The 56517-nt window shown below is 65.6% G+C and carries 55 protein-coding genes, 1 tRNA gene, 1 pseudogene and 1 CRISPR repeat array (1 of these 58 only partly in view); of the genes and pseudogenes, 18 read left to right on the forward strand and 39 right to left on the reverse strand.

The window, feature by feature from the left end; genetic code table 11:
- Positions 1–135: 135 nt before the first annotated feature.
- A complete protein-coding gene (locus tag DV704_RS10310; RefSeq protein WP_114799501.1) occupies positions 136–669 on the forward strand; it encodes an Rrf2 family transcriptional regulator in 534 nt (177 codons plus the stop codon).
- A 93-nt stretch (positions 670–762) separates the two neighbouring features.
- Positions 763–1623 (forward strand): sulfurtransferase, encoded by an 861-nt coding sequence (locus DV704_RS10315; protein WP_114799582.1) that lies wholly within the window; start codon positions 763–765, stop codon positions 1621–1623.
- Position 1624: 1 nt separating this feature from the next.
- Here the strand turns inward: DV704_RS10315 and DV704_RS10320 are convergent, their stop codons facing one another.
- The 25 genes from DV704_RS10320 to DV704_RS10440 all read right to left on the reverse strand — a co-directional run bounded on the left by DV704_RS10320 (position 1625) and on the right by DV704_RS10440 (position 27178).
- The gene (locus tag DV704_RS10320) at positions 1625–1918 is read right to left on the reverse strand and encodes a rhodanese-like domain-containing protein (protein ID WP_114799502.1); all 294 of its coding nucleotides are present in this window, start codon (positions 1916–1918) and stop codon (positions 1625–1627) included.
- Positions 1919–1920: 2 nt separating this feature from the next.
- Positions 1921–2385 carry a hypothetical protein gene (locus DV704_RS10325; RefSeq protein WP_114799583.1) on the reverse strand — a complete coding sequence of 155 codons (465 nt, stop codon included), beginning with the start codon at positions 2383–2385 and terminating at the stop codon, positions 1921–1923.
- Positions 2386–2395: 10 nt separating this feature from the next.
- Positions 2396–4390, reverse strand: a complete 1995-nt coding sequence (locus tag DV704_RS10330) for a proton-conducting transporter membrane subunit (RefSeq protein ID WP_114799503.1) — start codon at positions 4388–4390, stop codon at positions 2396–2398.
- Between the two features lie 13 nt (positions 4391–4403).
- Complete coding sequence (locus tag DV704_RS10335; protein WP_114799504.1) at positions 4404–5825, reverse strand: NuoM family protein; 1422 nt, start codon at positions 5823–5825, stop codon at positions 4404–4406.
- Complete coding sequence (gene nuoL, locus DV704_RS10340) at positions 5822–7654, reverse strand: NADH-quinone oxidoreductase subunit L (protein WP_114799505.1); 1833 nt, start codon at positions 7652–7654, stop codon at positions 5822–5824. The genes DV704_RS10335 and nuoL overlap by 4 nt, the downstream gene beginning before the upstream one ends.
- Position 7655: 1 nt before the next feature.
- The gene (gene nuoK, locus DV704_RS10345) at positions 7656–7946 is read right to left on the reverse strand and encodes an NADH-quinone oxidoreductase subunit NuoK (protein ID WP_114799506.1); all 291 of its coding nucleotides are present in this window, start codon (positions 7944–7946) and stop codon (positions 7656–7658) included.
- Complete coding sequence (locus DV704_RS10350; protein WP_114799507.1) at positions 7943–8512, reverse strand: NADH-quinone oxidoreductase subunit J; 570 nt, start codon at positions 8510–8512, stop codon at positions 7943–7945. The genes nuoK and DV704_RS10350 overlap by 4 nt, the downstream gene beginning before the upstream one ends.
- A gap of 84 nt (positions 8513–8596) precedes the next feature.
- Entirely contained in the window at positions 8597–9133 is a 537-nt protein-coding gene (gene nuoI / locus DV704_RS10355) for an NADH-quinone oxidoreductase subunit NuoI (protein WP_114799508.1), read from the reverse strand.
- Positions 9130–10239, reverse strand: coding sequence for an NADH-quinone oxidoreductase subunit NuoH (gene nuoH, locus DV704_RS10360; protein ID WP_114799584.1), 1110 nt, complete (start codon positions 10237–10239; stop codon positions 9130–9132). Before nuoH ends, nuoI begins: the two co-directional genes overlap by 4 nt.
- Before the next feature lie 83 nt (positions 10240–10322).
- Positions 10323–12683, reverse strand: coding sequence for a molybdopterin-dependent oxidoreductase (locus DV704_RS10365; protein ID WP_114799509.1), 2361 nt, complete (start codon positions 12681–12683; stop codon positions 10323–10325).
- A 1-nt stretch (position 12684) separates the two neighbouring features.
- Entirely contained in the window at positions 12685–14001 is a 1317-nt protein-coding gene (gene nuoF / locus DV704_RS10370; protein ID WP_114799510.1) for an NADH-quinone oxidoreductase subunit NuoF, read from the reverse strand.
- Entirely contained in the window at positions 13998–14561 is a 564-nt protein-coding gene (gene nuoE / locus DV704_RS10375) for an NADH-quinone oxidoreductase subunit NuoE (protein WP_114799585.1), read from the reverse strand. The genes nuoF and nuoE overlap by 4 nt, the downstream gene beginning before the upstream one ends.
- 5 nt (positions 14562–14566) lie before the next feature.
- A complete protein-coding gene (gene nuoD, locus DV704_RS10380) occupies positions 14567–15814 on the reverse strand; it encodes an NADH dehydrogenase (quinone) subunit D (RefSeq protein WP_114799511.1) in 1248 nt (415 codons plus the stop codon).
- Complete coding sequence (locus DV704_RS10385) at positions 15814–16437, reverse strand: NADH-quinone oxidoreductase subunit C (RefSeq protein WP_114799512.1); 624 nt, start codon at positions 16435–16437, stop codon at positions 15814–15816. Before DV704_RS10385 ends, nuoD begins: the two co-directional genes overlap by 1 nt.
- Before the next feature lie 9 nt (positions 16438–16446).
- Positions 16447–16953 carry an NADH-quinone oxidoreductase subunit B family protein gene (locus tag DV704_RS10390; protein WP_233498336.1) on the reverse strand — a complete coding sequence of 169 codons (507 nt, stop codon included), beginning with the start codon at positions 16951–16953 and terminating at the stop codon, positions 16447–16449.
- A gap of 46 nt (positions 16954–16999) precedes the next feature.
- Positions 17000–17359, reverse strand: coding sequence for an NADH-quinone oxidoreductase subunit A (locus DV704_RS10395; protein WP_114799514.1), 360 nt, complete (start codon positions 17357–17359; stop codon positions 17000–17002).
- A gap of 251 nt (positions 17360–17610) precedes the next feature.
- Entirely contained in the window at positions 17611–18750 is a 1140-nt protein-coding gene (locus DV704_RS10400; RefSeq protein ID WP_114799515.1) for a phenylacetate--CoA ligase family protein, read from the reverse strand.
- A 41-nt stretch (positions 18751–18791) separates the two neighbouring features.
- Entirely contained in the window at positions 18792–19982 is a 1191-nt protein-coding gene (locus DV704_RS10405) for a hypothetical protein (RefSeq protein WP_114799516.1), read from the reverse strand.
- A 54-nt stretch (positions 19983–20036) separates the two neighbouring features.
- On the reverse strand, positions 20037–21041 hold the full coding sequence (locus tag DV704_RS10410; protein WP_114799517.1) for an ABC transporter ATP-binding protein: 1005 nt from the start codon (positions 21039–21041) through the stop codon (positions 20037–20039).
- Entirely contained in the window at positions 21038–22066 is a 1029-nt protein-coding gene (locus tag DV704_RS10415) for an ABC transporter ATP-binding protein (RefSeq protein WP_114799518.1), read from the reverse strand. Before DV704_RS10415 ends, DV704_RS10410 begins: the two co-directional genes overlap by 4 nt.
- Before the next feature lie 33 nt (positions 22067–22099).
- Positions 22100–23665 carry an ABC transporter permease gene (locus DV704_RS10420; protein ID WP_114799519.1) on the reverse strand — a complete coding sequence of 522 codons (1566 nt, stop codon included), beginning with the start codon at positions 23663–23665 and terminating at the stop codon, positions 22100–22102.
- A 10-nt stretch (positions 23666–23675) separates the two neighbouring features.
- Positions 23676–24872, reverse strand: a complete 1197-nt coding sequence (locus tag DV704_RS10425; RefSeq protein WP_114799520.1) for an ABC transporter permease — start codon at positions 24870–24872, stop codon at positions 23676–23678.
- A gap of 55 nt (positions 24873–24927) precedes the next feature.
- Positions 24928–26637 (reverse strand): ABC transporter substrate-binding protein, encoded by a 1710-nt coding sequence (locus DV704_RS10430; protein WP_233498330.1) that lies wholly within the window; start codon positions 26635–26637, stop codon positions 24928–24930.
- A gap of 210 nt (positions 26638–26847) precedes the next feature.
- The gene (gene secG, locus DV704_RS10435) at positions 26848–27075 is read right to left on the reverse strand and encodes a preprotein translocase subunit SecG (protein ID WP_114799522.1); all 228 of its coding nucleotides are present in this window, start codon (positions 27073–27075) and stop codon (positions 26848–26850) included.
- Positions 27076–27092: 17 nt separating this feature from the next.
- Positions 27093–27178 (reverse strand) — tRNA-Leu (locus DV704_RS10440).
- Between the two features lie 144 nt (positions 27179–27322).
- On the opposite strand from DV704_RS10440, the gene DV704_RS10445 reads away from it, so the two are divergent.
- The 7 genes from DV704_RS10445 to DV704_RS10475 all read left to right on the forward strand — a co-directional run bounded on the left by DV704_RS10445 (position 27323) and on the right by DV704_RS10475 (position 34682).
- Positions 27323–28549: a PEGA domain-containing protein gene (locus DV704_RS10445; RefSeq protein ID WP_233498331.1), complete on the forward strand. Its 1227-nt coding sequence runs from the start codon at positions 27323–27325 to the stop codon at positions 28547–28549.
- An 83-nt stretch (positions 28550–28632) separates the two neighbouring features.
- Positions 28633–29637 carry an isocitrate/isopropylmalate dehydrogenase family protein gene (locus tag DV704_RS10450; protein WP_114799523.1) on the forward strand — a complete coding sequence of 335 codons (1005 nt, stop codon included), beginning with the start codon at positions 28633–28635 and terminating at the stop codon, positions 29635–29637.
- Positions 29638–29746: 109 nt separating this feature from the next.
- Positions 29747–30883: a type IV pilus assembly protein PilM gene (pilM, locus tag DV704_RS10455; protein WP_114799524.1), complete on the forward strand. Its 1137-nt coding sequence runs from the start codon at positions 29747–29749 to the stop codon at positions 30881–30883.
- Positions 30876–31541, forward strand: a complete 666-nt coding sequence (locus tag DV704_RS10460; protein WP_114799525.1) for a flagellar protein FliT — start codon at positions 30876–30878, stop codon at positions 31539–31541. The genes pilM and DV704_RS10460 overlap by 8 nt, the downstream gene beginning before the upstream one ends.
- 1 nt (position 31542) lies before the next feature.
- A complete protein-coding gene (locus DV704_RS10465) occupies positions 31543–32151 on the forward strand; it encodes a type 4a pilus biogenesis protein PilO (RefSeq protein WP_114799526.1) in 609 nt (202 codons plus the stop codon).
- On the forward strand, positions 32148–33176 hold the full coding sequence (locus DV704_RS10470) for a hypothetical protein (RefSeq protein ID WP_114799527.1): 1029 nt from the start codon (positions 32148–32150) through the stop codon (positions 33174–33176). The genes DV704_RS10465 and DV704_RS10470 overlap by 4 nt, the downstream gene beginning before the upstream one ends.
- A gap of 9 nt (positions 33177–33185) precedes the next feature.
- A complete protein-coding gene (locus tag DV704_RS10475) occupies positions 33186–34682 on the forward strand; it encodes a secretin N-terminal domain-containing protein (RefSeq protein WP_114799528.1) in 1497 nt (498 codons plus the stop codon).
- A gap of 2 nt (positions 34683–34684) precedes the next feature.
- Here the strand turns inward: DV704_RS10475 and DV704_RS10480 are convergent, their stop codons facing one another.
- Positions 34685–35569: an SIS domain-containing protein gene (locus tag DV704_RS10480; protein WP_114799529.1), complete on the reverse strand. Its 885-nt coding sequence runs from the start codon at positions 35567–35569 to the stop codon at positions 34685–34687.
- Between the two features lie 45 nt (positions 35570–35614).
- Between DV704_RS10480 and DV704_RS10485 the strand changes: the two genes are divergently transcribed.
- Positions 35615–36802: an MFS transporter gene (locus tag DV704_RS10485; protein WP_114799530.1), complete on the forward strand. Its 1188-nt coding sequence runs from the start codon at positions 35615–35617 to the stop codon at positions 36800–36802.
- On the opposite strand, the gene DV704_RS10490 is transcribed toward DV704_RS10485, so the two are convergent.
- From DV704_RS10490 to dnaK, 3 genes are read right to left on the reverse strand one after another with little or no spacing between them, the layout of a single operon-like run.
- On the reverse strand, positions 36793–37662 hold the full coding sequence (locus tag DV704_RS10490) for a DnaJ C-terminal domain-containing protein (protein WP_114799531.1): 870 nt from the start codon (positions 37660–37662) through the stop codon (positions 36793–36795). The genes DV704_RS10485 and DV704_RS10490 overlap by 10 nt on opposite strands.
- A gap of 5 nt (positions 37663–37667) precedes the next feature.
- On the reverse strand, positions 37668–38210 hold the full coding sequence (locus DV704_RS10495) for a nucleotide exchange factor GrpE (RefSeq protein WP_114799532.1): 543 nt from the start codon (positions 38208–38210) through the stop codon (positions 37668–37670).
- Between the two features lie 44 nt (positions 38211–38254).
- Positions 38255–40111 (reverse strand): molecular chaperone DnaK, encoded by a 1857-nt coding sequence (gene dnaK, locus DV704_RS10500; RefSeq protein WP_114799533.1) that lies wholly within the window; start codon positions 40109–40111, stop codon positions 38255–38257.
- A 174-nt stretch (positions 40112–40285) separates the two neighbouring features.
- On the opposite strand from dnaK, the gene ftsH reads away from it, so the two are divergent.
- From ftsH to DV704_RS12500, 8 genes and pseudogenes are all read left to right on the forward strand, one after another.
- Entirely contained in the window at positions 40286–42160 is a 1875-nt protein-coding gene (gene ftsH, locus DV704_RS10505; RefSeq protein ID WP_114799534.1) for an ATP-dependent zinc metalloprotease FtsH, read from the forward strand.
- 30 nt (positions 42161–42190) lie between these two features.
- A complete protein-coding gene (locus DV704_RS10510; RefSeq protein ID WP_114799535.1) occupies positions 42191–42952 on the forward strand; it encodes a sugar phosphate isomerase/epimerase in 762 nt (253 codons plus the stop codon).
- A 169-nt stretch (positions 42953–43121) separates the two neighbouring features.
- Complete coding sequence (locus DV704_RS10515; protein WP_114799536.1) at positions 43122–43877, forward strand: cytochrome c; 756 nt, start codon at positions 43122–43124, stop codon at positions 43875–43877.
- A gap of 9 nt (positions 43878–43886) precedes the next feature.
- Positions 43887–44378 (forward strand): cytochrome C, encoded by a 492-nt coding sequence (locus tag DV704_RS10520; protein WP_114799537.1) that lies wholly within the window; start codon positions 43887–43889, stop codon positions 44376–44378.
- 12 nt (positions 44379–44390) lie between these two features.
- Positions 44391–45023: a ubiquinol-cytochrome c reductase iron-sulfur subunit gene (locus DV704_RS10525; protein ID WP_114799538.1), complete on the forward strand. Its 633-nt coding sequence runs from the start codon at positions 44391–44393 to the stop codon at positions 45021–45023.
- 9 nt (positions 45024–45032) lie between these two features.
- Positions 45033–46322 carry a cytochrome bc complex cytochrome b subunit gene (locus DV704_RS10530; RefSeq protein ID WP_114799539.1) on the forward strand — a complete coding sequence of 430 codons (1290 nt, stop codon included), beginning with the start codon at positions 45033–45035 and terminating at the stop codon, positions 46320–46322.
- A gap of 57 nt (positions 46323–46379) precedes the next feature.
- Complete coding sequence (locus DV704_RS10535) at positions 46380–46874, forward strand: hypothetical protein (protein ID WP_114799540.1); 495 nt, start codon at positions 46380–46382, stop codon at positions 46872–46874.
- A gap of 234 nt (positions 46875–47108) precedes the next feature.
- A pseudogene (locus DV704_RS12500) lies at positions 47109–48476 on the forward strand (flavin monoamine oxidase family protein).
- Here the strand turns inward: DV704_RS12500 and DV704_RS10550 are convergent.
- The 10 genes from DV704_RS10550 to DV704_RS10595 all read right to left on the reverse strand — a co-directional run.
- Positions 48391–49098, reverse strand: coding sequence for an adenosylcobinamide-GDP ribazoletransferase (locus tag DV704_RS10550; RefSeq protein ID WP_114799543.1), 708 nt, complete (start codon positions 49096–49098; stop codon positions 48391–48393). The pseudogene DV704_RS12500 and the gene DV704_RS10550 overlap by 86 nt on opposite strands.
- Positions 49099–49107: 9 nt before the next feature.
- A complete protein-coding gene (locus tag DV704_RS10555) occupies positions 49108–49329 on the reverse strand; it encodes a DUF5522 domain-containing protein (protein WP_114799544.1) in 222 nt (73 codons plus the stop codon).
- Positions 49330–49332: 3 nt separating this feature from the next.
- Positions 49333–50379 (reverse strand): nicotinate-nucleotide--dimethylbenzimidazole phosphoribosyltransferase, encoded by a 1047-nt coding sequence (gene cobT / locus DV704_RS10560; RefSeq protein ID WP_114799587.1) that lies wholly within the window; start codon positions 50377–50379, stop codon positions 49333–49335.
- Positions 50380–50386: 7 nt separating this feature from the next.
- A complete protein-coding gene (gene cobU, locus DV704_RS10565) occupies positions 50387–50887 on the reverse strand; it encodes a bifunctional adenosylcobinamide kinase/adenosylcobinamide-phosphate guanylyltransferase (RefSeq protein WP_114799545.1) in 501 nt (166 codons plus the stop codon).
- The gene (locus tag DV704_RS10570) at positions 50888–51424 is read right to left on the reverse strand and encodes a histidine phosphatase family protein (protein WP_114799546.1); all 537 of its coding nucleotides are present in this window, start codon (positions 51422–51424) and stop codon (positions 50888–50890) included. It lies immediately after the preceding gene.
- A gap of 1 nt (position 51425) precedes the next feature.
- Positions 51426–52190 carry an ABC transporter ATP-binding protein gene (locus DV704_RS10575; RefSeq protein WP_114799547.1) on the reverse strand — a complete coding sequence of 255 codons (765 nt, stop codon included), beginning with the start codon at positions 52188–52190 and terminating at the stop codon, positions 51426–51428.
- Positions 52191–52229: 39 nt separating this feature from the next.
- The gene (locus tag DV704_RS10580; protein ID WP_114799548.1) at positions 52230–53459 is read right to left on the reverse strand and encodes a TIGR02710 family CRISPR-associated CARF protein; all 1230 of its coding nucleotides are present in this window, start codon (positions 53457–53459) and stop codon (positions 52230–52232) included.
- Between the two features lie 289 nt (positions 53460–53748).
- A CRISPR array of direct repeats spans positions 53749–54077; the repeat unit is 35 nt; unit sequence GTTGCAATCCCCTTGCGGGGCTATTTGTTTGCAAC.
- A gap of 381 nt (positions 54078–54458) precedes the next feature.
- Entirely contained in the window at positions 54459–54734 is a 276-nt protein-coding gene (gene cas2 / locus DV704_RS10585) for a CRISPR-associated endonuclease Cas2 (protein WP_114799549.1), read from the reverse strand.
- 1 nt (position 54735) lies between these two features.
- Positions 54736–55707 (reverse strand): CRISPR-associated endonuclease Cas1, encoded by a 972-nt coding sequence (cas1, locus tag DV704_RS10590; RefSeq protein ID WP_114799550.1) that lies wholly within the window; start codon positions 55705–55707, stop codon positions 54736–54738.
- A 20-nt stretch (positions 55708–55727) separates the two neighbouring features.
- A protein-coding gene (locus DV704_RS10595; protein ID WP_114799551.1) for a TIGR02710 family CRISPR-associated CARF protein crosses the window boundary here: on the reverse strand, positions 55728–56517 show its 3' portion. 608 nt of this gene lie beyond the right edge of the window; 790 of the gene's 1398 nt are visible here — the last part of the coding sequence; its start codon lies off the right edge, out of view — the gene reads right to left on this strand; it ends in the stop codon at positions 55728–55730.

Below are 56517 nucleotides of genomic sequence, written 5' to 3' on the forward strand. Positions count from 1 at the left end.
CACATGGTACCGCAAAACGACCGCCCACCATGCTATGGGCTCCTTCGGAGCACGTGGAGGAGTCCATGTATCCCCGGTTTGAAAACCGGGGGATTATAGCTCCCCCACACCCCCTCTTTTCTCTAAACTGGGTGCATGCGTCTTTCCAAAACCGACATCTACGCCCTCAAAACCCTGGGCTACCTGGGCACCCAGCCGCCCGACCGCTTCGTGGGCAGCGAGGAGTTGAGCCGGGCCACCGGGGTGCGCCACACCTATCTGGTGCGCATCCTGGCCGCCTTGGTGGGGCACAACCTAGTCATCTCCAAAAAAGGGCAGGGTGGGGGGTATGCCCTGCCGCGCCCCCCCGAGGAGATCAACCTGCGCGATGTGATCCGGGCGGTGGACGGTCCTATTGCCCCCCTGGCCTGCGTGAGCCTGAACTGGCCCAAACCCTGCGTGGAGGAGAGCCGCTGCCGGGCCCGGAGCGTGGTCTGGCTCAAGGTGCGGGATGCCGTGCTGGAAAGCCTGAGTCGGGTAAGCGTGGCCGACCTGGCCGAGGACTTCCGCCGGGGGGTGGACTACTCGGAGTGTTTGGAGCACCTGCTGCCTGCAAGCGAGCTGCTCACCCGGCGCGGACTCCGGGCGACAGGCCCCACACGTCGGCGCAAGGCTAAGGGCCTGGGCTAGGCCCCCTCAAAAAAGCTTACACTTTTTGTAATCTGTATCTGCCCAACCAGCCTGCTTTTGCGTATGCTTTCGGTTGGGAGCAAGGAGGCAGAGATGAGCTACGCCAACCCCGATGTTCTGGTATCCACCGACTGGGTGCTGGAAAACCTGAACAACCCCAGCATCCGCATCCTGGAGGTCAACGAGGACATCCTGCTCTACGACACCGGCCACATCCCGGGCGCCCAGAAGATCGACTGGCAGGCCGATCTCTGGGACCCGGTGATCCGCGAGTTCATAAAGCCGGAGGAGCTGGCAGCCCTCTTTGAGCGGCTTGGCATCTCCAACGACACCACCATCGTGCTGTACGGCGACAAGAACAACTGGTGGGCGGCCTACGCCTTCTGGTTCTTCAGCTACAACGGCCACCGCCACCTCAAGCTGATGAACGGGGGGCGGATCAAGTGGGTGCAGGAGAACAAGCCCCTCACCACCGAGGTGCCCACCTACCCCAAGGGGACCTACATCCCCGGCCAGCGCGACCCCAATCTGCGGGCCTTCCGCGATGAGGTGCTGGCCCACCTGGAAAAGGTCAAGGCCGGCCAAGGGGCCCTGGTGGATGTGCGCAGCCCGGCCGAGTTTACCGGCGAGAAAACCCACATGCCCGAGTATCCCCAGGAGGGCGTCCTGCGGGGGGGGCATATCCCCGGGGCCAAGAGCATCCCCTGGGCCACCACGGTCAACCCCGACGGCACCTTCAAAAGCGCGGAGGAGCTCAGGGCCATCTACGAGGCCAAGGGCATCACCCCAGACAAGGAGGTCATCACCTACTGCCGCATCGCCGAGCGCAGCAGCCACACCTGGTTCGTGCTCAAGCACCTGCTGGGCTACCCCAAGGTGAAGAACTACGACGGAAGCTGGACCGAGTGGGGCAACGCGGTGGGGGTACCCATCGAGAAGGGTCCGGAACGGTAGGCTACCCGCCCATGGAGCGCAGCCGGCGCAGGCCGCCCTCGAGGTGGTAGACCCGCTGGTACCCGGCGGCCTCCAGGTAAAGCCCGGCCAGCTCGCTCAGCACCCCCCGCTCGCAGAGCAACAGAATGGGCCGGTCCCGGGGCAGGTCGTGGTTGCCCCGCTGGATCTCTGCCAAAGGAAGGTGCAGCGCCCCCTGGAAATCCTCCGGGTTGTACTGACCAGGGGGGCGCACGTCCACCACCAGGGGGTTCTCCTGCAGAAACTCGGCCAGATCCTTTGGAGCGATGCGGCGCATGGTTACTGAACCGGGGCCTCAGGGCGGAAGGCCATCAGGGGGGGCCGAAGCCAGGCGGTAACCCAGGTATCGGGGGCAGGGGGGTGGTCCGCGGCCAGCAAGACCCGCACCACCTTCCCTTCAGCGGGAAGCTCGAGCAGGAAAAAGCCACGCTCGACCAAGGCCCCCACCCGCCCCCCCAGAGCGTAGCGCCCCCCGCCTAGATCCCGAACGAACGCCCGAAGAGAGGGGCCCTCCTCCCAATGCTCCACCTGGCCATGGAGCAAAAGGGAGGGGCTGCCGCCCCAAAGTGGGATAAGACCCCGGTCAAAGGCGTAGAGCGGACCCAAAGGGGTGAGCACCTCCAGCACGGGGCTGCCCAGGGGCTCCGGGCACACGGGAAGGGGCTGGGCAAAACGGCCAAAGCGCTGCCAGAACTCCTCTGGGCTCTCCTCCAAAAAGCTCTGGGACGCAGGAAGGGCCGTCACACCCTTCATCCTAGCGCACGTTGAGGGTAATGGCGACCAAAGGCGGCTCGCTCTCGGGCCGGCCTGTCTCGCGCACCTCGTAGGTGATCTGGCCTGGACCCGGATCAGAGAGGTAGCTCCAGCCGCAGGCCGCGCTCAGGACAACCTCCTTGCGGCCCACCACGCGCTCGCCCCGCTTGACCAGCACCGTATAGCTGCTGGCCGAGCCCACCCCTCCAAAGCGGAAGGGCCGGGAGACCTCCCCCCCTGCTTGCAGGTTGGCCAGGGCAAAGCTCTGGCTGCAGATGGCCCCCGCCTGGGCCTCGGGCACCCGCAGCGCCACCCGCGCGCTCTCCCCTCCCTCGGCCCGAACCTCGTAGCGCCGCAGCCCCCCTGCCGGTGGGGGAACATTCAGTTGCCAGCGCCCCGTCCCATCGGCCACGGCCTGCCCCAGGCTAACCCCGTCCTCGAAAACCTCCACCACCTGGTTGGGGGCCGCAAGCCCCTCCAAGGTGAAGCCCGTAGGGGCCACAGAGGCCCCGTCCGCCGGGGCGGTAATGGCCAGCCGAGGAGGCTGGAAAGAGGCCTCACCCTCGCCGGCCACCGGCTTTGCAGCCAAGGCCCCTAAGGCCAGGCCCGGCGCCAGCGAAAGCAGGGCCAGCAAGGCCATCGCCGCCCAAAGCGTGGCCGCCCCAGGTAGCCGGGCCGCCGGCGCCATCAAGGCCTGGCTCAGCCCCAGCGGGGCCCCCGTGAGGGGGGCGCCGGGGGCTTCCGAGCTGCCAAAGCGCTGCACCGCTGCCTCGGCTTCGCGGTCCAGGGCCTCCTGGGCGGGGTCGGGTGGGCTGAAGAGCAGGAAGAAGACCCGCAGGTAGTAGTAGGCCGCCACCACCGAGGCGAAAAGCGCCAGCACCACCAGGGGATAAAGCCCTGCCTGGGCGGCCTCCTGGAAGACCAGGTACTTGGCCCAGAAGCCAGCCAAAGGCGGCAGGCCCAGCAGCGAAAGCACCCCCAGCCCCATCGCCCCCGCCAGCAAGGGCCTGCGCTGCCAAAGCCCCCGCAGCCGTTCCAGGGGTACCTCCTGGTTGGAAAGCATCGAAAGCACCGCGAAGACGAGGCCCGTCGCCAGCCCATAGGTGAGCAGGTAGAAGGGCACCGCAACCTCTCCGCCAGGCCCGAAAAGACCAAGCCCGATATAGCCCGCGTTGGCGATGGAAGAGTAGGCGAAGAGCCGCTTAGCCTCGGTCTGGGCCAAAGCGCCCAGGCTACCGAACAGGAGGCTCAGGGCCACCAGGGCCGCAAGCCCCACCCCAAAGACCTCCAGGCCCTCAGGGGTGAAGATGCGCAGCATGGCCGCAAAGGCCGCAGCCTTGACCGCGGTGGCCATAAAGAGCGTGACCACCGTGGGGCTGCCCTGGTAGACATCGGGCGACCACCACTGGAAAGGCACCATGGCGGTCTTGAAGGCAAAGGCGGCCAGGATTAGGAAGAGCGCCGCCGCATAAAGCGGCCCCTCGCCCCTAGCCCCGGCCATAAAGCTGCCGGTGGCCCCATAGTAAAGCGCCACCCCGTAGAGGAAAATGGCCGCCCCCAGAGCCCCTAACAAGAAGTACTTGAGCCCTGCCTCGAAGCCCTTCTCGTCCCGCTGCCAGGCGGAAAGCACGTAAAGGGGCAGCGAGAAGATCTCCAAGGCGATTACCAGCACCACCAGGTTGGGGCTGCTGGCCATGAGGTGCATCCCGGTCACCGCATAGAGGACCAGAAGGGGGAACTCAAACTTTCGCGCCGGACCCAAAAGCAGCGCCCAAAGACCCCCCAGCACCGCCACCAAGGTCAGGGCCCGGGCCAGGGTGTCGAAGCGGTAGAGGCCCCCAAAGGCCTCCACCACCTCCCCCCAGCCCACCAGGGCAAAAAGCCCTGCCAGCACCAGGGCCGCCACCGCAGCGATGCGGTTGACCTCGCGCGAGATGACGAAAGCTAGGAGGGAAAGCAGGGTGGAAAAACCGGCCAGAACGTATAGGGTTAGCAAGGCGCACCTCCGCTCACGACGCTCCCCCCAACAAGGCCGCAAGAGCCCTCCCCAAGGGCTCGAGGTGAGCCGTAAACAGCTTGGGATAGAGTCCCATCAGCAAGAGCACCGCCACCGTGACCCCGGCGAAGACCCATTCCCGTCGGTCCATGTCCGCCACCGCCTGCGCCTGCGGGGTCTCCTGGAAAAGCCGCTGGAAGGCGGTAAGAGCATAGGCCGCCGCTGCGATGACCGACAAAAAGGCCACAAAGGTGAGCCATGGGGTAACCTTATAAGCACCCAGCAGGACCATCAGCTCGCCCGGAAACCCCGAGAGCCCGGGCAGGCCAATCATGGCCATCAGGATGAACATCCCCAGAACGTACAAGGCTGGGGCGTGCTTGGCCAAGCCCCGCACCGGATGGGTATCCAGGCTGCCCGTGCGAGCGTGGATCCGGCCTACGAAGAGGAACATCGCCGAGGCATAGACCATCGAGGCACCGAGCAGGTACAAGGCCCCCACCGCCCCCTCCGGGGTGCCGCTGAAAAGACCCAAAGCCGCTACCCCCATGTGTGAAACACCTGCATAGGCCAGAAGGGTCTTCCAGTCTGGCGCACTGAAGGCCAGCCAGGCTGCATACAGCGCCCCGAAAGCTGCCAGGAAAAGCAGCAGCCCTTGCCACTCACGGAAACCCTCCGGCACCAACGGCAGGGCCCACTTGAAAAGGGCAAAGATGCCCACCTTATAGAGGGTGCCCATGGCATCGGCCAGGCCCGAAGGGTGGTTCTGCTGGTGGAAGCTGGGAAGCCAAGCGTGCAGGGGAAAGAGGGGGGTCTTGATCGCAAAGGCCAACAGGAAGCCCAAAAAGGCCCAGGCCGCCGCCGGGCCCGATAGGGGCTTGGCCACCAGGTCGGTATAAAGGAAGCTTTCCGCCCCTCCCAAAAACCGCACCGCCAGAATGGCAGCCAGCATGGGAAGCGAACCCGCCAGGGTGAAGAGGGCAAAGGTGTAGAGGGCCCGCAGCCGGTCGGGCCCCCCGTAGAAGTAGAGCATCAGAAGGGCCGGAATCAGGCTTGCTTCGAAGAAGAGGTAGAAGAACACCAGGTCTTGGGCGGCAAAAATGCCCAGAAGCCCGGTCTGCATCAAGAGGGCATAGGCCAGGAAGCGCACCGGCACCTCGGCCAGAAAAACCCCCAGCAGCACCACCAGGTTGACCGCCAGCCAAAGCAAAAGCCCGGCCCCATCCAGCCCCACCGCATAGTAGATGCCCGCCTGCGGCAGAAAGGGCAGCTGGCTGGCATAGGCCACCCCCTCACCCGTGTATCCAGCGAACAGCAGCAGCGAGACTGCCAGGGTCAAAAGCGCGGAAACCACCGCAAAACTGCGCCCCAGCCTGGGCCATAGCAAAAGCGCCAGGCCCGCCGCCAGGGGCAACCAGAGCCCTAGGTGAATCATCGCAGCACCCCCCAGGCCAGAAGGAGCACCAAAGCCAGAAGCAGCCCGGCCAGGTAGAAGCGGAGCGCCCCGGCCTCGAGCCTCGCCAACAGCCCCCCCAGGCCTGCCATCACCCCCCCAAGGCCGGTAAAGCCCGACAAAAGCCCCCTATCCCCGCCCAGCAAGAGCTCGGCCAGACCCTTGGCCGGGGCAACCAGAAGGGCGTTGTAGAGGGCATCGGCATAGAAGCCCTGCAAGGCCGCGGCCTGAAAGCGCGTATACCAGGCGGGCAGGGGCCGTTGGAAGAAGCGGAAACCCCACCCCAGGGCAGCCACGGCCACCAGCGCCGAGACCCCGATCAACACCCACTCGGTCAGCACCGGGAGCTTCTCGTGGGGAAACTCGCCAATAGCCTGGGTGAGGAAGGGCTCGATGAAGTTCTTGTAGTCGATTACGTAGGGAAGCCCCATGAAGCCCACCCCCAGGGCCCCCCCCATCAGAATATGGTTGGGCCAGATCATCACCGGTGGGCTCTCGTGGGGGTGGGCCTTCCCCCGGTACTCCCCCCAGAAGACCAGCACGTACCAGCGGATGGAGTACAAGGCGGCCAGCACCGAGGCGAGGAGCATCAGGGCCCAGAGCCATGGGCCGTACTCAAAAGAGTAGGCCAGAATGGCGTCTTTGGACCAGAACCCGGCCAAAGGCACCAGCCCCCCTGAGGCCAGGGCGGCCACCACGCCGTGTATGTGGGTGGTGGGCAGGTGCTTGCGCAGCCCCCCCATCTGCCGCACATCCTGCTCACCCCCCAAGGCGTGAATCACCGAGCCCGAGGTCATGAACATCAGGGCCTTGAAGAAGGCGTGGGTCACGATGTGAAAGATGGCCACCCAGTAAGCCCCCACCCCCACCGCCACGAACATAAAGCCGAGCTGCGACAGGGTCGTGTAGGCCACGATGCGCTTGATATCCCACTGGCCCAGCGAGCAAAGAGCCCCGTAGAAGGCCGTCGTCAACCCAATGGCCACGATCAAACCCGAGAGAAGAGGGTCGTCATGGAGCAAAAAGGCGTGCCGTACCAGCAGGTAGACCCCAGCGGTCACCATGGTGGCGGCGTGAATCAAAGCCGAGACCGGGGTGGGCCCGGCCATGGCGTCCGGAAGCCAGACCATGAGGGGCACCTGGGCGCTCTTGCCAATGGCCCCCACCAGGAGGAAGAAGCCGGCCAGGCTGAGGGCGGTGAAGCTGTATCCCCCAGCCTCCACCTTCTCCGCTAACTCGGAGATGGAAAGGGTGCCGAACATACTCCACAAGAGGCCCATGGCCAGCAAAAAGCCCAGGTCGCCGATGCGGTTGACGATGAAGGCCTTGCGGGCCGAGTCGGCGTTTACCCGCTCGGTGTACCAAAAACCGATCAGAAGATACGAGGCCAGCCCCACCCCCTCCCAGCCGATGAAGACCACCGGCAGGCTGTCGCCCAGCACCAGGAGGAGCATGGCCGCGATGAAGAAGTTGAAATAGCTGAAAAAGCGGCTGTAACCGGGGTCGCCGTGCATGTAGCCGATGGCCCAGACGTGGATCAAAAAGCCCACCCCGGTGACCACCAGCAGCATCACGCCCGAAAGGTTGTCGAGCCGCAGGCTAAAGGGGATGCCCGGCAACCACTCGGCCAACGTCCAGCGCCCACCCCCCTGGAGGAGCAGGTAAAAACCCAGCAAGAAGCTGGCCAGCACCAGCAGCGAGGCCAGCCAGCCGGGAAACGGTTCGGGAAGCCGGCGGCCCCACAGGCCCAGCAAAACAAAACCCAGAAGGGGCAAGGCGACCAGCAAGGGCAAAAGAAGCGTCTCTTGCACGTTACCACCTCAGCTGGTGCAGCTCGTCCACGTTCGTGGTCTCGCGGCGACGGAAAATGGCCACGATAAGCCCAAGCCCTACCGCCACCTCAGCCGCAGCGATGGCGATGATGAAGAGCACCACCACCTGCGCATCCAGGCTCCCGGTGAGCTTGGCAAAGCTGATAAGGGAGAGGGCCGCAGCGTTGAGCATCAGCTCGATGGACAAAAAGACCAGAATGGCGGTGCGCCTTGTAAGCACCCCATAGGCCCCGATGGCAAACATGAGGGCAGAGGCCACCAGCCAGGTCATTTCAACACCGCCCTTTCCTCTGGGGGCTCCGCCTCACGGCGTGCCGGGCGCCCAGTAGCGGCCGCAATACGCTCCGGCTCCACCAACACCACCGCAGCCACCGTGGCCACCAAAAGCAGAAAGCCCACCGCCAGAAGAGCCAGAAGCCACCTCTCGGGATCGTAGAGGAGGGGCCCCAGCGCCTGGGGCAGCCCCCCCTCCAAACGCCCCGGGCTCGCAGGGGGCTGGAAGCGAGACAGGGCAAAGATGAGCAGACCGGCCAGGCCCGCCGCCCCCAGGGCCGCCACCCAGGGCAGCCGGGGCAGTAGGTCGGGCCCCACGTTGGCGTTGGCCGCCGAGAGCAGCATGATTACGAACAGGAAGAGCACCACAATGGCCCCGGCATAGACGATAATCTGAATCATGGCCGCAAAGCGGGCCTCGAGCGCCACGTACACCCCGGCCACCACCAAAAAGTTGCCGATGAGGGCCAGCGCAGCGTGGACCGCGTTTTGCAAACGCACCACCGCCAAAGCGCTGACCAAAAGCGCCAGGAAGGCCAAGGCTTCCCAGAATCCCAGACTCATAGCTTCCTCCGCGGGGAGATTCTAACCCCTACAATCCCAGCCATAGCACCCCCATAAGGAAGGGCCGCAGCGCGGCCCCAGGCTCTACCGCTCGGGTGGCTTTACCCCCTCTAGCTCAGGGCGCACATAGGGCACGGTGTAGCCGCGCCGGATGGGCTTTCCCGTGTACATGGCCTCGCGCCGCTGGGGTTTGGTCCCCTCGACCTCTACCAGCATGTCCTCCTTGCCATACACGAAGTCCGAGTAGCGGTAGTCGGCCATCTCGAAGTCGTAGCCCATCACGATGGCCCCGGTAGGGCAGGCCTCCTCGCACAGCCCGCAGAAGATGCAGCGCAGCATGTTGATCTCGTAGACCCGAGCATGGCGCTCCCCTGCGCTCACCGGGTTCTCGGGGTCGTTCTCAGCGGCCTCCACGTAGATGGCATAGGCCGGGCAGGCCGCGGCGCAGAGGCTGCAGCCGATGCACTTCTCCAGGCCGTTGGGGTGCCGGGTAAGCACGTGGCGCCCGTGGAAGCGGGGCTTGAGGGGCACCGGCGCATCGGGGTAGGGGATGGTTACCGGCTTGGAGAAAAGGGCCTTGAGCGTAATGCCCAGACTTTGGGCCAGCGCAGCGATGCTCATCTTCTCACTCCTTCAAGCAAGCGGCGGGGCTTGGGCCGGGCGGTGAGGGCGGCGTAGAAGAGGAAGGCCACCAGGCTCAAAAGCGAGAGCCAGCCCAGCAGCGCCAGGGGAAGCTTGAGGGCCACCACCAGGGCCGAGAGCAAAAACCAGAGCAGGGCTAAAGGGAAGAGCCGGCCCCAGCTAAAGACCATGAGCTGGTCATAGCGCAGGCGGAATAGGGTGCCCCGCACCCAGATGAACAAGAAGAGGAAGAGAGCGATTTTGACGAACATCCAGAGGTAGGGCAGGGCGAAAACCCCTCCGAGGAGGGGTATCTGCTCCATGAACGCGGGCATCCGCCAGCCGCCCAGGAACAGGGTAGGGATGAGGGCCGAGGCGGTGATCAGGTGGATGTACTCGGCCATCTGGAAGAGGGCCCACTTGATCGAGCTGTACTCGGTGTTGTAGCCCCCCACCAGCTCCTGCTCGGCCTCGGGCAGGTCGAAGGGGGTGCGGGCGGCCTCGGCCAGGCTGGTGAGGAGAAAGATGGCGAAGGCGGGTAGCATATAGAGGACGAGCCAGCCGTTTTGGTGCTGCCACTCCACAATCTCCCGGAGGTTTAGCGAGCCCACCAGCACTACCGGGGCCAGCAGGCTGATGCCCAGGGCCAGCTCGTAGGAGATGAGGGAGGCCGAGGCCCGCAGCGAGCCCAGAAGCGAGTACTTGGAGTTGGAGGCCCAGCCCGCCAGGAAAACCCCGTATATGGCGATCTCCGAGACCGCGAAGATGTAGAGGATGCCCACATCCAGGTCGATGACCCAGGGGTCGTAGCCGAAGAAAGCGCCCTTGGGGCCAAAGGGGATGAGGCCAAAGGTGAGCACCGCGAAGGTCACCGAGATCATGGGGGCCAGCACGAAGACCACCCGGTCGGCCCTGGCCACCACGATATCCTCCTTGAAGACCGATTTGATGGCATCGGCCAGAGGCTGCAAAAGCCCGCTGGGCCCCACCCGGTTGGGCCCCTGGCGAACCTGGAAGCGGGCCAGGAGGCGCCGCTCGATCAGCGTCATGTAGGCGAAGGCGGTCAGGAGGCCGAAGATCACCAGAAAGGCCTTTAGCCCCACCATCCACAAGGGGTCGGTGGTCCCCTCGGCGGCCAGCGCCGGGCTCGAGGCCAGCCACCCCCCCAGCAGGTACAGCCACCCCCTGCTCATACTCCACCCCCCACCAGCACCCGGGCCTCGAGCCGCCGCCCGGCCCAGGGGCCCAGAGCGGGCAGGTAAAGCACGCCCTCGGGCAGCCCTTCTACCACCCGCACCTCATAGGCCTCCGGGCCCCACGGCAGCTCCAGCTCCACCCGGTAGCCCTCGGCCAGCCCCTGGGCCCGGGCCGTAGCCGGCCCCACCTCGAGCCGCACCTCCACCGCCTGGGCCACCGCACCCAGCAGCTGCTCGCGACGCCACAGGGTGGGCCTGAGGAAAAGAGCCCCGCCGGCGGCCTCCCCTCTCGCCGCCCAGCCCGCTGCCTTGGGCAGCCAGCGCTCCATTGCCGGAGGCAGCCGGTGCTTCTCCTGCAAAAGCCGGGTGGCCTGCCGCACCAGCCGCACCGGGGTCCTCACCCCCAAAGCCTCGGCCAGAAGAGCCAGGGCCGCCACTGCTCCGTCGGCCTGGCCGTTTTGAATGGCTGCCGGTTCCAGCGGCAGCACGCGGCCTTCCAGGTTCACCGTATGCCCCCGCTTCTCGTAGAAGGTGGGGCTGGGCAGAACCACATCGGCGTAGCGCTCGGCCAGCGGGTGGCGGTGCGAAAGGTGGAGGATGCGGAAGCGGGCCGAGCGGAGCTGGGCCTCGGTGGGCAGGTAACCGTAGTAGGCCACCTTTGGCCCCGGCTCTGTCCAAGCAGCCCCCCCCGAGGCCGGGTAAAGACCCAGGGCCTCCAGCCCCCGCGCGTTGGGGGCAGGGGTCATGGCCAGCACCTTCATGCCCCGCTGCTCGGCCAGGGTGCGGGCCATCTGGGCCGCGGCCGGATGGTTGAGCACGTGCGCCCCCAGCACCAGCAGGCTTTTCTTGGTGGCCAGCTGTTCGCGGACCCAGGCCACTGCCCCCGCCAACCCCTGCGGGGCCTCGCCCTGGCCCAGCAGGGCCGCCAGCAGGGCCTGTTCCTCCCCCGGGGCGTGGACCCCCCAGGCATAGGCCCACTTGGCGGTGGCCGAGGGGTAGGGGCTGAAGAGGGCCAGCTTGTGGGTGAGGCGGGGCATCCGCTCCTTGATGTTGAGGTCGGCGAAGGGGGTGCCGTGGTTGAGGCGGGGGGCGGGCTTGAGGCCGCGGCTGTACTCGGAAAGCCGTAGGTGCACTGCCGCGGCCTCCTCGGCGGGGTCCCCCAACACCAGCACGAACTCGGCCTCCAAAAGCTCCTCAAAGCTGGCGGGGGCAAAGGCCGTGGCGGGGTAGAGGGTGCGGCCCTGGAAGTCGCGGTGAGGGGTACCGAGCAGGTGCGCCAGCTCCACCGCGGCCAGGCCCTCCTCGAGGGTGCTCTCCCTTCCCAGGTAAAGCCCAACCTCCTCCCTGGGTACCCCCTCGAGGCCCGCCCGAATCGCAGCCAGCGCCTCTTCCCAGGTGGCCTCCTCCAGCCGTCCTCCCCTGCGCACCAACGGGGTGAGCAGCCGGTTCTCGTTCACCCACTGGTGCCCGAAGCGGGCCGCGTCGGAGATCCAGATCTCGTTCACCTCGCGCCGCTCGGCAGCCCGAATCCGCTCCAGGCGGCCGCTGCGGGCATCCACCAGAATGCCCGCCCCCGAGGCATCGTCCATCGAGGTGGTCTCCGTGGTGTCGTACTCCCAGTTGCGCGCGCGGAAACGGGCGGTCTGGTCCAGCAGGGCCCCCACCGGGCAGATGTCCACGATATTCCCGCTGTAGCCGGAGGGCAGGCCCACCTCCTCGCTGCTGATGAAGGTGTGCACCCCCCGCTCGATGAAGTCCAGCACCTCCTCGCCCGGCACCTCCTCAAAGTAGCGCACGCAGCGCTTGCAGTGGATGCAGCGCTCCCGGTCCAGCACGATGAAGGGCGAGAGGGAATGGTGCTTGTCCACGTGCCGCCGGGTCATCTCAAAGCGGGTGTAGAGGGGCAATTCAAGCCGGTTGGGGTGGTAGAACTTCTCAGCCAGGCCATACTCGTAGCTGCGGTCCTGCAGCTCGCAGGCCCCGCCCTTATCGCAGGTGGGGCAGTCCAGGGGGTGGTTGAACAAGGTGAGCTCCACCATCCCCGACTGGGCGTGGCGCACCTCGTCGGAAAGGGTGTCGATCACCATCCCCTCGCTCACCGCGGTGATGCAGGCCGCCTGGAGCTTGGGCATCCAGAAAATCTTGGGCGCCCCATTCTCTAGGATGAACTGCCCGTCCGGCCCCTTGCGCGGAGCACCGGTGCGCACCAGGCACATCCGGCAAGCCCCCACGGGCGAGAGGTACTTCTCAGCGCAGAACAGGGGCACATCATAGCCAGCGTGGAAGATGGCGTCCATCACCGAGGTCCCTGGGGGCACCTCGACCGTTTTGTCGTTGACCGTGACCCTGACCATACTACCCCCAGAAGCTTCCTGGCCGCTTTATGGGCCGCGGGTTCTCCACCAGCTCCACAAACTGCGGGCGGAAGTGCTTGAGGCTGCCCCGCACCGGCCAGCAGGCTGCGTCGGCCAGGGCGCAAAAGCTGCGGCCCTCGATCTGGTCTAGAAGGCTCTCTAAAAGCTCCACATCGCCCTTCTCCCCCTGGCCGGTGCCGAGCTTCTGGAAAAGGGCCACCATCCAGCCCGAAACCCCTTCGCGGCAGGGGGTGCACTTGCCGCAGGACTCGTGCCCGTAGAAGCGGGTGATGTTCCACATGGCGTCCACCATACTCATGCGGGCCGGGATGCCAATCACCCCCCCGGTGCCCAGCAAGGAGCCCTTGGCCGCCAGGGACTCGTAGTCCATGGGGGTATCCAGAATCTCGTCGGTCCAGGGCAGGGGCGGGGTCGAGGAACCCCCCGGAATGATGGCCTGGATGGGCTCGGTGGGGCCGCCCGCCCAGTCAAAAAGCAGCTCGCGGAAGGTGGTGCCCATGGGCAGCTCGTAGACCCCTGGGCGCCGGAAGGGCCCCGAGACCTGGTAGAGCTTGTGCCCCTTGGACTTCTCGGTACCCATGCTGGCGAACCAGTCGGCCCCCCGGGCCACGATATGCACCACGGAGCAAAGCGTCTCCACGTTGTTCACGGTGGTGGGCATCCCCCACAGACCGGCCTGGGCCGGGAAGGGGGGCTTCATGCGGGGGTTGGCCCGCAGGCCCTCGAGGGAGTTCATCAAAGCGGTCTCCTCCCCGCAGATATAAGCCCCGGCCCCCCGGTGCACGTACAGGTCGAAGCTAAAGCCGGTGCCCATCACATCCGGGCCCAGGTACCCCGCCGCGTAGGCCTCCTTGATGGCGGCCACCAGCCGGTCGTAGGCCCGCCGGTACTCCCCGCGAATATAGATGTAACCCTTGCTGGCCCCAATGCCCACCCCAGCGATGAGCATCCCCTCGATGAGCTGGTGTGGGTCGTCCTCCATCAAATAGCGGTCCTTGAAGGAGCCGGGCTCCGACTCGTCGGCGTTGCAGACGATGTAGTGCTGCTTACCGGAGTCCTTGGGCATGAAGCTCCACTTGAGGCCGGTGGGAAACCCAGCCCCCCCCCGGCCCCGCAGGCCTGAGCGCTTGACCTCCTCCACCACCCAGTCCCGCCCCTGGGCGATGGCCTTTCTGGCAGCCTGGTACCCGCCATGCTCCAGGTAGTACGCCAGGGTCCAGGAGCCCGGGCGGCCCACGTGCTTGTAGAGGGTCTTCTCAAAGCGCGGATCCTTACCGCTCACGATGGGTCCACTCATGCGCTCACCTCATCCCCCCGCAGGTGCACCTCGTGCCCCACCCTGCCAGGCAGCTCAATCTCCTCGAGCCGCTTCCCCGCCCTAAGCCCCTCCAAAAGGGCCTTCAGCCGGGCCTTGGTCACGCACTCCACATAGGGCTCGTCGTTGATCTGGATGACCGGGGCGGTATGGCAGCTACCCAGGCACTCCACCTTCTGGATGCTGAAGAGTCCATCCGGCGTCACCTCGCCCCGGAGAATCCCCAGCTCGGCCACCAGCTCGTCCCAAAGCTCGTCGGCCCCGCCGATGGCGCACGAAAGGGTGGCACAGACCTGGATGTGGTACTTGCCCGTGGGCAGGGCCTGGTAGTAGCTGTAGAAGCTCATCACCCCCGCAACCTCGGTGGCGGTGATTCCCAGGATGCGGCCGATCTCAGCCTGGCGCTCGGGGGAGATCCAACCCTCCTCCTGCTGCACCCGCCTGAGCATTGGCATGATGGCGGCCCGCCGGCCTTCGGGGGTATCGGGGTACTGTGCGAAGACCTCGCGCAACCACTCCTGCTTGTCGTCGAAGAATCCCATCCTCATCACCGGTCCACGTCTCCCATCACCGGGTCCAGGGAAGCGATTACCACCACCATATCGGCCATCTGCACCCCCTTGCAGGCAAAGGACAGGCTTTGCAGATTCACGAAGCTCGGGGCCCGAACCTTGACCCGGTAGGGCATGGAACCCCCATCGGAGATGATGTAGTACCCCAGCTCACCCCGGGCGCTCTCGGTGGGCACGTACACCTCGCCCAAGGCCGGGTGGAAGCCCTCGGTCACCAGCTTGAAGTGGTAAATCACCGCCTCCATGCTGGTCTCCAAAAGCTCGCGGGGGGGCAAGGAGATCTGGGGGTTGGGGTCGCGGATGGGCCCTGGCCCCATGGCCTCGAGCCGCTCCACCGCCTGCTGGATGATCTTGACCGACTCCCGCATCTCCAGGATGCGGATGATCATCCGGTCGTAGACATCCCCCCCATACAGCACCGGCACCTCGAAGTCGTAGGTCTCGTAGCCCGAGTAGGGGTAGGCCTTGCGCACGTCGTAGTTGACCCCCGAGGCCCGCAGGCTCCCCCCGGTGAGGGAGAGGTTGATGGCCTCCTCGGCCGGGATCACCGCCACCCCCCTGGCCCGCTCGTAGAAGATGGGGCTCTCACGGAACAACCCCTCGTACTCGTCGATGCGGTGCGGCATCTGGGCGATGAACTTCTTGACCTCTCCCAAGAACTCGGGCGGCAGGTCTTCCTTAAGCCCCCCGATGCGGATGTAGTTGTGGTGGAAACGCTGGCCCGAGACCCACTCGAAAAGGTCAAGCACCGCCTCGCGCTCGCGGAAGGCGTAGAAGAAGGGGGTAAGGGCCCCGAAGTCCAGAAGCCCGGTCCCCAAAAACACCAGGTGGGAGGCGATGCGCGAAAGCTCGTTGAGCATCACCCGGATCACCTGGGCCCTGGGGGGCACCTCAGCCCCCACCAGCTTCTCCACCGCCAAGGCATAGGCCAGGTCGTGGGCGAAGCTGTGCAGGTAGTCCATCCGCGGGGTGTAGGTGATGCACTGGGTGTAGGTGCGGTGCTCCATGTTCTTCTCGAAGCCGGTGTGGAGGTAGCCGATATGGGGGGTAAGGCGCAGGATCTGCTCCCCAGAAAGGTCCACCACCACCCGCAGGACCCCGTGGGTGGAGGGGTGCTGGGGCCCCACATTCAGGGTCATCACCTCGGAACGAAGCTCTGGGGCCTCGGTAATCTCATAGCTCTCCACCGCGGGGCTGTGGAGCTTGGAAGGGTCGCGCACCATCAGTTACCTCCCCTGACCGCCTTCTGCACCTCGGCCGCCACCTCGGCATAGCCCTTGCGGCTCCCCCCGCGCCAGCCGGTGAGGCCCGGCTTGTTGCCGGCCAACCCTGCGCGGAAGGCCGCGGGATCAATGAAGCGCCCCTCCCGGAACAGGGTGGGCGTCTCGCCCAGGGGGAAGTCCTTGCGCAAAGGGTGGCCCTCCAGGTCCTCAGGGGTGAGAATCTTGCGCAAATCCGGGTGGCCTTCGAAGCGAATGCCGAACATGTCGTAGACCTCCCGCTCCAGAAAATCCGCCCCCCGCCAGAGGTCGGTGAGGGTGGGCAGACGGGGGTCAGCCTCGGGGACGTACACCCTCAGGAAGACCCGGCTCCCATCCCCATCCTTGTACCCAGGCAGCGAGACCAGCTCGTAGACCACCGCGAAGCGCTCGGGCTTCTTCTCCGGGTAGGTCAGGTAGTCGATGCCCACGATATCGGCTAGGTAGTTCCAGCCCCTCGCTTTGAGCTCAGCGGCCAGGGGCTTGAACTCGGCCCGGGGTACCACCACCCAGGTGTTGCCGTGGGCTTCTTCCACGGGGTACCCCTTGGCCCGGGCCTCCTCCTTTAGCTGTTCTAGTCGATGCATACCCTCCCCCTAGCGCGTCCAGGCCTCTACCTTGGGCAGCTTGCGGCCCTGGTCGTCGCGGGCCTTGCCCTGGATCTTCTTCTGTAGCTGCATCACCGCGTAGATGAGGGCCTCCGGCCGGGGCGGGCAGCCCGGCACGAAAACATCCACCGGCACCACCGAGTCCACGTTCTGCACGATGGCGTAGTTGTTGAACATCCCCCCCGAGCTGGCGCAGGCCCCCATGGAGATGACCCACTTGGGATCGGGCATCTGGTCGTAGACCCGCCGCATGACGGGGGCCATCTTTTTAGAAAGTCGCCCGGCCACAATCATCACGTCGGCCTGGCGGGGGCTGGCCCGGAAAACCTCGGAGCCAAAGCGGGACAGGTCGTTGCGGGCATCGGTAGAGGCCATCATCTCGATGGCGCAGCAGGCCAGGCCGAAGGTGGCCGGCCACAGGCTGTTCGAACGCCCCCAGGCGACGAGCTTTTCCAGGGTGGTGAAAAGAACCCCCGCGTTCTCCAGCTCCTGCACGTCCTTGGCGAAAAGGTCGCTCAAGCTTGCCACGGCTATCCTCCCCTCAGTGCCACTTCAGCACACCCTTGTACCACTCGTACAGGAAGCCCACAAACAAGAGCAGGGTGAAGAGCAGCAAGCCCACAAAGCCCACCACCCCCACCGTGCCCGCGCTCACCGCGTAGGGCCACAGAAAGGCCACCTCCACGTCGAAGATGATGAAGAGCATGGCCACCGCGTAGAAGTGCACCGGGAAGCGCTTGACCTCGCCCGCGGGGTCGTTGCCAGACTCGTAGGGCATGAGCTTGGCCCGCCCGCCCCGCTTAGGGCCTAGAAGAGCCCCGGCGACCACCGCCAGCACTGCGATGCCCACCGCCACCGCCAGGTAGACCAGAACCGCCTGATACTCGCTGATGGGTGACATGTGCCTCCTCGTGGGGGATGCTTGTGCCAATCTTCACGAAAGCGCGTGCAGCGCCCCCGCATCCCCCCAACTGCCCTTCATCTTACACCGCTTGTAAGCTAAAAGAACCATGGTTCCATTCCAAATTGGCCCTCACCCGTCGGGGCATACCTTTGCTGCGCCCACACCTGGGGTGGGCAAGGGGCATTTGAGTCTTCCCCAGATTAAGCCCCGGGTGTGACCCCAGGGTAGGGCCTCGAGCCCCAATTGCATCAGTAGCGCTTATCTATCAGGGGAGGCCCCTCCAGGTTGGGGTCGGCCACCAGCTCATCGATGCGCAGGCCGGTGGCTTGCTGCAAAGCCGGGCCCAACTGCGGTGGGACTGTTTCGGTCTTGAGGCGCAGGGTGAGCTTATCGGTGCCGTCCGGTTTGCTCTCCACCACCACCTGCGCGCCCCCTCTGGGGTCGATGCCGAAGGCCATGAGCAGCGGGGCCAGCTCGGTGGGGTAGAGCTTGACCCCCTTGACCTTGACCATCAGGTCGGTGCGGCCGATCACCCCTTTGGGCAGGCAAAGCCGCCCATCGCGGCGGCTTACTACCGCCAGGTCGCCGGTGCGGAAGCGAACCATGGGCATCAGGGTGCGCGAGAGCGCGGTCACCACCAGCTCGCCCTTCTCCCCCTCGGGGGTGGGCTCGAGGGTCTCGGGGTCCACCACCTCCAGAATGGCCATCTCGGGGATTTCCCAAAGACCATCCTTCTCCAGGCCCTCCCCGGCCACCACCCCCAGCTCCGAGGTGCCGTAAGCGTCCACCGCCACCCCTCCCAGGGCCTGCTCGAGCCGCTCGCGGTAACCCGGCACCGAGGTAAAGGGCTCCCCCCCGGCCATCAGAAGGGCAAAGCGCCCGCCCGCCTGGGCCACCTTCATGGCGAAGCTGGGATTCGATACCAGCACCTCGAAGCCGTACTGCCGCTGAAGCTGCACGATGCGCTCGGCCTCCCCCGGCCCGTGCGCCAGGACCATGGCCCCGGCCCGCTGCAAGGCCTCGTGGAAAAGCCAGCCCCCGGCGAACACGTGGTAGCTGAAGACCACCAGCGCCTTTTTACCCGCCATCCCCAGCCGGCGCATCTGGGCGGCCAGCGCCTCGGCCTGGTAGTCCAGGTCTTCCCTGGAGAGGTACTCCGGCATCCACCCCAAAGCAGGGCTGGGGGTGAGGTGCATCAAAACCGCCCCCTGGGGCGGCTCTGGGTGGGCCTGGAGGTAGGCCAGCCAGTCCTGGCGGGTGGTGAAGGGCAGCCGGGCGATGGTTTCCGGGGTGACCGCCTCCACATCCACCCCCCGCAGCTTCTCGGCGTACACGGGGTGCTGCCTCGCGGCGGCCAGCACGGTCTGCAAACGCTGGGTTCGGTCCATGGGTGCCTCCTGGTTTCCAGGGGGATTATACCCACGCAGGCTCAACGCCGCTCTAGTGTCAGGGTGTAGGTGTAGCTCCTGCTCTGGTTGGGGGCCAGCGCGAAGCGAAGGCGGTAGCCCTGGGGCAGGCGCTCCAGCCCCTCGCCCTCGAGGGCGAAGGGCTGCGGCAGGGTCTCCTCTATCTCCACCGTGAGCCCATACGCCTTGGGGTTGCGCACGGTGGTGGTCACGCGAAAGCGGTTGGGCGCCAGCGCTTCCACCTGCCGGAGGGCCTGGCCCTCGGGGTCGGGGCCCAGCAGAAGCGTGACCAGACGACCCTTGGGGGTATCCGGCAGCGTGGCCTGCCCTATGAACACCCCTTTTTCCCGCACGCCGACCAGGCCGGCGGCCAGGGGCTCTGGCGCGCTGAAGCGCAGGCCTCGGACAAAAGCCAGAACCGGCTCGGTGCTGAAGCCCCCCTGCCAGCGCCACAAATAGACCGGCTCCACCCTGACCCGCAGGAAGGGCAGCTCGGTCTGCCCAGGCTCCAGCAATACCTCCCCGGCCAGGCGGTAGCGGTAGGTGCCCCCCGCCTCCCCCATCCACTCGGCCAGGGCCGGGGCGGCCCGGAGCGCAGACCCTGCCTCCATCCCGCCCTCCAGCAAAGGCACGCTGCCCGCCACCAGCTCGGTGCGCACAAGCCGCAAGGGCTGTTTCAGGCCGTTGGTGAGGGTGGCCCAGCCCACCAGCTCCCCATCCTCCAGGGTCCAGTAGAGGCCCCAGCGCAAGGCCCGGGTCAGGAAGGCCAGGGTGGCCCGCCCCTCACCCCGGTAGCGGAAGACCACCCGAGGGCCCGGGGGAAGGCTGAAGCCGCTGGGGTCTGGGTAGGCCACCACCCCGGGCAGGCCCACCAGGTAGCGCCCCTCATAGAGGAACAGGTTGCGCTCCGCGCTCACCAGCGTGGCCCGGCGCCACTGCCCTTCCCAGTAAAACTGCACCTCCTTGCCCACGTAGGCCTCGAGCGGGCTGGGCCTCTCGGGCACCTCCACCCGGCGGGAAAGCTCGCTTACCCCCAGTAGCCGCAGCGTACCCGGCACCAGACTTTCGAATAGGGCCGCCTCTGGGGTCCAAACCCACTCCCCCGGGGGCAGCTCCTGGGGCAGTCTCAGTTCAGCAAAGCCCCGGTACAGCGCCGCTTCCTGTGCCTGCGCCCACAAAAAAAGCCCAAAAAGCCAGAGCCATCCTATGCGCATGGGCCAAGTAAACCACCGCACCGGGGGTTTTGGGTGAGCGCAGGCTAAAGGGGCCTAGCTCAAACCGGGGATGTCGTCCCGGATACAGGCCTTGTAATGCCCCGGGGCCACCTCCTTGAGCTCGGGCACCACCTGGGCGCACTCGGCGATGGCATAGCGGCAGCGGGTGCGGAAGACGCAGCCCGAAGGAGGGTTGATGGGGCTTGGAATGTCCCCCTGCAAAACTATCCGCTCGCGCTTCAGGGTGGGGTCGGGCATGGGGATGGCCGAAAGGAGGGCCTCGGTATAGGGATGCTTGGGGTTGCGGTAGAGCTCTTTAGCGGTGGCCAGCTCCATAATCTTGCCCAGGTACATCACCGCCACCCGGTCCGAGATGTACTCCACCACCGCCAGGTCGTGCGCAATAAAAAGAAGGGTCAGCCCGAGCTGCTCCTTGAGGTCCTGCAGCAGGTTCACCACCTGGGCCTGGATGGAGACGTCCAGGGCCGATACGGGCTCATCGGCTACGATGAATTCCGGCCGCACTGCCAAAGCCCGGGCAATCCCGATGCGCTGGCGCTGGCCGCCGGAGAACTCGTGGGGGTAACGCCGAATGTGATCCGGGTTCAACCCCACCATCTGCAAAAGCTCCGCCACTCGCTCAGTCCGGGCCTTGGCCGAGGCCTCCAGGTTGTGAATCACCAGCGGCTCGGCGATGATATCGCCCACGGTCATGCGCGGGTTGAGGGAGGCGAAGGGGTCCTGGAAGATGATCTGCATCTTGCGGCGGTAGGCCCGAAGCTGGTTCTTGGGCAGGTGGGTGATGTCCTGTCCATCGAAGCGGATGGTTCCCTCGGTGGGCTCGATAAGGCGCAGGATGGTGCGGCCTACTGTGGTCTTGCCCGAGCCGGACTCCCCCACCAGGCCCAGCACCTCCCCCTTCTTCACCCCAAAGCTCACCCCGTTGACCGCCTTGACGTGGCCCACCACCCGTGAAAGAACCCCACCCCGGATGGGAAACCACTTCTTCAGGTTCTCCACCTCCACCAGGTGGGTGGTGGTAGCAGTCGCTGCGCTCATGCCTCCACCGCCTCTCCATTCTGAATCTCAGCCCAGCGCACGCAGCGCACCATGTGGCCGCCCCCCGCGTCCTGCAAGGCCGGGATCTCCTGGTCGCAAAGCCCAGGCTTGTAAAACTTGCAGCGGGGATGGAAGGCGCAGCCAGCGGGCAGGCTCAGGGGGTTGGGCACGTTGCCAGGAATGGCCTCCAGCCGCTGCTGGTGCTCAGCGGCTAGGTCGAGCCGCGGCACCGAGTTCAAAAGCCCCATGGTATAGGGGTGCAGGGGCTTCTTGAAGGTGGGCACCACATCCGCCTCCTCCACCGCCCGCCCAGCGTACATCACCACCACCCGGTCGGCCATCTCCGCCACCACCCCCAGGTTGTGGGTGATGAAGAGGATGCTCATCCCAATCTCTTCCTGGAGCTTCTTCATCAGCTCCAGAATCTGGGCCTGGATGGTCACGTCCAAAGCGGTGGTGGGCTCGTCGGCAATTAGAAGTGAGGGGTTACAGGAAAGCGCCATGGCGATCATCACCCGCTGGCGCATACCCCCCGACATCTGGTGGGGGTAGTTGGCCAGGCGCTTCCTGGGCTCAGGGATGCCCACCAGATCGAGCATCTCTGCGGCCTGCTCAAGCGCCTCCTTCCGGCTTTTGCCCTGGTGAAGCTGGATGGCCTCAGCGATCTGGTCCCCCACGGTGTAGACCGGGTTCAAGGAGGTCATGGGCTCCTGAAAGATCATGGCAATGTCGTTGCCCCGGATGCGGCGCATGCTGGCCTCATCCTCTTTGACCAGGTCGCGGAGCTTACCATCCTTGCCGCGAAAAAGCATCTGGCCGCCCACAATCTTGCCCGGTGGGGAGGGAATCAGGCGCATCATGGCCAGGCTGGTCACCGACTTTCCGGAACCCGACTCCCCCACCACCGCCAGGGTCTCGCCCTTGTTAATGTGAAAGGAGACCCCGTCCACCGCCTTCACCACCCCGTCGTCGGTGAAGAAGTGCACCTTGAGGTCCTTCACTTCAACCAGTCTGTTCTCGTCCATGCCCACTCCTACAAAGTCAGGCCATTATACCCCTCACACCTTGGTGCGCGGGTCGAGCGCGTCGCGCAGGCCATCGCCAAGGAAGTTATACGCCAGAATAGCCAGCAGGATGAACACCCCGGGAATTAGAAGCCAAGGCCGCTCGGTAAAGGCGGTGATGCCCGTGGCCTGGGCCTTGGAGAGCATCAAGCCCCAGGAAGTGGCCGGCTCCTGAATCCCGAGCCCCAGGAAGGAAAGCCCCGACTCCCCCAGGATGAAACCGGGAATGGCCAGGGTCACCGCCACGATGAGGTAGGTATAGGTACCCGGCAACACATGGCGGACGATAATGCGCACGTCCCCTGCCCCCAAAGCCTGGGCGGCCTGGGCGTACTCCATCTCCCGAAGCTGCAGGACCTGGCTGCGGATGATGCGGGCCAGCCCCCCCCAGTTCACGAAGGAGAGAATGGTCACCACCAACACGAAGCGCACCGCTGGCGGCACCTCGATGGGTATTAGCACCGAGAGGATGATGAGCAAGAACAAATCGGGAATGGCCGCCAGCACCTCCACAGTGCGCATGATGAGGGTGTCCAGATCGAACTCAATCCGGGGCCAAAGCAGAATATAGCCGATGCCCCCCAACAAAACCACCCCTATGAGCCCGGCCACAATGGCCTCCAGCCCCCGGCTGGTCTCCAGGAAGCCTTCGACCGTGATCCAAAGCAGCCAGGCCACCCCCCCCCAGGCCAGCAACCAGAGCAGGGCCCGGGCCAGGTGGCTAGGCCAGACCAAGAAGCGCATCAAAAAGCCCAGCAGCACCAACCCCAAAGCCAAGCCCAGCATCCCCAGGACCAAGTAGCCGACCCGCTGCAGGTTGGGGCGGATAAACTGCTCATACCCCTGGCCCAGCGCCCAGAGCAGCACTCCCATCAGGGCCAGCCCCAAAGCGGCCAGCAGGTGGGCGTACCAGGGGCTGGCCCGTACAAAACGCCAGAATTCGGGGTTCAGAAGACCGATACTGAAGGTGACCGGACGGCCCGCGTAGTAGCCGGAGATGCTGCCCATGAAAACACCTATTAGTAGGGCTAGGGCGACCGCAAAAATACCGATGGTGAGGCTGATGCGGGCCCCAAACCAGATGCGGCCCCATATGTCGCGCCCAAAGTCGTCCGCCCCCCAAAGGAAGAGCCTGGCCTGGTCCTCCAAAAGCCAAGGCCCCCCAAAGAGGCGCAGATTGGCCGGAATCAACCCCAAAAAGCGGTAAGGCTCCCCCTCCACGAAGAAGTAGATGGGATAACGCCCCTTCTCGCAGTCGGTGATCACCTCGACCTTGAAGGTCTCGGGGTTTCTGCGCCGCTCGGAGGGGCACACATAGGGGCGGGTCAGCCTGCCGTTCTCGTCGCGCCAAAAAATCTTGGTCGGAGGTGCATAGGAGAAGTCGCGGAAGCTCTTCTCCTCCGGGTAGGGGGCCAGGAAATCGGCGAAAAGCGCCCCTAGGTAGAAGACAAGCAGCACCACCGCCCCCAGCCGGGCCAAGGGGTGGCGCTTGAAGCGAATCCAGGCCTGCTGGAAAAAGCCCCGGCTCTGTAGAGCAGTGTTCGGTTTTCGCGCCAGCATCCTGAGCCTCCTAGCTGTAGCGAATGCGCGGGTCTACCCAGGCCAAAAGCAGGTCAGAAAGCAGGTTGCCAATCATCAAAAGCACCGTGGTGATGGTGATTAGGCCCATGATCACGTACACATCGATGGCCGAGATGGCCTCCAAAAGCGCCGGGGTAATGCCGGGCCAGGCCATCACCACCTCGACCAGCCCTGCCCCACCAATAAGACCAGGCAGGAGGCCACCAATGCCGGCTATGAAGGGAATCACCGCATTCCTGAGGGCGTGCTTGTAGATGACCACCCGCTCCGAAAGCCCCTTGGCCCTAGCGGTGCGGATGTAGTCTTGCGAGAGCACATCCAGCATCTGGCCGCGCATTACCCGCATGAGCCCTGCCAGGCCCGAGGTGCCCACCACGATTACCACCGGAAAGGCGTGCCAAAGCACGTTGGTTACCCGCGCCCACAGAGGCGACTCGGTGTAGGGCAGCCGCTCGGGCAAAGAGGGCCCCTGCAACAAGGGGGCCAGGAGCAAAAGCGCGCTCATACCAAAAAGCACAAGCCCCAGCCAGATGCCAAAGGTGGCGGCCTGCCTCCGGCGGGCGCGCCACCAGAAAAGGCCCCCATACACCAGGGCCCCCAAAAGAGCAAAGGGAAAGAGCACTTGGGCAGCCCGGGTCATATTCCCCAAGTGCAGAAACTCATTGGTCATACCCCCGATGGGCAGCAGGCGCATGTCTGTGAGGTCGTTGAGCCAGACCGCCAAGAAGAGCATGATGAGGCCAAAGAAGAAGTTGGGGATGGCCAGCCCCAAAAAGGCCAGGACGGTGAAGATGCGGTCGGGCCAGGTGTACTTGTAGATGGCCGAATAAACCCCGATGGGGATGGCAATCAGGTAAATCATCAAGGTGGCCAGCACCACCAGCACCATCGAGTTCAGGATGCGCGGGCCAATCACGTTCCACACATCGGTCTTGTAGGAAAGGGAAAGACCCAGATAGCCCTGCAGAATCCCCGAGAGCCACTTGGCGTACTGCACCGGCAGGGGCTGGTCGAGGCCGAGCTGCTGGCGCAGTCTGGCGATGGACTCGCGGTCCTGGGTGGGGTCGAGCTCGAGCCGGGTCACAAAGTCGCCCGGGGCAAGCTGAATCACCAGGAAAGCCAACAAAGTGGCCCCAAAGAAGGTGGGAACAAGCTGGAGCAGCCTTCGCAGCACGTAGTCGAACATGTTTCCTCAGCATAAAGGCAAGGGGTGGGTGGCCACCCCTTGCCCCCGGGTACTCCTACTCCTTAGCAAAGACGGTCTCGATGTAGGGCGCCTGGCCCACGATGGAGTTGATCTGCTCCCTGGGGAACATGCCGCCCAGGCGGGTCAGGCGGGCCGGGTTGTAGGCCGGGGCCACGGTGTAGATGATGGGCAGGTTCTCGGCCACCACCCTCTGGAACTGCACGTAGATCTGGCGGCGCTGGGCCTGGTCCAGGGTGGTTGCCCCCCGCCGCATCAGGTTGTCAATCAGCACCTCGAAGGGTTCCACATTGGCCGGGCGCTTGCCGCCCACCCCCAGGTTCCACATGTGCAGGCTGCCGTCCAGCTCCCAGACGTTGCGGCTAAAGGCCGGCTCGATGCCGCCCGTAAGGCCGATCAGGATGGCGTCGAACTCGCGGGTACCATCGGCTGCGGGGCTGGTGAGCTGGCGCACCAACTCGTTGAAGTCGATGGGCCGGTACTCCACCTTGACCCCAATCTTGCGGGCCTCGTCGCGGAAGATCTGGGCAATGCGCTCCCGCACGGTGTTGCCCTGGTTGGTGAACAGGTTGAACTCCAGCACCCGCCCCTCGCTGTTCACCAGCCACCCGTCGCGGTTGCGCGTGCGGAAGCCCAGCTCGGCCAGAAGCTGCTGTGCCCGCTGCGGGTTGAACTCGTACTTGGGCACATCATCGGTGAAGAAGGCCTTGTTGGGGATGGAGATGGGGCTCCACTGGGGCTGGCCCAGCCCACCCAGGGCCACCTCGATCATGGACTTCTTGTCCATCAGGTGGGCCATAGCCCGGCGGAACTTGACCTGGCGGAACAGGTTTGCCTTGAAGGGGTCCTTGTTGTTCCAGTTGAAGACGATGAAGTTGGTCCCCAGGGTGACGTCCACGTTGGGGAAGATCTCGGCCCGCAAGCGCCCGGCCCGGATGCGCTCCAGCACCTGGGCCACCTGGTCGGCGTTGGCCGCCGCGAAGGTGTCAGCATCCCCGGCCAGGAAGCGGGCGAGCTGGGCGTTCAGGTCGGGCACGATCTGCACCGTGTAGCGCTCGAGGTAGGCCACGGGGTTGTTGCGCTCATCCACCCCCCAGTAGTTGGGGTTGCGCACCAGCACCACCCGCTCGCCCTTTACGTAGCTTTCCAGCCGGAAGGGGCCCCCGGAGACGATCTGCGCTGGCGGGGTGTCCAGGTTCCAAAGGGTCTGGAGCCGCTGCACCCCCGCCCGGTAGGCCGGCTCAAAGATGTGCCGCGGCACGATGTACCAGCCCTGGATCAGGGCCGGGGCATAGGGCTTGGGGAAGTCGGCCCGCACCGTGTACTGGTCCACTTTGGTCCAGCGGATGGGCTGGCCGTCCAGGATGAAGCTGCTGCGGGAGTTGGAGTTGACCTGGGGGTCAGCATGAACGGTGGCGCTGAAGATCACGTCATCGGCGGTGATGGGCTGGCCATCCGACCACCGGGCCCCCTCCCGCAGCCTGAAAATTACCGTCAGGCCGTTGTTGCGCACCTCCCAGGACCTGGCCAGCCGGCCCTCAGGAGCCTGGGTGTACGGATCATAGGCGGTCAGGTAGGGCAGGAAGAGCGCGATTATATCGGTAGAAGAGGTCTCACGGGCCACAAAGGGGTTCCAGGTGCGGGGGTCAGAGATGGCGGTCACGCGGTAGGCCCCGCCTGGGCGGCCTATCTCGGTACCCCTAAAGACCTTGGGCTGGGCGAGAGCCGCCCCAACCAGAGCCAGCATACCTAAGACCAAGACTCGTTTCATCGGCTAAGCCTCCTGGGATTCGATGAAGAGAACCACCCTCGCCTTCGCAAGGTAAGCAGCGAGTATGGACTTGGTACAAGGCTATCCAGCCCCATCGGCGCTGTCAAGGCCCTGAAGGGAGGGAAAGAAGCAGCATATAGGCTAGGTCCATCCACCCTTTGGTGGATGGACCCGAGAGAAAAAGGGCTAGCGCTCGAAGTAACGGAAAGAAAAGGCCAGCAAAGCGAAGATTACCCCGAGAATTATCGTGATGCGGTAGAGGCCCCCCGTTACCCCCCGGGTGCTGAAGAGGTCGGTCGAGCCGCCAAACATATCGCCAGCCCCCTGGCGGGGCTCCTGCGAGAGCACCAGGTAGACCAGAAAGCCCGCCACAAGGATGTACAGGAAGACCAAGAGGTTGTGCAAAAAGTCCACGGTCGCCTCCAGCCTGTTGGTGCCGGGAGTGGGACTCGAACCCACATGGCTGCTAACCGCCCGATTTTGAGTCGGGTGCGTCTACCGATTCCGCCATCCCGGCGCACCGGCCTGTATAACTATAGTACCCCGTGGGCGTCTCCGCAACCCGCGGCTAAAGCCCCGCTCAAAACGAGGGTTAACCCCCCCTGAAGGGCTTCTCATCCCTTCCAAAAGGGCTACCCTAGCCTGAGGAAGAGGAGGCCAGATGATGCGCAAATTTCCCGTCTTAGGACTGATGCTCTTGGGCCCCGCGCTGGCCGCGCCGGTGCTGAGCCCCCAGCAGATCATCGTGAACCCGGTGCCCACCGACCTGCAGGTGCGGGTTTGGGTGGACAAGGACCCGGCCAAGACCGGCAACCCGGTCTACCAGATCGGCGAGCGCATCCGGGTCTCGGTGCAGGTCAACCAGGATGCCTACGTCTACATCTTCAGCATACGCTCAACAGGGGAGATCAGCCTGATCCTGCCCAACGCCTTCGACGGCAACAACTACCTGCGGGCCGGGGAGACCCGGGTCTTCCCCCCGGCCAGCGGGGCGCGCTACGCTCTCGAGGTGGCCGGCCCAGAGGGGCAGGACCGGGTGCTGGCCATCGCCAGCCGCCAGCCCCTTTCCCTGGCCCAGATCGCCGATATTCAGAGCGGGCGGGTGAACCTGCAGGGCGCCGACAACCTGGCCCGGGCCCTCTCGATCGTGGTCACCCCCTTGCCCGAGCGGGACTGGGTGAGCGACATAGCCTTCTTCATCGTAGGCCGACCTGCCGTGACACCGGTACAACCGGTCCAGCCCGCTACCGGCACCCTGAGCGTGAATTCCAACCCTCAAGGCGCCCAGGTGCTGGTGGAAGGGCGGGTGGTGGGCACCACCCCGTTGAGCCTGGTCCTGCGCCCCGGACGGGTAGAGGTAGAGCTGCGCCTGGCGGGCTACCAAATCTTCCGCAGCGCGGTGCAGATCCGCCCCGGCGAGACCACAGCGATAAACGCCAACCTGGTGCCGGTGGTGCAGAACGGGGTGCTACAGGTCAGCTCCACCCCCCAAGGTGCCCAGGTGCTCCTCAACGGCCGGGTGGTGGGCAACAGCCCCCTGAACCTTACGGTGGCACCGGGGTCGTACGAGCTTGAACTCCGCCTGGCGGGCTACCAGAGCTTCCGCACAACGGTTGCGGTGGGAAGCGGCCAGACCGTGCCGGTAAACGTCAGCCTCCTGCCCCTGCGGGGTTCGTTGGAGGTCTTCACCAACGTGGAAGCCCGCATTTTCCTGGATGGACGGGAGGTGGGCCAGACTCAAGGGGGCTTCCTGCGGATAGAAGGCCTTGACCCCGGCAGCCTTCAGGTGGTGGCCCTGGCCCCGGGTTACCGGGTTGAGGCGCGGGACGTGCGGGTGGAGCCTGGGCGCAGCCAGCAGGTCCGGCTCAGTCTGAATAGAGCGCGCTAGGCGTGTCCTTTCGGGAAGCCGCCTGTGGCGGCTTCCCGACTTTTTTACCCGCGCAAGGGCGGGGTCAGTAGAATAGCAGCGGTATGAAAAGTTACAAGATTTGTCTTATCGAAGGCGATGGGATAGGGCACGAGGTGATCCCTGCGGCGAGGCTGGTGCTGGAGGCCACCGGGCTCAGGCTCGAGTTCGTGGAGGCCCAGGCGGGCTGGGAGACCTTCGAGCGAACAGGCTGTTCGGTACCCGAGGCCACCCTGGAGGCCATTCAAAACACCGACGCCACCCTCTTCGGCGCAGCCACCAGCCCCACCCAAAAGGTCCCAGGGTTCTTCGGGGCTATCCGCTACCTGAGGCGCAAGCTCGACCTCTTCGCCAACGTGCGCCCGGCGAAGCACCACCCCGTGCCAGGCTCGAGGCCCGGGGTTGACCTGGTGGTGGTGCGGGAGAACACCGAGGGGCTTTACGTGGAGCAAGAACGCAGTTACCTGGACGGTGATATTGCAATTGCCGACGCGGTCATCACCCGCCGGGCCAGCGCCCGAATCGGGGCCTACGCCGCCCGGCTGGCGGCCAGCCGCCCGCGCAAGCTGCTCCACGTAGCCCATAAGGCCAACGTTCTACCCATGACCCAGGGCCTCTTCATGCGCACTGTTTTCGAGGAAGCCGCCCGCTTCCCTGAACTCAAGACCCAGGACATCATCATCGACAACTGCGCCATGCAGCTCGTGCGCAACCCCGAGCGCTTCGACGTGATCGTAACTACCAACCTGTTTGGCGATATCCTCTCCGACCTCACCGCTGGGCTGGTGGGCGGGCTGGGCATTGCGGCCAGCGGCAACATCGGGGATAAGTACGCGGTCTTCGAACCAGTCCACGGCAGCGCCCCCGATATTGCCGGCAAGGGGATTGCCAATCCTGCAGCCGCCATCCTCTCAGCGGCCATGATGCTGGAGCACTTGGGTGAGACCGAGGCGGCCCGGCGAATCGAGGCCGCGGTGGACAAGGCGCTGGCCGAGGGCCCTCGCACCCCCGACCTTGGGGGCCAAGCCACCACCTTGGAGTTCGCCCAGGCGGTGGCCCAGGCCCTCTAAGGGCGCTTCTTGCAAAAGGGAGTGGTACCCACGGTCAAACCCGGCACGGCCTGGCGTATGTGCCGTGTTATACTTACACCTAGCTTGGGACGCTCGCAAAGGGGGCAATGTGCGTGACTTTTTCAGCGGATTGCTGAGGCCCAGGGTAGAGGCGCTGGGCCTTGAGATAGGCACGGCCAACCTGAAGATGGTCGAGCTCTCGGGGACCCCTCCCAGCCTGAAGAGTCTAAGCATAAGGCCCACCCCACCCGGCGCCATTCAGGAAGGCTCCATCATCGAGCCTGCGGTCCTGGCCGATTCGCTCAAGGAAATGCTGGCCGAGATGCGTACCCGCAAACGGTACGTGGTCACCGCCACCAGCAACCTAGCCGTCATCACCCGCACCCTACAGGTGCCCAAGATGCCCCCCAAGCAGCTGGAGGAGGCTGTGCGCTGGGAGGCCGAGCGCTACATTCCTTTTCCCATTGACGAGGTGGTGCTGGACTACGCCCCTCTGGACCCCCTGGAGTCTGTGCCCGACGGCGAGCAAATAGATGTGGTGGTGGGGGCAGCCCGCCAGGAAACCGTCGCCAGCCTGGTGGAAACCCTCAAGACCGCTGGGCTCGAGCCGGTAGTCATCGATGTAAAGCCTTTCGCCGGCCTGCGCACTTTGGAGGCCCGCCTGCGGGCTACCGACCGGGAGCCCATCACCCTATTCTTGGAGATCGGGGCTGAATCCTCGGCCCTGGTCCTCACCCGAGGGGAGCGGCTGCTTTTGAACCGGGTCCTTAACCTGTCGGGCAAGGACTTCACCGAGACCATCGCCAAGGCCTTCAACCTGGACGCCATGGCCGCTGAGGAGGCCAAGAAGAACTACGGCCTGGCTACCATCCCCACCGAGGACGAAGACCTGCTTTTGGACTTCGACGCCGAACGCGAGCGCTTCAATCCGGCCCGCATGTACGATGCGGTCCGCCCGGTACTGGTCGAGCTCACCACCGAGCTGCGGCGAAGCCTGGAGTTCTTCCGGGTGCAGGTGGGCGACCTGGGGGTGGACCAGGGCTTTGTAGCAGGAGGGGGCAGCAAGCTGCGCAGCTTGGTTCCGCTCCTGGCCGACACCCTGGGCATCCCCTTGGAGGTCGCCGACCCCTGGCAGGGCATCCAGATCGACAAAAGCCGGTTTGACCTGGAATACCTGCGCAGCCTCGCGCCGGAGTTCACGGTGCCAGTAGGGCTGGCGCTACGGGGGGTGAACCCGCTTGATTAAGCTCAACCTTCTTCCCAAAAACCTGCGCCGGCGGGTGGAGCCAGGCTGGTGGCGCCTGGCCGCTATAGCGGTGGTGCTGGCCGCGCTGGGCACGGCAGGCTTCCTGCACTACTCCACCCTGTCCCGCATCCAGGCGCTGGAAAACCAGCGGGACCAGCTTCAGGTAGAAGTGGATGTGCTGCGGCCCTTCATCGCGGAACAAAACCGGCTCAACCAGCAGCAGCGGGAACTAGAGCAGCTACTCTCGGTGCGCAATCGCCTCCAGGAGCGCTTTGTGCCTTGGTCTGAGAACCTGGCTTTGGTCATCAACCAGATTCCCCGCGAAGGCCGCCGCTTTGGCGTGGCCCTGCGCAGCATCGGGACCAAGGCCCTCACCCCGCAGGAGGTCCAAAGCAACGTGCAAAACGGGGTATACGACGGCAAGCCGGTGAACATAGAGTTCAGCTTGCAAGGAGAGGCCATCGGGCAAAGCGCCCTGATCCGGTTCATAGAGGCCTTCGAGAACTCCCCCCGCTTCGGCATCAACTTCCAAAACGCAAGTCTGGACCAGCAGCGCCAGCTCTACACCTTTGGGGCCACCGTGGGCCTGGTCAGCCAGCCCCCGGCCACCGCCAGCAACACAACAGGAGGTGAAGGCAGTGGTAGCCCTTCTCGCTAGGATGGGCCAGCGCGAGTGGGCCATTGTGGCCATGTTAGCTGCCCTGCTGCTCGGGCTCATGTGGCACTTCCTGGTCACCCAACCCCTGCAAGGCCGCATTCCCCAGCTCCAGGCCGAGATCGACCGGCTCACCATCGAGCGCGACCGGGGGCGCGCTGCCCAGCGGGCCCTGCCCCAGCTACGGGAGACCATCGCCCGCTTGGAGGCTGAAAGGCAGCAGTTCCTGCGCGAGCTGCCCCCCACCGAGCAGCTTGGCCGGGTCCTGGCTGGGCTGGCCCAAACGGCCCGCGAAAGCGGGGTGGTGCTGCGTAGCCTGAACCGAAGCCCAGGGGACAACCAGGGGGTGGCCAACGTGCGGGCCACCAACCTGGCGCTGCAGGTCGAGTCCCCCTTCCCTGAGCTGTACGTGTTTCTGCGCAACCTCGAGGCCTTCCAGCGCTTCGCCGTCATCTCGGGGCTGAACCTGACCTTGGCCGGTGCTGGCAACGCCCCTTCCGACCCCACCAACCCCACCATCAGCACCAGCCTGACGATGACGGTCTACACCTACACGGGCACGGGTCAGCAGAGCGGACCGCCCCCCCAGGGCCAGCCGGGAGGTGGGCCTTGAATCTCCTCCAGCGTATTCCCCAACCGGCCAAGGTAGCCATAGCGGCCGTTTTGCTGGTGGGGGCGGTGGCCCTGTGGTACTGGGGATTCTTCCGCCCCAACCAGATCGCAGAAACAACCCCGGCCACCCCCACCCAGCCCGCTTCCTCTCCCCCCACCGCCACCGCCCGGCCCCTCGAGGTCATCCCCCTGCCCTTCCTGGTCACCGAAGCGCCCCGCTCTGCCGAGCCAGAGGAAAACCAGGAGGCACCAGGCAACGCCGCTTTGGGCCGGCCCCGGGTTACCGTTCCACCCAACCCCTTCGTCCCCCTGGTGGTCGAAACCCCCACTCCGCCGGCTGCCAGCGCGCCGGTGGCGGCCCTGCCCGCCCCAAGCCCACCGGTGAGCGCCCAGCCCATTCCCATCCAGCCAGCGCAGGTGCAGGTGCGCCAGCCTGCGACCCCTCTACCCGCGGCCAGCCTGCCCGGCACGAGGGCCAACATCGCCCCTGCACCGACCCCTGCCGCTTCCACGCCCACACCCCCTGGCCAGGCCCGCCTGGTCCAGGGGAGCGCCCGCGCCAGCCTGCCCAACCCCATCAACCTGGGCACAGGGCCCCTACCCATCCGGCTGCTCCCGCTGGAGCGGGAGCTTTCCAGCACACCAGAACCCCAGTCCGCCCAGCCCGCCCTGGACCTGAGCCCAAGTAGTGCAGAGCGCAGCGTGCTGGAGTTTGCTCGAGCCGAGCTGGAGCTCCGCACAGCGCAAGCCCTCGAGCTGCGCACCAGCCCACCCTCCGCCCCTGAGGCTTCCCGGAACCAGGAAAGCAGCCTGGCCCGCTTCGTGCGCGAGCAGGGCCTGCGGCTCTCGGGGGTGGTGCTTGGCCCAACCAGCGTAGCCATCTTCCAAAACAGGGATGGCTTTGTGGTGCTGCCGGTGGGACGCACCCTGCCGGGCAGCGACGTTCTGCTCAAAAGCCTGAATGCCCGCGAAGCCCTTCTGGTGCGAGGCTCGGAAAGCCTGACCCTTACCATTGAGAAACCCTAGGCGGTGAGTATGAAGCGTTTTCTTGCCCTTTTGGTAACGCTAAGCCTGGCGCTGGCCCAGGGCACCCTGCCGCGGGATGCCCGCTTCGACCAACCGGTGAGCAACATCGGGGCCAATCTGCCCCTAGCAGCCCTGCTGGACGCCCTGGCCCGCAGCGTGGGCCTCTCCCCCATCCTGCGGGACATCCCCACCGTCACGGTCACGGCCGATATCGACAACAAACCCTTCCGCCAGGTCTGGGACCTGCTTATCAACACCTACGGGGATGGGCGCATCACCTACGCCCTGCTGGAGAACAACGTCATCGTGGTGGGGCCGCGGGAGGTGGTGGAGCGGGCCCGGGGACCGGTGGCCCAGCCCGCCCCCACCCCTGCCGAGCCCACCGTGCGCGAGTTCTACCAGGTGCGCTCGGGCGACCCGGCAGCCCTAGCCGCCTTCGTCCAGCAGGAGGTGCCGGGGGTCACCGTGCGGGCCGTGCCGGGGCAGAACGTCCTGTCCATCAGCGGGCCGACCCGGCTGGTGAACGAGGCCCTCAACTTCCTGCAGCGCATCGACGTGCCGCGCACCGCTGCCCCCGCCACCCCGGTGGTGCAGAAGTCGTTCGCCCTCTCCCATGCCCGGGCCGTAGAGCTGGCCGACGTGCTGAGCAAGGCCATCGCCGCCCAGGGACAACCACCTGCTCAGGGCCAGGCGCAAACCCCCCCTCAGGTCACGGTGGTGGCTGAGCCCCGCACCAACACCCTCATCGTCACCGGCACAGCAGAGCAGATCGCCCTGGCCGAGCGGCTCATCCCCACCCTGGACCGCCCAGTGCAACAGGTCCAGCTACAGATCCGAGTCCAGGCGGTGCAAAGCGAGGTGGTGCGCAACCTGGGGCTCAAGTGGGAGAGCATTGCCGGCGGCAACCTGGTGGCGAGCTTCCTCTCCACGGGCCTCAACCTGATTTTCGATGCCACCCGGAGCCTGACCTCCCTCAACATTCGGGCCGTGCTGGATGCCCTGGAACAGCAAAACCTCTCCCGCCGCCTGAGCGACGCCACCGTGCTGGTGGAGGACAACTACGGGGCCGACACCGCCGACCTGAGGGCCACAGGGGCCCGGGGGGCCGAGATCAAGGTGGGGGGGCGGCTTATCGTCCCCATCACCGTAGGCGAACAGCTCAGCGTGCGGGAGTTCGACTACGGTCTGCTGGTCCGGGTGCGGCCCCAGATCACCGCGGATGGCAACATCCTGCTCGAGGTCTTCACCCAGACCGGCGAGGACCCCGCCCCAGGCCCCAACAACAGCATCCGCATCCCCCAGCAGTCGACCCTCTCCAAGCTGCGCATCCGCGACGGCCAGACCGTGGTGTTGGGAGGCCTTATCCAAAAGGTTACCAACACCACCGAAAACAAAATCCCCCTGCTGGGCGATATCCCCCTCTTGGGCGAGCTCTTCAAACAGCGCAGCTCCAGCGTCAAAGACGACGAGCTCATCGTGATCATCACCGGAAACATCGTCCGCTAGCCTCAGGTAGCCCGCCGCAGAGCGTGCAGCGCTGCGGTGTCCCCTGGCTCCACCCCGTACAGAAGGGCCAGGTAGTAGCTGGCCCAGGCCAGACGGTACCAGTAGCAAAGGGCCTTGGCCAGGGTACCCTCGGCTTCGGGCTCCGGCAGCTCGATGAGAATGTCCACCCGGCTCTCCAGAATCTCCTGGGCGTAGCGTTTGCGCTCATCGTCGCCCAGAAGCACCGCGGCAATGGGGTCCCCCTGCTCATGCCGGGCCTCCAGAGAGGTCACGAAAAATTCCAGGGCTGAGGGCGGAGGGGTGATGGAGAGGCTCTTGCCAATGCGGCCAAACACCTGCTGCAAAGCCTGGGCCAGCCCCAAGTAGCGCTCGGGCACCACCCAAAGCGGTATCCGCTCCAAAAGGGCATAAGCCAGGAACTTGGCCGGGTTTTTATCCAGGCCCACCTCAGGCCGCAGGCGCTCACGCTCCCGCAAAAGCGCCTGGTCGATGCGCCGAAGCTCGGCCTGCTGCCCAGTAGCCAGGAGCAAGAAGCGCAGGTAGCGGTAGGTGGAGAGGGGGTGGGGCGGTACCTCCACCTCGGCGTTTTCCCGAAAGCCCAGGCGCACCACCTCGGCCCCGTCCAGAGCAGCGTAAAGCTCCATTCCCATAGCACCGCCGAAGTCGTATCCCCCCTCGAGCACGAACTGGGTGCCCCCCTGGGTAAACTCAGGGGCAAAGTCGCGCGCGAGCAGGGCCGCCCACCAACCCTCGCCGAAACCCACCACCCCGAAAGGCGGGGTGTAGCGGACCTGCGGCGAAGGCCCGCTCCCCACCAAATCGCGCAATTCAAAGACCAGCCCCCACCGGTCGGCCAAATAGGTCTCCTGGGCATCAAGGTCCCGCATCCTTCCAGTTTACCCCGGTGGCCCTCTGGGGTAGCCTGATGCCCGATGTCGCCCTGGACTGTCCTTGCCGCGGCCATGGCCGCCGGCACCGCGGTCTCCCTGATCGGCCAAGCCTACCCCACCCTAGCCCCTTACATCCGGACCGACCTGGGCCTCTCCCTGGCCGCCGTAGGTCTGCTCAACACCTTCATCTACCTGGGCACCATGCTGGGCTCCCTGCCCTCGGGCTGGCTCACCGACCGGCTGGGCAGCCGCACGGTGATGATAGCCGGGGCCCTTCTAAGCGCTGGGCTGGCCCTCTCGGTGGCCCTGTTCGTCCACTCCCAAGCGGCGTTCGTCCCCTACCTGTTCTTGATAGGGCTGGTGGTGGCCTCGGCCACCCCGGCCGGAGCCCAAGCCGTAGCCCGGGCCTTTCCTCCCCATCGGCGCGGTCTGGTAATCGGCCTACGCCAGATGGCCGTGCCCCTGGGGGGCACCCTGGCCGCAGCCATCCTGCCGTTGGTAGCTCATTTCTCGAGCTGGCGCTGGGCCTCGGGGGTGGCCGCTCTGTTGGCGTTGCTCGCCGCTTGGGCGACCGCCCGGCTCTACCAGGAAAACCCACCCCAACCCCAGCCCAGCGGGGGCCCCACGCCCAGGCTGGGAGAGGTCCTGCGGGAGCGCAACCTCCTGCTGGCCTCCATTGCAGGGATGACCCTGCCCACCGGGCAGTTCGTGATGATCACCTACCTGATTCTGTTTTTGAAGGAAAGGCTAGGGGTCCCGGAGCTCACCGGGGCAGCCCTGCTCACCTTCGCCCAGCTTGCGGGGGCACTGAGCCGGGTCTTCTGGTCGTGGCTTTCGGACCTGCTCGGAGGCAGACGCAAACCGCTGCTGGTGCTGATGGTGGCCCTCGCCGGTCTTTGTGCCCTGGTGCTGGCCTGGCTCCCGCCGGGGACCCCTTTTTTGCTGAAGGGGGTGATGGTGGTGCTCTACGGCGCCACCGCGCTGGGCTGGCAGGGGCTGCACTTTTCCCTGCTGACCGAACTCTCGCCCCCGGGGTGGGAGGGGCGGGTGGTGGGGTTCGGCCTGGTTTTCACCTCGATCGGCATCGCCCTGGCCCCACCCCTATTCGGTCTGGTGGTCGACCTCAGCCAGAGCTATGCCCTGGCCTGGCTGGCCCAGGCAGCGGTCTTTGGGCTTGGGGCCTGGCTGCTGTCTAACGTGAGGGAAGGGGGCGGGCCGTCTCAACGCTGAGCCCTGAGCAGCCCGGCCAGCTCGGCGTATAGCCGCTCTTCCTCCGGGCTTGGATGGGTGGGGATAACCACCCGCACCTCGGCGTACTGGTCACCGCGGGTGCCGTCGCGGCGGGGCCAGCCCTTGCCCGCCAGGCGCAGCTTGCGCCCGGTCTGGGTCCGCTTGGGGATGGTAAGCTCCACCGGGCCGTCCAGGGTTCCCACCCGCACCTTCCCCCCCACCACCGCGATGGGGGCCGGCACCTCCACCACGGTGTAGAGGTCGTCGCCTTCCAGGCGCATGTCGGGCTGGGGCTGAAGCCGCACCACCAGGTACAGGTCGCCTCCAACCTGCCCCTTGCCCGCCAACCGGATCTTCTGCCCCTCCCGCACCCCTGGGGGGATTCGCACGGTAAGACGCTCGCGCCCTATGGCGACGGTCTTCTCCCCTCCCCGGTAGGCCTCCTCCAGGCTCAAGGGCAGTTCGGCCTCCAGGCTGGCGCCCCGCCGCGGCACCGCGCCAAACAGGTCTTCCAGGTCCACAAACCCACCCGCCGGTGAGCGCCCGCCCCAGCCAAAAAGCTGTTGAAAGAAATCGGAGAAATCCCCGACGTTGCCCACAAAGCTGCCCTGGCCGGGCGGGGGGCTATACCACTGGCCGCTGCCCACCCGCTCGCCGTAGGTGTCGTAGATCCGGCGCTTCTCGGGGTCGGAGAGGACCGTGTAGGCCTCGTTGATCTCCTTGAAGCGCTCCTCCGCCCCCGGCTCCTTGTTCACGTCGGGGTGGTATTTGCGGGCCAGCCGCTTGAACGCCCGCTTGATCTCCTCTTCGGTAGCGTTCTTCGAAACCCCCAGGATTTTGTAGTAGTCCTTGTAGGCCATAGGGCCTAGCCCTCCGAGACCGGCTTCCCGTCCTCCTCCGGTTTCACCCCGCTACCCACCACCACCCGTGCGGGCCGCACCAGAAGTTCCCCGTAGCGAAACCCCTGCTGGTAGACGTGCATGACCTTGCCCTCTTCGCCTTCCACCGCCCCAATGGCCTCGTGGTAGCGGGGGTCGAACTCGGCCCCTACCCCGGGCACCGCCTCCACCCCCAGGCTCTTGAGGCTGCGGGCAAAGTTATCCAGCACGCTCCGAATACCGGGAATCAGGTCCTCTGGCTTTACGCTAGCGAAACCCAGGGCCCGCTCGAGGTCGTCGAGGGTGCCCAAAAGCGCCCGGATGGCCTCAAACTTGCCGTGGCGCTGGGCCGATTCCAGCTCCTGGGCCATGCGCTTTTTGTAGTTCTCAAACTCGGCGTAAAGGCGCAGGAACTTGTCCTTGGAGGCCTCGAGCTCGGCCTTCAAAAACTCCACCTCCCCTTTCAGGCGGTCGAGCTCGGAAACCTCACCCTGCTCTTCCGGGGTTTCAACCACCTCTTGCTTCTCCATGGACTCACCCCTTGGGCTGGGCGCGAACGCCCAGCCCCCTCGGTTCAGTCGGCCGGCTTGTAGTCGGCGTCGATCACATCGTCGGACCTGGAGCTGCTCGAAGCCCCCACCGTGGCGCCCTGCTCATAGGCCTGCAGCGCAGCCAGAAGCTCCTCTGTGGCCTGGCGCAGCTCGCTGTCGCTGGCGTCCTTTTCCACCAGGCCCTTGGCCCTCGATATGGCGGCCTCGAGCCGGCTTTTGGCCTCAGGGGTGCTCTGCTTCTCGCTCATCACCCGCTCAGCCTGGATACGGGCCGTATCCAGGTTGTTCTTGAGCTCGGCGTGCTCCCTGCGCTTGCGGTCGGCTTCGGCGTTGGCCTCGGCCTCCTTGATCATGCGCTCGATCTCTTGCTCGGAGAGGGTGGTGGTGTTCTGGATGGTGATGGAGGCCTCCCGACCGGTGGACTTCTCCTTGGCGGTCACGTGCAGGATGCCGTTGGCGTCTATGTCAAAGGTCACCTCAATCTGGGGAACGCCTGCCGGCATAGGGGGAATCCCATCCAGGCGGAAACGGCCCAGGCTCTTGTTGTCCGCAGCCATGGGGCGCTCCCCCTGCACCACGTGGATTTCCACCGAGGGCTGGTTGTGCTCGGCGGTGGTGAAGATCTCCGACTTGCGGGTAGGGATGGTGGTGTTGCGCGGAATCAGGACCGTGGCCACACCCCCCTTGGTCTCCACCCCCAGCGACAGGGGGGTCACGTCCAGGAGCACCACGTCCTGCACCTGCCCGGTGAGCACCCCGGCCTGCACCGCCGCCCCCAGGGCCACCACCTCGTCGGGGTTGACGCTGCGGTTGGGCTCCTTGCCCAGAATCTCCCGCACAATCTGCTGCACCGCCGGCACCCGGGTGGCCCCACCCACCAGCAGCACCTCGTCGATCTGGCTGGGGGAGAGGCCCGCGTCCTTCAGGGCCTGCTCCACCGGGGCCCGCATCCGCTTCAGAAGCGGCTGGATGAGCTCCTCGAACTTGGCCCGGGTGAGTTTCTTCTCCAGGTGCAAAGGCGTCTTGGAGACCGGATCGAGGCCGATGAAGGGCAGGCTAATGGTGGTCTCCACCACGTTGGAAAGCTCGATTTTGGCCTTCTCCGCGGCCTCGATCAGTCGCTGCAGGGCCTGACGGTCGGCCCTCAGGTCTACCCCACCCGACTCCTTCTTGAACTCCTCGACGAGCCAGTTGACGATGGCGTGGTCCATGTCCGAGCCGCCCAGGTGGGTGTCCCCCGAGGTGGCCTTGACCTCGAAGACCCCCTCGCCAATCTCGAGCACCGTCACATCGAAGGTGCCACCCCCCAGGTCGAAGACCAGCACCGTCTCGCTGCCCTTCTTGTCCAGCCCATAGGCCAGGGCCGCAGCGGTGGGCTCGTTAATGATGCGCAGGACCTCGAGGCCTGCAATGCGGCCTGCGTTGGCGGTGGCCTCCCGCTGGGCGTTGTTGAAGTAAGCCGGCACGGTGATGACCGCCTTGGTAATCCGCTCCCCCAGCTTCTTGGAGGCGTCTTCCACCAGCTTGCGCAGGATCATGGCGGAGATCTCCTCCGGGGTGTAGAGCTTGCCCTGGATCTCCACCCGCACCCCGCCGTCGGGGCCCTTGACCACCTTGTAGGGCACCCGCTTGGCCTCGCCTTCCACCTCTTCCCAACGGCGGCCAATGAAGCGCTTGATCTCGAAGACCGTCCCCTCGGGGTTCAGCACCGCCTGCCGACGGGCTACCCGACCCACGAGCTGCTCGCCGCCCTTGTAGGCCACCACGCTAGGGGTGGTGCGCTCGCCCTCGGCGTTCTCCAGCACCACCGGGCTGCCCCCCTCCATGATGGCGATCACGCTGTTGGTCGTTCCCAGGTCGATTCCTACGGCCTTTGCCATATCTCCTCCAGATGCCGCACTAAGCACGGCTCATTCGCCTACCAGAATACCTATTGTTAGTCATGTAGTCAATAGAGTTGAGTGAGGTAATGTCAATAAGCCCCCCCGCCCCCCACAGCACTCGGTACTTTTGACTACCTTTGTACCTGGTTTTGGTTGTACCCTAAGGAAACAATGAACCGCCTGCCGTTCAACCTTTGGTTCGTCCTGCTCGCCGCCATCCTAGTGGCCTGGGCCTTCAGCCTAACCTCGCACCAGCAGCCCAGCAACACCGTCGCCTACACCGCCTTCCTGAACGAGGTGGAGCAAGGACGGGTCGCCCGGATCACCGTGGACGGACGGCAGCTCAGCGTGACCCCCAAAGACGGCGGCGACCCCTACATCACCTTTGCCCCCGGGCCCATAGACACCGCCACCATCCGCGAGTGGGGGGAGAAGAAAATCCAGGTAGAAATAGCCCCGCCCCGGCGGGAGAACTCCTTCCTGGGCTTCCTCATTCCCCTGCTCCTAATTGGCCTGCTGGTAGCGCTCTTCTTCTTCTTCTCGCGCAACCGGGGCCCCTCGGGGGATAGCGCCTTCAACTTCACCAAAAGCCGCGCCCGGGTCCTCACCGAGGCCCCCAAGACCAGCTTCAAGGACGTGGCCGGCTGCGAGGAGGCCAAGGAGGAGCTCAAGGAAATCGTGGAGTTCCTCAAAAACCCCTCCCGCTTCCACGAGATGGGGGCCCGCATCCCCAAAGGGGTGCTGCTGGTGGGCCCTCCGGGCTCGGGCAAGACCCACATCGCCCGGGCCGTGGCCGGGGAGGCCAAGGTCCCCTTCATCGCCGCCTCGGGCTCCGACTTCGTCGAGATGTTCGTAGGGGTAGGGGCGGCCCGGGTGCGGGACCTGTTTGAAACCGCCAAGCGCCACGCCCCCTGCATCATCTTCATAGATGAAATCGACGCAGTGGGCCGCCGGCGGGGCGGAGGGGTGGGCGGAGGCAACGACGAGCGGGAGCAGACCCTGAACCAGCTTCTGGTGGAGATGGACGGCTTCGAGAAGGACTCGAGCGTCATCGTAATGGCCGCGACCAACCGCCCCGATGTGCTCGACCCTGCGCTTTTGCGCCCGGGCCGCTTCGACCGCCAGGTGGCCATCGACGCCCCCGATGTGCGGGGACGCGAGCAGATTCTGAGGATTCACGCCAAAGGCAAGCCCCTGGCCGAGGACGTGGACCTGGCCCTCCTGGCCAAACGCACCCCCGGGTTTGTGGGGGCTGACCTGGAAAACCTGCTCAACGAGGCTGCCCTGCTGGCCGCGCGCGAGGGGCGCAAGAAGATCACCATGAAGGACCTCGAGGAGGCCGCCGACCGGGTGGTGATGGGCCCTGCGCGCAAGAGCATGGTGGTGACCCCCAAGGACCGGGAGATCACCGCCTACCACGAGGCCGGCCACGCCCTGGCAGCCCACTTCCTGGAGCACGCCGATAAGGTACACAAGGTGACCATTGTGCCGCGGGGCCGGGCCATGGGCTTTATGATGCCAAGCCGGCAGGATAGCCTGCACTGGAGCAAGAAGCGCCTCACCGACCAGATCGCCGTGGCCCTGGCTGGGCGGGTGGCCGAGGAGCTGGTCTTCGACGACGTGACCACCGGGGCCGAGAACGACTTCCGCCAGGCCACCGACCTGGCCCGGCGCATGATCACCGAGTGGGGCATGCACCCCGATTTCGGCATGGTGGCCTACCAGGTGCGGGAGGACACCTACCTGGGGGGCTACGACGTGCGGCACTACTCCGAGGACACGGCACGCCGGATTGACGAGGCGGTGCAGAAGTTCCTGCAGGAGCAGTACGAGCGGGTCAAAAACCTCCTCTCCGAGAAGCGGGAGCTGCTCGAGCGGGTCACCCGCACCCTGCTGGAGCGCGAGACCCTGAGCGCCGAGGAGTTTGTGGCGGTGGTGGAGGGCAGGCCGCTCGAGCCCCCCCCCGAGGCCGCCAGGGAACGCGAGGAACGGGAGGCGCCCCGGGTGGTACCCAAGGTGAAGCCCCACCTGGGCGGGGCAGGCTAGGCCCTCCTCGGTCGTATAATCCGCCCTGTTATGCGACTGGGCTTCAGTCCCTTCACAGCGGGCCTAGACTACCGCCAAGCCTTCGAGCTGGCCGGGGAGCTGGGCTTATTCCTCGAGATCGCCTACGACCAGCACGAAATAGACCCCCGCCTACCCAGCGCCAACACCCTGGCCGAGATGGGCCGGGCCGCAGGGGTGGGCTTTACCCTGCACCTTCCCTTTGTGGACTGGAACCTGGCCTCGCTGGTGCCCTCCGTGGCCCACCTTTCCTTTGAGCGCACCCAGCGGGCTCTGGAGTTTGGTGCCCAGATTGGGGCCTTCTGCAGCGTGCTGCACACCGGAAGCGTGCCCTTGCGCCACCCCGAGGCCTTAGAGCGGGCCTGGCAGTTCTTGCACGAAGCCCTTGGGCGGCTCGAGCTCTCCATACCGGTAGCCCTGGAAAACCTGGGCCTGGACCCCAGCGACCTGCTGCAAACCCCGGCCGAGCTTTGCGAGCTGCTGCACGCCCACCCCCGCTACGGTTTCTGCCTGGATGTGGGCCACGCCCAGGTGGCGCTCGGCCCCCAGGGGCCCAGGACCTACCACGCCCTGCTGGCAGAACGCCTGCAACACTGGCACCTCCACGACAACCACGGCCACAGCGACGAGCACCTGCCCTGCGGGAGGGGCCAGGTAGACTGGGCCTGGGTGCGCCGGGCTTTGGAAGGCTTTCAGGGAACGGTGGCGCTCGAGGTCACCGGCGGGATAGAGGGCATCCGCCAGAGCGTGGCCCTCCTCAGAGGGGTTTCCTGAAATGAATCCATATCACAATTTCGTGCTACAACCCTAGATTGTTGCAAGCACAGCCAGGGACATTTGCCCTTTTCATAAAACCCTATTATTTGCCCCAGGGGCGCGGCCCTGCAATTTTCTGGTAGGCTTTGGCATGGTGCCCAGGCGTCGCCTGGCCGGGAGGAAGTAAATGCCAATCGAACGCATCGAGGTTTACCTAGACAACGCAAGCGAGCCCGTGCAGGTGCTCAAGGAGCCGCCCTTCAAGCTCACCTACGACACCCGCCAGCTTCCCGACGGAGACCACACACTGCGGGTGGTCACCTTCTACACCAACGGCGCCAAGGAGGTGCGGGAAATCCCCTTCAAGGTGGCCAACACCCCAGGGGTGCTGGTGCAGGGCCTGGAGGAGGGCAAGGAGGTCTCGGGCACCCTGGAGGTAAGCCTGCGGGTGGCCGACCCCGAGGTCAAGCCCACCCGCGAGCGCTTCCCTGGCCTGGGTGCGGCCATCGCCACCGCGGTCATTCTGGGCGGGGTCTGGCTCTTCTTCGCCGCCACCGGGGTGACCAACAAGACCCTGGAGGAGGTGGCCCGGCCCCCCGCAGCCGCCGAGGCCCACGGGGGCGGCCACGGTAGCGAGCACGCCGCCGCTCCGGTGGATGCGGCCCTCAAGGCCAAGGGTGAGCAAGTGTACGGCATGAGCTGTGCTGGATGCCACCAGGCCAACGGCCAGGGGATGCCAGGTGTTTTCCCTGCCCTTGCAGGCAGCAAAAACGTAGCCGACAAGGCCTACACCATCAACATCCTGCTCAAGGGCAAGGGGAACATGCCGGGCTTTGCCCAGCTTTCGGACGAAGAGCTGGCCGCCGTCGCCACCTACATCAAGAACAGTTGGGGCAATAACTTTGGCGGGGTCACCCCAGACGAGATCAAAGCCGCCCGCTAGGGAGGGAGCATGTACCGCAACGACACGGTGGTCCCCTACTTCGCCCTGGTCTTCGCAGTGGCCCTCTTCCTGACCGCCTACTTGAACGACCGCTTCCGGGTGGTCCACGAGGCCGGGGTGGTGCCCCACCTCACGGTGGGCAACATCGGGCTGATGGCCTTTGGCCTGGTGCTCTTCGTGTACGGCTTCATCGGCCTGCTCAGCAACTGGCTCGAGGGCTCCGAGCTGCGGCCCGGCAAGCACAGCCCCGAACCCAGCAGTCTGCCCATGGTGGCGGGGGTGGTGCTCTCCCTTTTGCTGGTCATGCTCTCGGGCTTCTTCGTGCGTGCCCTGATCTTCGCCAACAACCCCGAGACCGGCTACTACAACGCCACCACCCTGCAAGCAGGGGTCTTCGGGGCCATGATGTTCATCCTGGCCATCCTGATAGCTATTTACAAGAAGTACTTCATGGACGAAGAAGTCCTGGCCGAAGACGAAAAGGGCGACTTCCCTTGGTAAAGGAGACCGCACATGGCCGAACACCACGCCGCAACCCATCACGAGGAAGACCCCCAGGCCCATGCCACGAGGCGGGCCGTGCTGCAGGCCGCCATTGGGGTGAGCGCCGGCGCCACCCTGCTCTCTACCCTTTGGGTGGGGGCCGGGCTGGTGCCCCGGGTGGAAAAGGTACCCAGCAGGGAACCGGTGGCCGTGGGGGATGTGCTGGTCCACGCCACCGGCCCCAAGACCAACCAACCCATCACCCTGGACGACCTGCGGGCGGTTCGAAACGAGCGCATCCCCTTCATCATCGCTTTTCCCAAGAGCCCTGAGAACGTGGTCAAGAAGGACCTGGTCACCAACACCATCATGGTGATGCTGGCCGAGGTGGAGCGCATGAGCCCCGAGACCCGCAGGCTGGCCTCGCCCGAGGGGGTGCTGGCCTACTCGGCGGTCTGCAAGCACCTGGGCTGCACTATAAGCCAGTGGCAGAACGACCTCTGGCTCTGCCCCTGCCACGGAGGGCTCTACGACGTGTACGACCAGGCCCGGGTGGTGGGGGGTCCGGTACCCAAGCCGGTGCCCCAGCTCCCCGTCAAGGTAGAGGGCGGCCAGGTGGTGGTGGCGGGCGAGTTCACCGATAGGCCTGGCGCCGATGTGTAGGGAGGAAGTATGTACCAGTGGCTGGACGACCGTTTGGGGATAGGAAAGCTTTACGCCAAGGCTTTCCGCAAGGCCTTCCCGGTACACCACTCGTTCTTTTTGGGCGAGATCACCCTCTTCTCCTTCATCACCCTGGTGCTCACCGGTATTTTCCTGACCCTCAACTACGAGCCCTCCATTCGCCCCGTCTCGGGGCCCCTCTCCAACGGGCAGGAGGTCCCAGCGGCCTACTACTCCGTCCTCTACATCGATTCGCTGCCCTTTGGGGCGGTGATTCGCTCACTGCACCACTGGGCGGCCCACATCATGATTGCCGCAGCCTTCCTGCACATGCTGCGCATCCACCTCACCGGGGCCTACAAGAACCCCCGGGAGCTGAACTGGATCGTGGGGGTCTTCCTGCTGGTGCTGGCCATCGTCACCGCCTTTACCGGCTATGCCCTGCCCTTCGACAACTACGCCCTCACCGCCACCAAGATCGGCTATGAGATTGGGGCCGCAGCCCCCTGGGTGGGCAAGCTCCTGTCGGAAATCCTCTTCGCCGGTGAGCTCTCCCCTACCAACACCCAGACCATACCCCGGCTCTACTCCATCCACGTCCTCTGGCTCCCCCTGACCCTCATCGCGCTCATCGGCCTCCACCTCACCATCATGATCAAACAGAAGCACACCCAGCCCCGCTACGCGGAGAAGGTGGCCCCGGGCAAGATCGTGGGGGTGCCGCTTTTCCCGCAGCAGATGGCCATGATGGGCGTGCTGTTCCTCATCTATCTGGGGGCCACCACCTTCATCGCTGGGGCCTTCCTGGCCCACCCGGTCCAGGCCTTCGGCCCCCCCACCGCCAACACCCCGCCGGTCAAGCCCGACTGGTACTTCCTCTGGATCTACGGGATTCTCCAGATTATTCCGGCAAGCTGGCGCTTTGAGTTCCTGGGGGCCACCTTCGGCCCACAGTTCTGGGGCGGCATCCTGGTGCCCACCCTGATTATCCTGGGGGCCCTGGCCATCCCCTTCCTGGACTACTCCAAGGAGAAGCAGCGCTACCTCGAGCTCCCCAGCCGCCACCCCTTCCGCACCAGCTTCGTCATTGGGATGCTGATGTTCTACCTGATGAGCACCCTGGCCGGTTACAAGGTAGACCTCAAGCTCTCCAACGAGGTCCTTTGGGTGCTGGTGCTGGTGGTGCCGGTTGTGACCGGCATCGTGAGCTACGTGCTCATCAAGGCCATCTACAGCAGGGACTGGAATCGAGAGGCGCGCGTTGAGCTGGGCCGCAAGGGCTCGGCCGCCGACGACTAGGTCCCTCCGCCCGAAGACCCCCTCGAGCCGGGGGGTCTTTTTCGTTATCCTGGGGGCATGCCCCCCTTCATTCTGTTGCTGACCCCCAAGCCCCCCCCGGGCCCCTTTCAGCCCTGGGGCCAGGGCTGGGGGATCTACCCCAACCTCGAGATTCCCCCCGAAAACCCATACCCCGCGGAGGCGCGGTTCGTTGAGCTGCTAGGGGCCTACTCTAAGGAGCTAGCCTGCGGGGCTCTGGGAGGGGTGGACCTGGGGGAGGCCCTGCATCTGTGGGCTTTTGACCGGGGGGAGCTCATTTTTTACTACGACTCCAACCCCATGTACCTGAACTGCCCGGTCTGCTCCTACAATGAGGAGGGGCGGGGGGTCGAAATGAGGGGGGTAGAGGCGCTGGCGGGGCTTTTCGGGGCGACCCCCTCCCGCGCCCTCCGGACCTGGCTCCTGCGGCGAAAGGGGCTGGGATTCAGCCAGGAAGCCGAGCGGCTCCGGCAGGTGCTGGCCCTTCTGGGCTACCCTCCCCCGCCAATTGTGCCTGGATTTCCAGCTTCTTAAGGGCTTTTCAGGTAGGCTGTAAAGCCCCCACAGGGGGTCCCAGCCCGAAAGGAGGTGAGCGCCCAGCGGAGACCGCCTTGTATACAAGGCATCTCGGCTTTTAGGCAATTCGACGAACTCCCACCTTGCGGTATGCCACCGCGGGGTGGAGCGACTAAGTCGGCAGGGTGATGCCCGAGCATCCAGAACAATTCTCGGGAGAAAGGTCAAGCAAAGTGTAAGAGGTTTGTTCGTATGAAAACCCTGGTTATAGGCGCCGGCATCGCCGGTCTGGCGGCGGCGCGCGAGCTGCAGCAAGCCGGCCACACGGTCACTGTGCTCGAAGCCCAACACCGCGTCGGAGGACGCATCCACACCGACCGCAGCTTTGCCTCCGTGCCCATTGAGCTAGGGGCCGAATTCATCCACAGCAGCCAGGTTCCCACCTTTGCCCTGGCCCAAAAGCTGGGGCTGCGCACGGTCTACTACAACCAGCAAAACGACACCCTGGTGCGCTTGCCCGATGGCCAGCTACGCACCATCGCCGAGGTGGGCGAGCTCCAGCAAGGCTACAACAACATCCGCCTGCACAACTGGCCGGAGGCCAGAGACGACGAGTCGCTGGCCGAGTACATAGCGCGCCACCGGCTGCAGATGCCCTTCAAGCTGCAGGAGTACATCTCTGATTTCGACGACCCCAGGTACCTGAGCGCCAAGGCCGCTTTGGCGTACCTGTTTGACAGGTCGGCCGAGGAAGGCGACTACCGCATCCTCGACGGCTACGATTGACTAGCGATAAAACTGGCAACCGGGCTTGACATAAGGCTCGGGGCAGCAGTGGAGCGGCTCGAGTGGGGCCCCTGGGGGGTCCGGGCCTTCACCGCCGCAGGGGTCTACCGGGCCGACCAGGCCGTGGTGGCCCTGCCCCTGGGGGTGCTCAAGGCCGGGGGGGTATGCTTTGTACCCGAGCTTCCTGCGGCCAAGCAAGCGGCCTTGGAGCAGCTCGGCCTGACCGACGCGGTCAAGCTCTTCTTCCACTTTCCTGAGCCGGTCCTTCCGCCGGGGGTCGTGGAACTATATCTGCCGGGAGCCAACCCCGAAGAGTGGTGGAGCTCCGGCCGGGACGGCCCGGCCGAGGTCCTGACCGCGCTGGCCACGGGGGAAAAGGCCCGCCAGCTCCTGGCCCTGCCCGAGGAGAAAGCCCTGGGTAGCGCGCTGGAGAGCCTGCGGCAGGCCCTGGGCCGCCCCGGGCTGACCCCGAGCCGGGCCCGGCTCGTCCACTGGCGGAATGAGCCCTACATCCTGGGGGCCTACAGCCTGGCCCGGGTAGGGGCAGCCGAGGCACGCCAGGTGCTGGCCCAGCCGGTGGGCGACCGGCTCTTCTTCGCCGGGGAGCACACTGCGCCCAACGCCTGGGCTGCTACCGTGCACGGGGCCTACGCCAGCGGACTGAGAGCAGCGCGGGAGGTTCTGCAGAAAAGGCCTCTCTTCCCGCTGCCTTTGGGCCGGCCCCCCTCCCGGCAGGCTCGAGCCCAGCTCAAAGGAGGTCCGTCCACAACCCATACACCAGCAGACCCGCCACCTCCCCAAGCTCCACCAGCATCCCGTATACGTCGCCCGTAAGCCCGCCCCCAAGCCGCGCCGCGGCCCAGCGGGCCAGCAGCAGCACCGCCAGCACCACCCCGAGGGCCACCCAGGGGAAGGCCAGTATAGCTGGGAGGGCCAGCAAAAAGGCCGGGAGCACCCGCCCCTCCCGGCTTCTGGCCCCCAGGCCCTCAGGCTTGGCGGCCGGAAAGAGGTTCATGGGCAAAAGCAGGGCAAAGCGCACAATAGCTGGCAGGCACAAAAGAAGCCACGGCGTGGCATACGCCGCCAGCAGCTGCCACTTGAGCAGGAGCACCGCGAAGCCCACCCCAAAAGCAAAGCTGCCCAGGTGCACATCGGCCAGCACCCGCAGCCGCTCGGCCGGCGGCTTGGGGGCTAAAAGAGCGTCCGCTGCATCTAGAAGCCCATCCAGGTGGAGCATACCGGTAAAGGCCAGCCAGGCTGCCAGCAGCAGCGCCCCCTGCAGACCTGCGGGCAGGGCGGCGGTGAGCCAGGCTAGAAGGGCCAGCCCGGCCCCAATCAAGTAGCCCGCCGCTGGATAGAAGGCCGAGGCCGCCCGCATCTCCTCCGGGCGCACCGGCCCCAAAGGCGGGGTGGGAAAGGTGGTGAGGAAGCCCACCGCCAGCCAGAAAGACCGCACAACCCCACCTCAGCCGGTGCGCAGAAGGGCACCAAAACGCGCCTCGAACTCGGCCCGGCTCCTTATGGGCGTGCCCGCCTGCCGGAGCCGGATGGCCTCGGTCTGCACCGCCTTGGGGTAAGGGCAGTGGCGGCAGCCCGAACCGCAGCAGTAGCCGCGCTTGAGGTGGTAGCTTTCGGTGAAGACCCAAAGCCCTCCCTCGAGGTAGTAGTCCTCGCCCTCGCGCAACACCCCTCACCCCTCCCGTCCTGAAACCCCCGCCTCGGCGAAGGTGGCCATGCCGGCCATGACCTGGGCCGCAGCCCGCAGAATGGGGAAGCTGAGCACCGCCCCGGTCCCCTCGCCCAGGCGCATATCGAGCTCGAGGATGGGCCTCAAGCCCAGGGCCTCGAGCTGCCGCGCATGCCCCGGCTCCACCGAGCGGTGGCCGGCGAAAAGGTAGCCCTGCACCCCGGGCTCCATCCGGCAGGCCACCAATGCCCCCGCCGTTACCGGAAATCCGTCGGTCACCAAAGGCACCCCGGCCTCGGCCCCGGCCAGAAACACCCCGGCGACAGCGGCTATCTCCAGCCCCCCCAGCTCGGCCAGGAGGGCCAGGGGCTCAGCCCTTTGCAGATCGCCCAGCCGGGCCTGGGCCCGGGCCAGGGCAGTCCGGACAGCCTCGAGCTTTCGCGCATACCCCGCCTCGTCCACCCCCGTACCGCGTCCGGTCACCGCCTCCGCCGGCAGGCCCAGCAGGGCTGCGGTAAGGGCCGAGGCCGCCGTGGTGTTGCCTATGCCCATATCTCCCGCCGCAAGCAGCGTGGCCCCGGCCTGAAGGGCCATCCGGGCCGCTTCCCGACCCGCCTCCAGCGCGGCCTGGGCCTCGGTGCGGGTCATGGCTGGCTCCCGAACGATGTTGCCGCTTCCAGGGCGCACCCTGCGCCGGAGCACCCCCGGGGCCTCCACCTCCTCCGCCACCCCCACGTCCAGCACCAGGACCTCAGCGCCGCAGGCCCGGGCCATCTGGTTGATGGCAGCCCCCCCACGGGCGAAGTTCTGCACCATCTGGGCGGTCACCCGCGCGGGGTAGGCCGAGACCCCCTCGGCTGCCACCCCGTGGTCCGCCACGCACACCACCACCGCCCCCGGCCCCAGGCTGGGCTTCAGGGTCTGCTGGATGGCCGCAAGCCGTACGCCCAGCGTTTCCAGAAAGCCCAGCGACCCCTGGGGTTTGGTGAGCTGGTCGTGGTGGGCCTGGGCCCTTTTGATCCATTCCTGCGAGACCGCTCTTATTCCCATCCGCACCTCACTTGAGCTGCAAGGGCAGGCCCGCCACCAGCAAATAGACCTGCTGGGCTGCCCGGGCCACCTGCCGGTTGGCCGCGCCCAGCACGTCGCGGTAGCGGCGGGCCAGAGGATTCTCGGGCACAATGCCCATCCCCACCTCGTTGGTGACCACCACGAGGGTCTTGCCGCTCTCGCGCCAGGCCGCCAGCAGGGCCTCTACCTGGGGCTCCACCGCTTCTTCGCGGTGCATCAGGTTGGAAACCCACAGCGTCAGGCAGTCCAGCACCACCACCCCGAAGCGGGCCCGGCGCAGGGCCTCGGGTACCCAAAGGGGCACCTCGAGGGTCTCCCAGGCCCCGGGGCGCGCCCGGCGGTGCTGCTCGATGCGGGCCCTCATCTCCTCGTCCAGGGGCTCGGCGGTGGCCAGAAAGCTCACCTCCTCCCCTCCAAGCCGCTGGGCCAGCTCCTGGGCGAACTGGCTCTTGCCCGCCCGGACCCCCCCTGTCACCAGCACCAGCACCTAGCCCCCCTCCCGCACAAACAGAAGCCGCCGCTGCTGCCAGTCCACCCCTACCACTGCACAGGGGGGCAAGAAGGTGTCCCGGCCCAGCGCCCTGAGCACCAGCCGCAACACCCCCCCGTGGGTGAAGACCAGGTAGCGCCCCACCCCCAAGCCCTCCAGCACTCCAAACACCCGGCGGCGGAAAGCCTCCACCGACTCCCCCCCGGGGGCCTGGAAGCCCTCGAAGGCCAGCAGGGCCTGCCGGTGCACCTCGGGCAGCGCAGCCCAGGGAAGGCCATCCAACTCCCCAAAGTCGATTTCCCGCAAGGCCTCGAGCTGGAGCTCTGGCTCTGCATAGGCCAGGCGCGCGGTCTCCACCGCCCGCCTCAGGTCCGAGGCCAGCACCCCTTCGAAGCGCTCCCGCCGCAGCCAGTCCCCAAGCCGCCGGGCCTGGTCCTCGCCCTTTGGGGAAAGCGGCACATCGCTCCAGCCCGTAAGCCGCCCCTCCGCGTTCCAGAGGGTCTCCCCGTGTCGCACCAGCCAGACCTCGCCCACCCTACCTCCCCAGAAGCACCACCGGGCGGCCCTCCAGGCTGCACACCCGCACCTGGGGCCCGTAGGCTCTTTGCAGAAGCTCCTGGGTCAGCACCTCCTCTGGTCGGCCCCAGGCCCAAAGCCGCCCTGCCTGCAAAAAGGCCACCCGGTCGGCCCAGCAGGCCAGGTTGGGGTCGTGCAGCACCGTGAGTATACCCATCCCCTGCTGTTTGAGGCCTGCGAGGAGCTCGAGAAACTCGGCCTGGTGGTGCAGGTCGAGGTGGTTGGTAGGCTCGTCCAGAAGCAGGAAACTGGGCCGGGCCGCCAGCGCCCGGGCCAGGAGCACCCGCTGCCGTTCCCCGCCCGAGAGCGTGGGCAGCCAGCGGTGGCGGAAGGCTTCCACCCCGGTCGCCCGCATGGCCCAGGCCACCGCCTCGGCATCGGCGGGCCCGGGCCGCCCCAGAAGCCCCAGGTGCGGGGTGCGGCCCAGGTAAACCACCTCCTCTACCGTAAGGTCCTCGGGGTACAGGCCCATCTGGGCCAGGAAGGCAATCCGCTGGCCCCTTTCCCAGCTACTGTAGGCCTCGAGCCTCCTCCCCTCGAGCCAGACCTCCCCCACCTGCGGCTGCAGCAAACCCGCCATCAAGCGCAGCAGGGTGCTCTTCCCCGCCCCGTTGGGACCAAGCAGCGCCAGCCACTCTCCCCTGCGCAGCGCAAGGGACACGCTCTCCACCACTGCCTTGCCCCGGTAGGCAAAGCCCACCTGCCTGGCCTCGAGCCCTCCCACTGCTATAATCCTTACGCCCAAAACCTCAGCCCGCAAGCCCTAGAAGGAGGGCCAGGCCGGGGCGGGCTCGAGGCCCAAACCTTGCAGGTAGTCGCGCAGCTCGATGTAGTGGGCCTCACCTACCGGCCTATGCCCGTGGGCCAGAATACTCTCATTGCGCCGAGCTACCAGACCGCCCAGCTTTCCGCCGGCAGTGTAATCGGCATAAAGGCGCTGGGACAGGCTTTCGTTTCGACCCAAAGCACTGTCCAACCCTGCCGCCACACTCAGCGCTTCGCGCAGGCCCGAGGCCCTGTTGTAGCGCTCGGCCCAGACTGCAAAGTCGCTGTATGCTTCCGTAAAGGTCTTGGGGTCGTAAACCAGCAGACCTACACCCTCGAAGAAATCGGCTTCCACAGCCAGCTCAATGACCCGGTAAAGCCTGGCCAGGGCATCGTCGTACCGCCCCCGCGCCGCCCGCCGCTCGGCGTTGGCCAGCAGGTCAGCTAGCAGGGCACGGGTAGGCTTCCCCTCCTTGTCCAAAATCTGGCGCAGGTGGGACATAGCCTCCTGCAGCCCCTGCAGCACCCGCACCTTGGCCCCGTGGCCCCAGGCCTCGGCGATGCTCAGGGCGGGCTCGAGGTGCACCTTCAGCTTCTGCCAGGCTTCCTTGTGCCGGAACAAATCCCAGGCCTGCATGGCCTCAGCAATGCCCTTGAGGTGGGTGTAAAAGCGCTCCTCAGAAGGGGTAAGGGGCCGGGTCAGCAGCTCGCTCAGGAAGTCCTGCGCGGCGCGGTAGTCGCAGCCGTTCCAGGCCCGTCGGAAGCCCTCCCACTCGCGCAGGCCGTAGCGGTAGGTGGGGTCCTCCAGCACCCTAAGCCGCTCGGAGCCGCTCTTCACCCGGCCCTGGGCATCGCGCTGAGCGCCGCCCACATAGCTAAAGGTGACGCCCTTTCCGCTCAGGGCCAGCGTGAGGCCCGCCACCATGGTCTTGGTGCCCCCGGTAATGTCGGCCACCACCACCTGGGCCTCCCACTCCAGGGCTTTTTGCAGGGCCTCGAGGCCCTTGCGGTAGGCTTCGTTCAGGTCTTCGTGGTCGCCAATGAGCAGGGTATGGTGACTGAACTGCCCGCCGTACTGCCGAAGCAAATCACCTGCCACCGGGTAGCTCGACTGGCTCGCCACAAAAATCACGCCCCTAAGGGGCGCGTGTTCAGCCAGGGCAAACTCTAGCGGCTCGATGGTCTGGCCCACGGTCAGGATGAGCACTTTGTGGGTCTGGGTTTCCATGCCAAAGGTATATCAAAAAACCTGCCCCAACAGTCAAAAAAAACAACCCCAACCTCCGCTTGGGCAACAGACGTTCAATCGCCTCTACCACCCTGCTCCTTTGTCTGTCCGGCCAGCCCATGGCCACACTGGACTTTTGCCTTGCTCACATGCCCAGCTTGGCAGGCCAGGTGCCACAAGCTCCTCCCTTACCGCATGGGGCGGTTTTGGTAAGGGTCATCCACATCGCAAGTTTTGCTCTCAGCAGGCTGTATGGCTCACCTTCCCCTACAGCGTGAAGGAAGGGTTTGCTGCAATCCCCTTGCGGGGCTATTTGTTTGCAACACTATTGTGAGCGGCGAACAGTACAAGACGTACAACAAGTTGCAATCCCCTTGCGGGGCTATTTGTTTGCAACTAAACACGGGGCAGTTTCTCATTGTCCAGACCATCTGGTTGCAATCCCCTTGCGGGGCTATTTGTTTGCAACTTGGGCTACGCTGATAACGGGCATTCTGGGAACCTACATAGGTTGCAATCCCCTTGCGGGGCTATTTGTTTGCAACTGGAGTACACGGTGAGCAAGCTGGACCGGGCCATGCGGGTTGCAATCCCCTTGCGGGGCTATTTGTTTGCAACAGCATACCCCGTTAAATGCCGTTCTGTACAGCACCCCCAGAGGGGGGTTTTATGAGAGCTGCTGGTTATCCACAGGCAACCTGTGGATAACTCCAAAAAAAGCGCGGTTTTTTACGATGGATGCTTACAAAGTCGCGCTTTTAGATTTTTCGCATTCGCATGTTGCGATAAGAATCGAAGAAACCTGTTTTCAAGGAACCTGCCGGATAACCCCGGCGACTACAGCATAGCACTTTGCGCAAAACATAATGGTTCACTCTAAAAAAGCGCTTCCATGGCCTTTGGAACGGTATCTTCGGGGCATTTTTCAGAAGAGCGTGTGCCTTCGCGATCGTATTTTTAGCTCGTAAAAGCAGAGTAACGCCGGGTGTAACGCGGGCTTCAGAGAATCAGGTAGTCGGGGTTCTCGGACAGGCGGGCCGTGCCCAGCACCTCCACCGTACCCCCAACGGGGTATATCCGGACGCTGTCCTGGGTGAGGTCCACCTTCTTACGCAAAAGCCTTTTCAGCTCGGCAAGCTGGGCGGGGCTCAGCCAACACTCGAACACCGAGAGCTGCACCCGCTCGCCAAAGCTCTTGAGGGTGTTGGCCACCTTTACCCGGCGGCCATCGTCGGGGATGTCGTAGGCAATGGTGTATAGGCGTTCGGCGGGCATCTTACCTCCATAGGTAAAAGGGCGTATAGAGCTCGCGGCCCAGCAGAGCGGCCTTGAGGCGGGCGGCCTGGGTTTCCAGAAGGGTCTGGTAGGTTTGGCGGAAGCCCTTGGGGTGCTGGGCCTCCTGGGCAAAGCGGGCCTCCAACAGGCGCAGGAGGGTTTTGCGGCCGGCGTCGTTTAGGTACACCCCACCACCCCGGGCCTCGCTGTGTCTCTCGGGGCTGAGTTCGGCCCGCAAAAAAGCCCCCAGCACCACGGCGTCTACCACCGGAACCCGAAACTCCTCCATCAGGTCGAAGGCCAAAGCTGGGTTACGCCTTCCTTCGGCATGCAGCAGGCCCAGCTCGGGGTGCAGCCCGGCCAGGTGCAAAGCCAGCAGGGTACGGCCCAGGAGCACCATGTAGCCATACGAGAGGGCCGCGTTTACCGCATCGGTGGGGGGACGGCGGTTGCGTCCGGTAAAGCCGTAGGGCGAGAGCACCGCCTGCAGACCGGCAAAGTAGGCCCTGGCAGCGTTGCCCTCCACGCCCCGCAGGGCCTCCAGGTGGGGCACCTGGGGCAGGGCTTCGAGTGCGGCCTGAAGCTCCCGAACCAACGGCTCAACGGACGCCTGACGGGCCAGGCGCTCGAGCACCACCAGGCCGGAGCGCAGCTTGCCCTGCACAAAGCCCTGGGCAAAGGGTAAGGGGCTCTGCTGGGCCGCCAGTTGGGCCCGCAGCACCTCGGGGGCCAGGGCCTGGGGCGCGGTGGCCTGGCCGTAGAGCTGGCCCTCCAGGGTGGCGTAGAGCACCGGCACCCCCTGGCGCAGCAGAAAACCCAGGGCCGGGGTGGTGAGGCGCACGTTGCCCCAGACCACCACCCCCCGCACCTTGCGGGCCGGGAGCTGGGCCAGGGTTTGTTCGTCCAACTCCACCAGCAGCCGGCCCTGGCGCAGGCGAAGGGTGGCGGACTGCTCGGTGAGGTGGAGGGTCAAGGTGCGTCCCGCTGCAAAACCTAAACTTCTATGGGTTCCACCGCCGGAAAGACCCTGGCCTCCTCGCGCGTTTTTTGGTAAAGCTTGCGCCCAAGCTGCTGGAGCTTTTCTAGGTCGCCTTTCTTGCTCACCTCCAAACCGTGAATCAAAAGGCTCTTGTTGCGGCTTTGCAGCATGCCCTGGTAGCCGCGCAGGTCGGCTTCGGAGAACTGCTCTAGCGCCGGGTCGCTCAGGTAGCGCAATAAGGCAATACCCTCCAAAAGCCCCAGCTTTTGCACCGGTCGAATCTTCTCTAGGGGCAGCCCCAGCCAGCTTGCTAAGGAGTGCCGAAGATGCTCTTGCTCCTCGGGGCTCAGGTTGGGGTCGTCGTCGCTGCGGCCCCGCACGGCCAGGCGGTGTTGCAGGATGAGCTCGAGGGCCCGATAAAAGTACAAAGCCGCTATAACCGGCTGGCGCTCCTTGCGCTCCTCGCCCAGTTGAAGCAGGGTGGCCACCAGCCAGAGGGCTCCTTTGGAATCGGCCAAACTTTGCGATTTGAGCAGATGGACGATGGCCTCGAGGCCCTCCTTTTGCTCCTTCAGGCGCTGGGCGTGGCGGGCCAGCGGGTGGGCGCGGTAGGCGTCCTGGCCCAAAAAGCCGAAAAGGCGGGCGGCGTTGCCCTGGGCTCCCTCAAAGTCCAGCGCATACCAGCGCTGGTACATCTCGCACAAGGCCGCATACACCTCAAAGCTGCCCTGGCCGGTTTTTCGTCTGAGCGCGTTGAACTTATCGGCAGCCTTACCGAACTCTCGAGCCCTATAAAGCTCCTGG

It is taken from the genome of Meiothermus sp. QL-1 (assembly GCF_003351145.1).
Classification (GTDB): Bacteria; Deinococcota; Deinococci; order Deinococcales; family Thermaceae; genus Meiothermus.

What these genes read in the sequence shown, in the direction of transcription:
- DV704_RS10310 (WP_114799501.1), top strand. Translation starts at nt 136, where the DNA reads ATGCGTCTTTCCAAAACCGACATCTACGCCCTCAAAACCCTGGGCTAC.
- DV704_RS10315 (WP_114799582.1), top strand. Translation starts at nt 763, where the DNA reads ATGAGCTACGCCAACCCCGATGTTCTGGTATCCACCGACTGGGTGCTG.
- DV704_RS10320 (WP_114799502.1), bottom strand. Translation starts at nt 1,918, where the DNA reads ATGCGCCGCATCGCTCCAAAGGATCTGGCCGAGTTTCTGCAGGAGAAC.
- DV704_RS10335 (WP_114799504.1), bottom strand. Translation starts at nt 5,825, where the DNA reads ATGATTCACCTAGGGCTCTGGTTGCCCCTGGCGGCGGGCCTGGCGCTT.
- nuoK (WP_114799506.1), bottom strand. Translation starts at nt 7,946, where the DNA reads ATGACCTGGCTGGTGGCCTCTGCCCTCATGTTTGCCATCGGGGCCTAT.
- DV704_RS10350 (WP_114799507.1), bottom strand. Translation starts at nt 8,512, where the DNA reads ATGAGTCTGGGATTCTGGGAAGCCTTGGCCTTCCTGGCGCTTTTGGTC.
- nuoI (WP_114799508.1), bottom strand. Translation starts at nt 9,133, where the DNA reads ATGAGCATCGCTGCGCTGGCCCAAAGTCTGGGCATTACGCTCAAGGCC.
- nuoH (WP_114799584.1), bottom strand. Translation starts at nt 10,239, where the DNA reads ATGGTGGGGCTAAAGGCCTTTCTGGTGATCTTCGGCCTCCTGACCGCC.
- DV704_RS10365 (WP_114799509.1), bottom strand. Translation starts at nt 12,683, where the DNA reads ATGGTCAGGGTCACGGTCAACGACAAAACGGTCGAGGTGCCCCCAGGG.
- nuoF (WP_114799510.1), bottom strand. Translation starts at nt 14,001, where the DNA reads ATGAGTGGACCCATCGTGAGCGGTAAGGATCCGCGCTTTGAGAAGACC.
- nuoE (WP_114799585.1), bottom strand. Translation starts at nt 14,561, where the DNA reads ATGGGATTCTTCGACGACAAGCAGGAGTGGTTGCGCGAGGTCTTCGCA.
- nuoD (WP_114799511.1), bottom strand. Translation starts at nt 15,814, where the DNA reads ATGGTGCGCGACCCTTCCAAGCTCCACAGCCCCGCGGTGGAGAGCTAT.
- DV704_RS10385 (WP_114799512.1), bottom strand. Translation starts at nt 16,437, where the DNA reads ATGCATCGACTAGAACAGCTAAAGGAGGAGGCCCGGGCCAAGGGGTAC.
- DV704_RS10395 (WP_114799514.1), bottom strand. Translation starts at nt 17,359, where the DNA reads ATGTCACCCATCAGCGAGTATCAGGCGGTTCTGGTCTACCTGGCGGTG.
- DV704_RS10400 (WP_114799515.1), bottom strand. Translation starts at nt 18,750, where the DNA reads ATGGACCGAACCCAGCGTTTGCAGACCGTGCTGGCCGCCGCGAGGCAG.
- DV704_RS10405 (WP_114799516.1), bottom strand. Translation starts at nt 19,982, where the DNA reads ATGCGCATAGGATGGCTCTGGCTTTTTGGGCTTTTTTTGTGGGCGCAG.
- DV704_RS10410 (WP_114799517.1), bottom strand. Translation starts at nt 21,041, where the DNA reads ATGAGCGCAGCGACTGCTACCACCACCCACCTGGTGGAGGTGGAGAAC.
- DV704_RS10415 (WP_114799518.1), bottom strand. Translation starts at nt 22,066, where the DNA reads ATGGACGAGAACAGACTGGTTGAAGTGAAGGACCTCAAGGTGCACTTC.
- DV704_RS10420 (WP_114799519.1), bottom strand. Translation starts at nt 23,665, where the DNA reads ATGCTGGCGCGAAAACCGAACACTGCTCTACAGAGCCGGGGCTTTTTC.
- DV704_RS10425 (WP_114799520.1), bottom strand. Translation starts at nt 24,872, where the DNA reads ATGTTCGACTACGTGCTGCGAAGGCTGCTCCAGCTTGTTCCCACCTTC.
- DV704_RS10430 (WP_233498330.1), bottom strand. Translation starts at nt 26,637, where the DNA reads ATGCTGGCTCTGGTTGGGGCGGCTCTCGCCCAGCCCAAGGTCTTTAGG.
- DV704_RS10445 (WP_233498331.1), top strand. Translation starts at nt 27,323, where the DNA reads ATGATGCGCAAATTTCCCGTCTTAGGACTGATGCTCTTGGGCCCCGCG.
- DV704_RS10450 (WP_114799523.1), top strand. Translation starts at nt 28,633, where the DNA reads ATGAAAAGTTACAAGATTTGTCTTATCGAAGGCGATGGGATAGGGCAC.
- DV704_RS10465 (WP_114799526.1), top strand. Translation starts at nt 31,543, where the DNA reads ATGGGCCAGCGCGAGTGGGCCATTGTGGCCATGTTAGCTGCCCTGCTG.
- DV704_RS10475 (WP_114799528.1), top strand. Translation starts at nt 33,186, where the DNA reads ATGAAGCGTTTTCTTGCCCTTTTGGTAACGCTAAGCCTGGCGCTGGCC.
- DV704_RS10480 (WP_114799529.1), bottom strand. Translation starts at nt 35,569, where the DNA reads ATGCGGGACCTTGATGCCCAGGAGACCTATTTGGCCGACCGGTGGGGG.
- DV704_RS10485 (WP_114799530.1), top strand. Translation starts at nt 35,615, where the DNA reads ATGTCGCCCTGGACTGTCCTTGCCGCGGCCATGGCCGCCGGCACCGCG.
- DV704_RS10490 (WP_114799531.1), bottom strand. Translation starts at nt 37,662, where the DNA reads ATGGCCTACAAGGACTACTACAAAATCCTGGGGGTTTCGAAGAACGCT.
- DV704_RS10495 (WP_114799532.1), bottom strand. Translation starts at nt 38,210, where the DNA reads ATGGAGAAGCAAGAGGTGGTTGAAACCCCGGAAGAGCAGGGTGAGGTT.
- dnaK (WP_114799533.1), bottom strand. Translation starts at nt 40,111, where the DNA reads ATGGCAAAGGCCGTAGGAATCGACCTGGGAACGACCAACAGCGTGATC.
- ftsH (WP_114799534.1), top strand. Translation starts at nt 40,286, where the DNA reads ATGAACCGCCTGCCGTTCAACCTTTGGTTCGTCCTGCTCGCCGCCATC.
- DV704_RS10510 (WP_114799535.1), top strand. Translation starts at nt 42,191, where the DNA reads ATGCGACTGGGCTTCAGTCCCTTCACAGCGGGCCTAGACTACCGCCAA.
- DV704_RS10515 (WP_114799536.1), top strand. Translation starts at nt 43,122, where the DNA reads ATGCCAATCGAACGCATCGAGGTTTACCTAGACAACGCAAGCGAGCCC.
- DV704_RS10520 (WP_114799537.1), top strand. Translation starts at nt 43,887, where the DNA reads ATGTACCGCAACGACACGGTGGTCCCCTACTTCGCCCTGGTCTTCGCA.
- DV704_RS10525 (WP_114799538.1), top strand. Translation starts at nt 44,391, where the DNA reads ATGGCCGAACACCACGCCGCAACCCATCACGAGGAAGACCCCCAGGCC.
- DV704_RS10530 (WP_114799539.1), top strand. Translation starts at nt 45,033, where the DNA reads ATGTACCAGTGGCTGGACGACCGTTTGGGGATAGGAAAGCTTTACGCC.
- DV704_RS10535 (WP_114799540.1), top strand. Translation starts at nt 46,380, where the DNA reads ATGCCCCCCTTCATTCTGTTGCTGACCCCCAAGCCCCCCCCGGGCCCC.
- cobT (WP_114799587.1), bottom strand. Translation starts at nt 50,379, where the DNA reads ATGGGAATAAGAGCGGTCTCGCAGGAATGGATCAAAAGGGCCCAGGCC.
- DV704_RS10580 (WP_114799548.1), bottom strand. Translation starts at nt 53,459, where the DNA reads ATGGAAACCCAGACCCACAAAGTGCTCATCCTGACCGTGGGCCAGACC.
- cas2 (WP_114799549.1), bottom strand. Translation starts at nt 54,734, where the DNA reads ATGCCCGCCGAACGCCTATACACCATTGCCTACGACATCCCCGACGAT.